This window comes from Billgrantia kenyensis (assembly GCF_013697085.1).
GTDB lineage: Bacteria > Pseudomonadota > Gammaproteobacteria > Pseudomonadales > Halomonadaceae > Halomonas > Halomonas kenyensis.
In genome coordinates this window covers 112,741-166,436 of the sequence record NZ_JACEFT010000010.1, presented here as the reverse complement: position 1 = coordinate 166,436, position 53,696 = coordinate 112,741, and the positions used below count along the sequence as shown (strand labels likewise).

The window sequence follows — 53,696 nt, the reverse complement described above, 5'->3', positions numbered from 1 at the left end:
AGCGCCCTGCGAGGAAGGCGTATTCTACTCAATCGGCCCGCGCTGTCAAGCGCTCTTCGATGCCCGCCGAAGCGTCTTTTGCATCGAAGGCCAGCCGAAGCCGGCGACCGCAAGCCCGTTACCGGACCTGCTGTCGAGTGGGGCGCATTCTACCGAATCCGCCGCTGGCGTCAAGCGTGAATTTAGCGAAACGAATCGAAAAATTCAAACAACGACAACCACTTACCACTCTCTCCACCGCTGATGACGTTGCCCGTCACCGGCAGCGGATGCGTACTTTAAGGTTTGCCGGCCAAGGAGGCAACCCTTTGCGTCAAAAAAATATAGCTCAGCTTCGGGGCTGTATCCATGATGCTCGTCAATTTCTCACACGCATCGCAGGGTCTCAAAGCGAAACCAGCTTGTTAGATGACAAACAGGTCCACGAACCGGTGAACCGGCATGGCTTCCAACTGAGCCTGGTCCTTGCACAAGGCGTGTATCCTTTCGCAGCGTCCAGCCGGAAAACGTGTCGCCAGGTTGCGGCGAAACTTCTCCTCGAGGATCGGTATGCCTTCGTCACGGCGGCGTCGATGACCAATGGGATATTCGACCTCAATGCACTCAGTGGCGCTTCCATCGCTGAAGAAGACCTGAATGGCGTTGGCAATGGAACGCTTGTCGGCGGCGAGGTAGTCCTGAGTGTAGCGGGGCTCCTCGACTACCTCCATCCTGGCACGAAGCTGGTCGATCAGAGGATGCTGATCGTGAAAATCGTCCTCATAGTGCTCCGCGACCAGGTCACCGAAAATCAGCGGTACGGCCACCATGTACTGCAAGCAGTGGTCACGGTCCGCTGGGTTGGCCAGTTTCCCCTGCTTGGAGATGATGCGAATCGCCGATTCATGGGTAGTGATCACGATACGCTCAATCTCTTTCAGACGGTCCTTGACCTGCGGGTGCAGGCGCACCGCCGCCTCGCAGGCGGTCTGAGCGTGGAACTCCGCGGGAAAGGCGATCTTGAACAGGATGTTCTCCATCACGTAGGTGCCGAACTCGCGCGGGAAGCGAAACTTCCTCTCCCCTTCCGGCTTGAGTTGCTGGTCCTTGCTGGTCTTGGAGAAAAGCACGTCGTAGAAGCCCCACTGGGGAGCGCTCAGCACGCCGGGCACGCCCATCTCGTCACGCAGGGCGATATCGGCCAGGCGCACGCCGCGGGAGGTGGCATCCCCCGCTGCCCAGCTCTTGCGCGAGCCGGCATTGGGCGCGTGGCGGTAGGTCCGCAGGCTCTGGCCGTCGGCCCAGGCATGCGACAGTGCCGACAGCAATTGCTCGCGATTCGCTCCCATCAGGTGGGCGGCTATTGCCGTGGATGCCACCTTGACCAGTACCACATGATCCAGGCCAACCCGGTTGAAGGCGTTTTCGAGCGCCAGCACGCCCTGGATCTCGTGGGCCTTGATCATGGCCTCGAGCACGTCGCGCATGGTCAGAGGAGCTTCCCCGCGAGCGATTCGCTGCTGGGAGAGGTGGTCGGCCACGGCGAGAATGGCCCCGAGGTTATCGGAGGGGTGCCCCCACTCGGCGGCAAGCCAGGTGTCATTGTAATCGAGCCAGCGGATCGTACAGCCGATGTCCCAGGCAGCCTTGACCGGATCGAGGCGAAAGGAGGTACCCGGCACCCGGGCGCCGTGGGGCACCACAGTGCCTTCGACTAGCGGTCCCAGGTGCTTGGTGCACTCCGGGAAGCGCAGCGCCAGCAGGCCGCACCCCAGGGTATCGATCAGGCAGTTGCGAGCGGTATCCAGCGCTTCGTCACCCTCGATGCGGTAATCGAGCACGTAATCGGCAATTTTCTGGAGCTCGTGATCGTAATCGGGGCGGACGTTGCTCTCGACGGTGGTGCTCATGCTCCCTCCTGACGTGGCTCGATGGCGTCTCCCTTCACTATAGAAAACGCCCCGGGCCGCTGCGTAAAGCTGCAGCCCGGGGCGCTTCTCGAGATAAATCAGCAGCTAGAAGGCATCACCGGGTATCCGGACCCACCCCTCCATCAGCACCCGGGCACTGCGGCTCATCACCGCCTTGGTCGCCGTCCACTGATCACCCGAGCTGGAAGCTTCCGCTCCCACCCGCAAGGTGCCGGACGGATGGCCGAAGTGCACCGAATTACGCTCGCCGCCACCCGCAGCGAGGTTGACCAGCGTACCGGGCACCGCTGCCGCCGTGGCGATGGCCACCGCCGCCGTGCCCATCATGGCGTGGTGCAGCTTGCCCATGGAGAGCGCGCGCACGACAAGGTCGATATCACCTGCCTGGATCGCCTTGCCACTGGAAGCGACATAGTCGGAAGGGGGTGCCACGAAGGCAACCTTCGGAGTGTGCTGACGTTCAGCCGCCTCGGCGACATCCTGAATCAGCCCCATGCGCACCGCAGCATGGGCGCGGATGGATTCGAACATCGCCAGCGCCTTGGTATCGCCATTGATCGCTTCCTGCAGCTCGGTGCCCGTATAGCCGAGCGCCTCGGCATTGATGAACACCGTCGGAATGCCGGCGCTGATCATGGTGGCTTCGAGGGTGCCCACGCCAGGCACTTCAAGTTCATCGACCAAGTTGCCGGTGGGGAACATGGCCCCGTCACCGTCGGCCGGATTCATGAACTCTACCGCAACCTCCGCGGCCGGGAAGGTGACACCGTCAAGCTCGAAGTCGCCGGTCTCCTGCACCTCACCGTTGGTAATCGGCACTCGTGAAACAATGGTCTTGCCGATATTGGCCTGCCAGATGCGCACCGTGGCCACGCCACTCTCGGGAATGCGTTCCGGGTCCACCAGGCCATTGCTGATGGCGAAGGGCCCCACCGCTGCAGACAGGTTGCCGCAGTTGCCACTCCAGTCGACGAAGGGCTTGTCGATGGAAACCTGGCCGAACAGGTAGTCGACGTCGTGATCGGGGCTTGCGCTTTTCGACAGGATCACCGTCTTGCTGGTACTGGAGGTGGCCCCGCCCATGCCGTCGATCTGCTTCTGGTACGGATCGGGGCTGCCGATGACGCGCAGCAGCAGCGCATCGCGGGCCGGCCCGGGCTGGCGTGCCGCCTCGGGAAGATCGTCCAGGCGGAAAAAGACACCCTTGCTGGTACCGCCACGCATGTAGGTAGCGGGAATCTTGATCTGGGGAACGTGTGCCATGAGGTTCGTTTCCTGAATGAAGGAGCGCCCCGGCTCGTAGCCGGGGCGCTGACGCGACGAGTCGGTCAGGCCGTCGTTTCGCTTGTGGACTCCAGGAAGTCCTGGGCAAAGCGCTGCAGCACGCCACCCGCCGAGTAGACCGTGACTTCCTCGGCGGTATCCAGCCGGCAGATCACCGGAACACGGTCGACTTCACCGGTCTTGCGATGGATCACCAGCTCAAGCGTCGCTCGTGGGGCCGGCTTGCCTTCCACGTCGTAGGTCTCGGTACCGTCGAGCTGCAGGGTGTGGCGGGTGGTGCCCTCCTCGAACTGCAGCGGCATCACGCCCATGCCGATCAGGTTGGTGCGGTGGATGCGCTCGAAGCCTTCGGCAACGATCGCCTCGACCCCGGCCAGCGCCACTCCCTTGGCCGCCCAGTCCCGCGATGAGCCCTGGCCATAGTCGGCACCGGCAATGACGATCAGCGGCTGCTTGCGGTTCATGTAAGTCTCGATGGCCTCCCACATGCGCATCACTTCGCCTTCCGGCTCGACCCGCGCCAGCGAGCCCTGCACCACTTCGCCGTTCTCGTCCCGCACCATCTCGTTGAACAGCTTGGGGTTGGCCAGCGTTGCGCGCTGGGCGGTGAGGTGGTCGCCGCGGTGGGTGGCATAGGAGTTGAAGTCCTCCTCGGGCAGGCCCATCTTGTGCAGATACTCGCCCGCCGCGCTGTCCATCATGATGGCATTGGACGGCGACAGGTGGTCGGTGGTGATGTTGTCCGGCAGGATCGCCAGCGGTCGCATGCCCTTGAGCGCACGCTCGGCGGCCATTGTGCCTTCCCAGTAGGGCGGTCGGCGTATGTAGGTGCTCTGCGGACGCCAGTCGTAGAGCGGGCTCTTGGCTCTCTCCACCGCATCCAGGTCGAACATTGGAATGTAGACCTGCTTGAACTGCTCTGGCTTGACGTACTTGCCGACGATGGCATCGATCTCTTCGTCGGTGGGCCACAGGTCCTTGAGTGTCACCGGGTTGCCGTCCTTGTCGACGCCGAGCACGTCCTTTTCGATATCGAAGCGCACGGTACCGGCAATCGCGTAGGCCACCACCAGCGCCGGCGAGGCCAGGAAGGCCTGCTTGGCATAGGGGTGAATGCGCCCGTCGAAGTTGCGGTTGCCGGAGAGCACCGCGGTGGCGTAGAGATCGCGGTCGATGATCTCCTGCTGGATCTTCGGATCCAGCGCACCGGACATGCCGTTACAGGTGGTGCAGGCGTAGGCGACGATACCGAAGCCGAGCTTCTCAAGCTCCGGCAGCAGGCCCGCCTCTTCCAGATAGAGACGCGCAACCTTGGAACCCGGAGCGAAGGAGGACTTCACCCACGACTTGCGCACCAGGCCCAGTTCGTTGGCCTTCTTGGCCAGCAGGCCAGCGCCCACGACGTTGCGCGGGTTGGAGGTGTTGGTGCAGCTGGTGATGGCGGCGATGATCACCGCGCCATCGGGCATCTTGCCCTGCTTCTCCTCCGCCAGGGCCTTTTCGTAGTTCACCGCGATGCCGCGCTCGGCAAGGGCGCTGGTGGGCAGGCGACGATGCGGGTTGGAGGGGCCGGCCAGGTTGCGCTCCACGCTTGCGAGGTCGAAGGTCAGCACCCGCTCGTACTCGGCCTTGGCCAGGCTGTCAGCCCACAGGCCGGTCTGCTTGGCATAAGTCTCGACCAGCTCGACCTGTTCCGGCTCGCGGCCGGTCAGCTTCAGGTAGTCGATGGTCTGCTCGTCGATGTAAAACATCGCCGCGGTGGCGCCATACTCCGGGGTCATGTTGGAGATAGTGGCGCGGTCGCCGATGGTGAGGCTCTTGGCGCCCTCACCGAAGAACTCGAGATAGGCCCCGACCACGCGCTCCTTACGCAGGAACTCGGTGATAGCCAGCACGATATCGGTGGCGGTGATGCCGGGCCTGGGCTTGCCGGTCAGCTCCACGCCGACGATGTCGGGCAGGCGCATCATCGAGGGGCGGCCCAGCATCACGGTCTCGGCCTCCAGCCCGCCGACGCCGATGGCGATGACGCCCAGGCAGTCGATGTGCGGGGTGTGGCTATCGGTACCCACGCAGGTGTCAGGATAGGCGACACCATCGCGAGCCTGGATCACCGGCGACATTTTCTCCAGGTTGATCTGGTGCATGATGCCGTTGCCGGCGGGTATCACGTCGACGTTCTCGAAGGCCGTCTTGGTCCACTCGATGAAGTGGAAGCGATCCTCGTTGCGCCGATCCTCGATGGCCCGGTTCTTGTCGAAGGCGTCCGGCTCGTAGCCGGCGTGCTCCACGGCCAGGGAGTGGTCGACGATCAGCTGGGTCGGCACCACCGGGTTGACCTTGGCCGGGTCGCCGCCCTTCTCTGCAATGGCATCGCGCAGGCCGGCCAGGTCGACCAGCGCAGTCTGACCGAGGATGTCGTGGCACACCACCCGTGCTGGATACCAGGGGAAGTCCAGGTCGCGGCGACGCTCGATAAGCTGCTTCAGCGCCTCGGTGAGCAGCTCCGGCTCGCAGCGACGCACCAGCTGCTCGGCCAGCACGCGAGAAGTGTAGGGAAGGGTCTCATAGGCACCGGGCTGGATCGCCTCGACGGCCGCACGCACGTCGAAGTAATCCAGCTCGGTGCCGGGAAGCGGTTTACGGTATTGAGTATTCATGGTCGACGGTCTTCGCGTGGTGGAATGGGAGCCTGGAGAGGGGGCGTGGAGGCGGCCCTTGGGCCGCCTCGCCATTGGTGTGACTCAGTCGCGCTCCTCGATGGGCACCCACTCACTCTTCTCGGGGCCAATGTAGTCGGCGCTGGGGCGAATGATGCGGTTGTTGGCGCGCTGCTCGAAGACATGGGCACACCAGCCGGTAACGCGCGAACAGACGAAGATCGGCGTGAACAGCTTGGTGGGGATATCCATGAAGTGATAGGCGCTGGCGTGGAAGAAGTCGGCGTTGCAGAACAGCTTCTTCTCGCGCCACATGACCGCCTCGACGCGCTCGGAGACCGGATAGAGCACGCTGTCGCCCACGTCCTCTGCCAGTTTCTGCGACCACTCCTTGATGATGGCGTTGCGCGGGTCGGACTCGCGATAGATCGCGTGGCCGAAGCCCATGATCTTCTCCTTGCGCTCGAGCATGCCCATGATCTCGCGCTCGGCTTCGTCGGCCGACTTCCAATTCTCGATCATGTCCATGGCCGCCTCGTTGGCACCACCGTGCAGCGGGCCACGCAGGGAGCCGATGGCACCGGTCACGCAGGAGTGCATGTCGGACAGCGTCGAGGCACACACCCGCGCAGTGAAGGTCGAGGCGTTGAACTCGTGCTCGGCATAGAGGATCAGCGAGACGTTCATCACTCGGGCGTGAAGCTCGGAGGGCGCTTCGCCGCGCAGCAGGTGCAGGAAGTGGGCGCCCACGGAGTCGTCGTCAGTCTCGGTCTCGATGCGCACGCCGTCATGACTGTAGCGATACCAATAGCAGATGATCGACGGCAGCACCGCCAGCAAACGGTCGGAGACGTCCTGCTGCTGCTCGAAGCTCTCCTCGGTCTCGAGGTTGCCGAGCATCGAGGCGCCGGTGCGCATCACGTCCATGGGATGAGCGCCCTTCGGGATCTGCTCCAGCACCGTCTTGAGTGCCGCGGGCAGAGCGCGCAGGCCCTTGAGCTTGGCGATGTAGGCGTCGAGCTCGGCCTGGTTGGGCAGCTTGCCCTTGAGCAGCAGGTAGGCCACTTCCTCGAAGCGCGCCTTCTCAGCCAGCTCCTTGATATCGAAACCGCGGTAGGTCAGGCCGGAGCCGGTCTTGCCGACGGTACACAGGGCCGTGCTGCCGGCGCTCTGGCCGCGCAGGCCGGCACCGCCGATGGGTTTGTCTGACATGTCGTGTCTCCTTGGTCTGTCGTTTTCTTGTCATCGCAGGGCCAGGCGCGGCGGCCTAGCCCTTCTCGGCGAGCTGGGTTTCCGCAAACAGCGCATCGAGCTTCTGCTCGAAGGCGTGGTAATTGAGGAAGTCGTAGAGTTCGTCGCGGGTCTGCATCAGCTCGACCACGTCGCGCTGATGCCCCTGCTCATGAATACTGCGGTAGACCTTGAGCGCCGCGGCATTCATGGCGCGGAAGGCCGACAGCGGATACAGCACCATACGGCAGCCCACCTCGGCGAGCTCCTGCTGGGAGAACAGCGGCGTGGCACCGAACTCGGTGATGTTGGCCAGGATCGGCGCATCGACGCGCTCGCAGAAGGCCTGGTAGTCGTCGAGTGTGTGGACTGCCTCGGCGAAGATGGCATCGGCGCCGGCCTCGATGCAGGCACTGGCACGGTCGATGGCTGCATCCAGCCCTTCCTTCTGGAAAGCGTCGGTGCGGGCGATCAGATAGAAGTCGGGGTCGATGCGTGCATCGGCAGCAGCCTTTACACGGTCGACCATCTCCTGCTGGGTGACGATCTCCTTGTTGGGACGATGCCCGCAGCGCTTCTGCGCCACCTGGTCCTCGAGATGCACCGCGGCCACGCCGGCACGCTGCATCTCCTTGACGGTACGCGCGATGTTGAAGGCGCCGCCCCAGCCGGTATCGATGTCCACCAGCAGCGGCAGGTCGGTGGCGCCACAGATGCGATGAGCATCCTCGACCACGTCGTTCATGGTGGTCATGCCGAGGTCCGGCAGGCCGAACGAGGCGTTGGCCACGCCACCACCGGAGAGGTAGATGGCCTGGTGGCCGACGCGCTCGGCCATCATCGCGGTATAGGCATTGATGGTGCCAACGATGGGCAGCGGCCGATTGGCCTCGAGGGCGGCACGAAAACGGGCGCCGGGAGTCGGTTGTGTCATGATAATGCTCCTCTGGGTAATCGGGCTGGGCTCAGGTGGTCGCCTCGGCCTGCTGCTTGAGCGTGGCGGCGTAGCGGTCAACCACGTTGGCCCGTGAGGCACTGACGTGGCGGCGCATCAATAGCTCGGCAAGTTCGGCGTCGCCGGCCTCGATGGCATCGACGATACGATGGTGCTCGACGAAGGCACGCTGGGGCCGGGAACCGCTGGCACTGAACTGGGTGCGGTAGAGCCGCACCAGGTAATAGAGGTCGTCGCACAGCATCGTCACCAGCATGCGGTTGTGGCTACCCTGGACGATGCGATAGTGAAAATCGAGATCGCCTTCACGCTGATAGTAGGCTTCGCCGCTCTTGAGATCGGCCTGGTGCTCGTGAAGCGCCAGCACCTCGCGCAACCCGTCGATCTCCTCCCGGGTCATGTGCTCGGCGGCCAGGCGCGCGGCCATGCTCTCCAGCGCCTCGCGCACATCGAACAGCTCCAGCAACTCCTTCATGGAGAGCTTGACCACCCGGGCCCCGACATGGGGCACGCGCTCGATCAGGCGGTGGGCCTCCAGACGACGCATCGCCTCGCGAAGCGGCCCGCGGGAAATGCCATAGGTCTTGGAAAGCCCCGGCTCGGTGATCTTGCTTCCCGGCGCCAGCTCACCGCGGACGATGGCATCCTGGAGCTGGTGAAAGACCCGCTCGGCCAGGGTCCGGACTTCAGGGGAGGCGTTTTCTTCAGCGACTGAGTTCATGGCAATTGTCGACAATCAATGGATGAAGTGACTTTAGTCACTGCACCTCCATCGGTCAACCACCCATTCAGCGCGATATACTACGCCTTTGGTTGTACATTGCGGCATAATTGACAATCAGTGTGTCGACAATCTTCCAAGCGTTGGTGGAAAGTCGTTAACAGAGAAACGTCTTTCACGACAAAAGCCACTCCACCCCCTAGAATGGGTTGCCTGTTCCGAAAGGCCCCTTCCATGACGGCAAGACTCGAGATTACTCAAGCCCCCTATCGTGAAGACCCGCTCGGCCATTTCGCTGCCCTGCGTCATCGGCCGGGAGCGGTCCTGCTCGACAGCGGCAGGCCCGCCGCACCAGGCGGACGCTACGACATCCTCAGCTGCGACCCAGTATCGGTTCTGACAGTCGACGAGCAGGGAGTCACTTGGGTAGATGGAAAGCGGTGGGAGTACGAGACTCCTTTTGCCGCCCAGCAGGCCCTGCTGGACGCCCTTGAGCTCGAATGCCCAGCCAGCGAACTGCCTTTTCTCGGCGGGCTGATCGGCTATTGGGGCTATGACCTGGGCCGCTCCCTCGAGCCGGTCGGGGAAAGCTCGACTCAGTTGGTGGCGCTTCCCGTCAGCCGCACGGGCCTGTATGACTGGGCATTGGTTCAGGATCACCAACTTCGCGAGAGCTGGGTGGTAGCTACCCGCGACAGGCGCGAGCAGGTGATGGCCTGGCTCCAGCAGCCACGGGCCAGGACCGCTGGCTTCGAACTTCTTTCCCCCTTCGCGGGAGAGCTGGATCGCGCCGGCTATGCCCGTCGCTTCACCGCCGTTCAGGACTACATTCGTGCCGGGGACTGCTACCAGATCAACCTGGCGCAACGCTTCAGCGCTCCCTATCGCGGCGACCTGTGGACGGCTTACCTGCGCCTGCGCCAAGCTACGCCCACACCCTTCGCCGGTTTCATGGGATGGAGCGCGGATAGCGGCGAACAGGGCATCCTCTCGCTCTCGCCGGAGCGCTTCCTTCAGTGCCGGACCGACGGACATATAGAGACCCGGCCAATCAAGGGGACCCGCCCGCGCGGCACGATCCCCGCCGAGGACCTGCGCTTGGCCAGCGAGCTCACGTCCAGCCTCAAGGATCGCGCCGAGAACGTGATGATCGTCGACCTGCTGCGCAATGACCTGGGCCGCGTGTGTCGACCGGGTAGCGTACGCGTACCGCAGCTGTGTGGCCTGGAAAGCTACGCCAATGTCCATCACCTGGTGAGCGTGGTAAGCGGCAAGCTGGCGCAAGGCAAGCGGCCGCTGGACCTGCTTGCCGCCGCCTTCCCTGGCGGTTCGATTACCGGCGCACCCAAGGTGCGCGCCATGCAGATCATCGATGAGCTGGAGCCCAGCCGTCGCAGCGTCTACTGCGGCAGTCTCGGCTTCGTTGACGTGCGCGGCAACATGGATACGTCGATCGCCATTCGCACCGCAGTGGCCGATGGCAAGCGTATCCACCTGTGGGGCGGCGGCGGACTGGTGGCCGATTCCGATGTCGAAGCCGAGTACGCCGAGACCCTGGACAAGATTCGCCATCTGCTGGCAGCGCTGACCTCGGAAAAGCACGAACAGGAATAAAAAGCCCACCAAGGCAAAGAATAAGCTATAAGAATCCAATGAAACGGTATTGGGGCCCATTCTGCTGCCTTTGCTAGGGTAGGCTCACTTTGGCTACAACCTGGAGCCCCCATGGCCTCACTCGATGCTATCAACCAGCAGCTTGGCAGCGACCCGGATGCGCTGATCCGCTGGGCACTGGAACAGGGCCAGCGCCCTATCGTCACGACCAACTTTCGTCCCTTCGAAGCGGTGATCCTGCACATGGTGACCCGACAACTGCCCTCGGTCCCCGTGGTGTGGATGGATCATGGATACAACACGGATACCACCTATCGCTTCGCCGATGCACTGGTAGAGAAGCTCGACCTCAACCTGATCAGCTACCTGCCAAAACGCACCCGGGCTCATCGCGAGGCGGTCGACGGCCCCATGCCGGGCATCGAGGATCCGCGCCACGAAGCGTTCACGCAAGAGGTCAAGCTGGAGCCATTCGAGCGCGCCTTGCGTGAGATGGCGCCGGACGTCTGGTTCACGGCGCTGCGCGCCGAGGACACCCCGGAGCGCGCGCGCATGCAGCCTGTCAGCAAGAACGCCGATGGACTGCTCAAGGTCTCGCCGCTGCTGCACTGGAGCGCCAAGGAGCTCTACCAGTACCTGCAGCAGCACGATCTGCCCAACGAGTTCGACTACTTTGATCCCACCAAAGTGGAAGCGAAGCGGGAGTGCGGGCTGCACCTGCAGCACTGACCCACGGCGGTCAGACAGGCCATCAGAGAGGGGGGGGACAAGACCGCCCCTTCTTTCTGAGCGGCTTCCTGCCTCTTCCGGCGTGTTGCCGATGCTAGCGCATCGGCAGTTCGATACCGGTAAACAGTTCGGCCTCGTGGCGAGGGCCGGCGGCCAGGGCCGCATCGACCAGGTCGCGCTCGAGATGAGCGGCAAAACCTTTGACGAAGTCGTACATGAAGCCGCGCATGAAAGTACCGCGGCGAATGCCGATCTTGGTCACCGAACTTTCGAACAGGTGCCCGGCTTCCAACGGCACCAGGTCGGCGTCGAGTTCAGGATCGTAGGCCATGTGGGCGACGATGCCGACACCGAGACCAAGGCGCACGTAGGTCTTGATCACATCGGCATCGGCTGCCGTGAGCACGACGTTGGGCGTAAGCCCCTTGGCGCGGAAGGCATCATCGAGCTGGGAGCGTCCGGTGAAGCCGAAAACATAGGTGACCAGCGGCTGCTCGGCGAGGCGCTCCAGGCTCAGCTCACCTTCATTGGCCAACGGGTGATCACGGGGCACCAGCACACAGCGGTTCCAGCGGTAGCAGGGCAGTAACACCAGGTCGGTGAAGAGCTCAAGCGATTCGGTGCAGATGGCAAAATCGGCCTGACCCTCGCTGACCATATGAGCGATCTGCTTGGGTGTGCCCTGCTGCATATGCAGGGCCACGTCAGGATACTTGCGGGTAAATTCGCCGATGACCGGAGGCAAGGCGTAGCGGGCCTGGGTATGCGTGGTGGCAATCGACAGGCTGCCACGCCGTTCGTCACTATGCTCCTGCGCCACCTGCTTGATGTTTTCGGTCAGTCTCATCACTTGGCCGGCCAGCTCGACGATCGCCTGCCCCGCCGGGGTAACGCGGGTCAGATGCTTGCCACTGCGAGCGAAGATCTCCACGCCAAGCTCATCTTCCAGCAGGCGGATCTGCTTCGAGATACCGGGTTGCGAGGTAAACAGGCTCTGGGCTGTTGCCGACACGTTCAGGTTGTGCCGGGTCACTTCCCAGACATAGCGCAGCTGCTGTAGTTTCATGATCGGCTCGGCTCCTTGGCGCCCGGGCAGGCAAGCGAACTTGGTGATTAGACAAGCTTATCTAATCACCAAATAGCATAACGCCTAATGACTGTTCCAGCCATGCATCCGCTTCAACCCAACTCATGAGCCTACCGCATGCCCTTTACGACGCCATATCAGGTCACGGGCCGCTGGTGGGCTTGCCATAATAGTCGCTGACCGGTTTGTCGACGGGCCTGTCGAGTCGCTCGGCAAACGCCTTGAGGCCATCTACAAGCGGCGCCACCGCACGCCACAGCTCATCGTCGTTGAGCATGCGGTAGGCGCCACTGACACCGGGGGCATCGCCTCCATGCTCGTCGGGACGATGCTGGCCGACCTTATCGAGTGCCTCCTTGAGGGCGAAAGCCACCCGATAGAAGCGCTCCGGCGGGATCTCCGACAGCATCATGCCGAGCACGGCCAGGTTCTGGATGGCGTTGAGAGTGGACTCCTTGCCCAGTCCATCCACCACCACGCTGGCGATGCGGGTGTTAGCGCCGACCACATCGTTGGCCAGACGCAGCACGCCATGTTCATGAAGTGTCTGCAGCAGCTGCTCGAGCTCTTCATGGGCATCGGGCCCGACCTTGGGCGGCGTCACGTCGTGCGAGATTCGTTCGGCCATTACACTTTCCTCGGGTTGGACTGATGGGCGGGCGGCGGCGTGTAGTCTCCCCGCATCCACTTCACCTCGACCTCGACGCCCTGCTTCGGCGTGGGCCGGCCATAGCGGTAGTTGTGAGCGGGCAAGGGCGGAGCGCCGCGCTTGTCGAGCACCTCGAGCTTGACGGCGGTCTCCTTGTAGGCCGGGGTCTGCACCTCGGGGTCGTTGTGCTCTCCGGTGAGCAGATTGACCCCCGTCTTGCCGAAATGAATGGGCATGAACAGCGTCTTCCCGCGCACCCGGTCGGTGATGACCGCAGGGAACTCGATGCTGTCGCGACGCGAGGTTATCCGCACCCAGGTGCCCTCCTCGATGCCGCGCTCGGCGGCAAGCTCGAGGCTGACCTCGACGAAACCGTGCGGCACCTGCTGCCGGATCCCTTCGCTGCGCCCCGTCTGGTTGGTGCCCTGGAATTGCTCGCGCAGCCGGCCGTTGTCCAGCAGCAGGTCGTACTCGTCGTCGGGCGCCTCTTCGGGCGGCTGCCACTCCAGCGGGTGCAGATTGGCCTTGCCGTCCTCGTTGGCGAAGCCGTCGGTGTAGAGCAGCGGCGAATCGGTGCCGTCCGCCGCTACCGGCCACAGCTGGGACTTCCAGCCCTCGAGTCGCGCATAGCTGACCCCGGCGAACATCGGCGCGATGCGGGCGCACTCCGCCATGATCTCGGCGGGGTGGGTATAGCCCCAGTCGTGCCCCATGCGAGCGGCGAGATCGGTCAGGATGCGCCAGTCGGGACGGCTGTCGCCCAGCGGTTCGAGTACCTGGTAGGAGCGCTGGATGCGTCGCTCGGTGTTGACGTAGGTACCCTCCTGCTCGACGCTGGGGCAGGCGGGCAGCACCACGTCGGCGTACTCAGCGGTGCGGCTGAGGAATACGTCCTGCACCACCATGAACTCGAGCTTCTCGAAGCCGGAGAGCACATTGTGGGTATTGGAGTCGGAAAAAGCCGTCTCCTCGCCGACGACGTACATGGCCTTGATCTCGCCCTCGTCGGCTGCCTGTACCATCAGGAAATTGCCATAGCCGGCTTCGTCCGAAAGCGCTTCCGGCGAGATGCCCCAGCCTTCGGCCCAGCGCTTTCTCGCCTCTTCGTCCTCCACGTGATCGTAGCCGGGGTAGCGGTCGCGCAGGCAGCCGAAGTCGCTGGCTCCCTGCACGTTATTGTGGCCGCGCATGGGATAGCCGCCGGTACCCGGCTTGCCGTAGTTGCCGGTGACCAGCAGCAGGTTGGAGAGCGCCGTGCTGGCATCCGATCCACGGCTGTGCTGGGTGATGCCCATGGCCCAAAGCAGACAGACGCTCTGCGCCCGGCCGATGGTCTCGGCGGCCTCGGCCAGATCCTGGCGCGCGATGCCGGTCTCGGCCTCGGCGAACTCCAGGGTGAAAGGCGCGAGGGACTTACGATACTCCTCCACGCCGTTGACCCAGCGCGCGAGGAACTCGCGGTCAGCCAGGTCGTGATCGAACATGTAGCGCGACAGCGCCGAGGCCCAGATCAGATCGGTGCCGGAGTTCGGCCGCAGGAACAGGTCCGCCCGTTCGGCCATCTCGTGCTTGCGCGGGTCGATCACGATCAGCTTCTGCCCGCGCAGCTTCTGTGCCGCCTTGATGCGTGCGGCGATCACCGGATGGTTCTCGGCGGTGTTGCTGCCCACGATCACCACCACCTCGGCCTGCTCGATGTCCTCGATGGTGCCGGCATCGCCACCGTAGCCGACGGTACGGAACAGCCCCTTGGTGGCCGGGTTCTGACAGTAGCGCGAGGAGTTGTCGACGTTGTTGGTGCCGATGATGCGGCGGGCGATCTTCTGCACCAGGTAGGCCTGCTCGTTGGTGCCCTTGCTCGAACCGATGAAACCCAGGCTGTTCGGCCCGTGGGCCTCGCGGACTTCGAGCAGACGGCGCGCCACCAGGTCCAGGGCCTCGTCCCAGCTCGCTTCGCGAAAGCGCCCGTTGTCGCGTATCAGCGGCATGGTCAGGCGCTGCTCGCTGTTGACGAAGTCCCAGGCGAACTTGCCCTTGATGCAGGTGGAAATGCCATTGGCCGGCGCCTCGGCTACCGGCTGCACCTTGAGGATGTGACGGTCGCGGGTCCACATCTCGAAGGAACAGCCCACGCCGCAGTAGGTGCACACCGTCTTGGTGCGCTTGATCTCGGGCTGGCGCAGGTGCATGTCGATTTCCGAGAGCCCGGAGACCGGCACCGCCCCCGTGGTCGTCTCGAGCTTCTTGATGATCTCGATCATCGGCCGCTTGAGCGACCAGGGCATGGCGGTAAACGGCCCCGCCTTGCCGTCCATGCTGTTCTCCATCAGCGCATTGCACGGGCAGACGGTGACGCAGTGGCCGCAGTGCACGCAGCTGGAGTCGTTGATCTCCTTGCCACCATCCCACAGTACCCGCGGGTTCTCGCTGGAAAAGTCGATGGAGAGCGTCTCGTTGACCTCGACGTTCTGGCACGCCTCCACGCAGCGGCCGCAGAGAATGCACTGGTCGGGATCGTAGGTATAGAAAGGGCTCGAGGTGTCCTTATGGTGGGGCTTGCGCTGAAACTCGTAGCGCTGGATGGGGATCTGCATGTCCACCATGGTGTTGTGCAGCGTGCAGTCGCCGTTGTTGTTCTCGCACACGGTGCAGTAGAGCTCGTGCTTGGCCAGCAGGCGATCCATGCCCTCTTCCCGGGCAGCCTGGGCACGTTCGCCTTGCGCATTGACCTCCAGGCCGTCGGTACTCTTCAGCGTGCAGCCGCGCTGGAGTTCCCCATCGACCTCGACCCAGCAGGCATCACAAGTTTCCAATGCGCCCAGCGACGGGTGATAACAGACATGAGGCAGTTCAGCGCCCCGCTGCTTGAGGAAGTCAATCAGGGGCTTGCCTGCCGGACCGCTCAGCCGCTGCCCATCGAACACGATCGTACACTGCGTCGTCATGACCTGGTTTCTCCCTATCGCGGCCCGGCGACGAGGGGTGTGCACTGGGCGAAACATGCAGAGTCATGGCTATCTTCATCTCGCCCTCATGACGCATGCGGGGATACAACCGGATGGCGCCCCTGGAGCCGAGCCATTTCCATATACCTGCCGCTCCATGACTGGCAAATTAGTCAACAACTCCGGCCTTGTCTAAGCTTGAGTGCAGGATAGGCCCTTATCCCTCAATGGCTTGCAAAACACTCGGGAACAAGAGGATACAACCGGGACAATCGCGTTAACGCATTTGTCGGTCACTAGGCAGGTTGCCCCCATGTGCAGGTCGCAAGGCAGAAAGGGGGCGCTTCGCCATGGCCGCCAGCGCGGCCCATTTGCCAGAGGCCCGGTCGACCGCTAACATCTGCCGACCGGATATGCCCTGCATATCCCTCTGATACGCTCGATGAAGCGCAACGTAACTGGAGATTCACATGGCCAACAACGTCGATGTCACCAATGCCAACTTCGAGCAGGAAGTCCTGAAATCCGAACAGCCCGTGCTGCTGAAGTTCTGGGCCCCCTGGTGCGGCCCCTGCAAGGTCATGGCCCCGGTGATCGACGAGGTTGCCGAGGAACGTTCCGACAACCTCAAGGTCGTCAGCATCAATGTCGACGATGCCCCGGAGATTGCGGCCGAGCAGGGCGTGCGTGGCGTTCCCACCGTGATGCTGTTCAAGTCGGGCTCCAAGGTTGCCTCGCTGGTGGGCGCCCAGTCCAAATCCCAACTGGTGCAGTTCATCGACCAGAACGCCTGACAGCTTTTTCCGTCACGGCTCGTCACGCCCCGGCTCATGCCGGGGCGTTTGCGTTTCGGCCCGCGGCTCTCCCAGCTCGCCCTCCTCGGAAGGCAAAATCTCTCTTTCCTCGGGGGAACGATGCGCACCCGGGGGCTGCTTGCCCGGCCCCAGCAGATAAGCGATCCAGCGCGTCTGGGGATGGCTTTCCAGGGCGATCTTCAGCGTGGTGGTGAGTACCACCGAGAGCAGCATGCCCACCACTCCCAGCATCCAGCCCCACACTACCAGCGAAAGGAACGCCACGAAGGTCGACAGCCCCAGGGCCCGGCCCATCAGGCGAGGCTCGACCAGGTTGCCGAGCACGAAGTTGATCAGCAGGTACGCCATGGCGAGCGTCAGTGCCTCGAGCAGCCCGCCATCCTGCGACACCAGCAGCAGCAGCACCGGCGGTATGGCGGCAATGGCTGAGCCGATATTGGGAATATAGTTGAGAGCGAAGGCCAGCACGCCCCACAGCACGGGAAAGTCCACACCCGCCAACATGCATGCCAGCCAGGCCAGGATACCGGTGAGCAGGCTGACGAAGGTCTTCACCGCCAAGTAGCGCTTGAGTGTCTGGCTGAACTCGTGGAACCGGCGCAGGCTCGCTTCGGGATCCTTCAGCGCATAGGCCACCTTGGTGCGAAAATTGAGCGTCTCGAAAAGCATGAAAATGACCAGCAACGCCACTACCACACTCTGCATGAGCAGGTTACCGAGCCCACCCAGCAAGGTAGAGAGCCAGCCGCGGTCTTCCTCGCCCTCGACCAGGCCGGCCAGGGTATCAGGGTTGATGGCAAGCCCCATGGCTGCCAGGCTGTCGAGAATGTTGAGGTAATGTTCGTAGAGGCGCTCCTCGATGCCCGGCAGCGCCTGAATGAAAGTGCCGAAGGCGTTTGCCGCAAGCAGGCCGACCAGGGAGAGAAAGCCGCCAATCACCAGCAGCGTGACGACGACCGCCAGGCGCAGGCTCAGGCCGAGGCGATGAAGCCAGTTCACCGGCGAGGTGCAGATTACCGCGATGAACAGCCCCAGCAGGATCGGTATGACCAGATCGGCACCGGCACGTATCCCGGCAACGATCACGACCAGTGCCGCCAACGCCATCGTCAACGTCAATGGTAGGCCGTAACGCACGTCGTCATCGCGGTAGAGCATGCCAGCTATCCCTATTTGGCGTGTCCTGATTATCATGACCGCTACGGGACGGGTTCACAAATCGCCCTCCCCGTCGCCCACCGGTGCGACGTTCCCTCATGATCGCAAGGAGGCCCTCCATGCCCTCGAACTCTTTTCGCTCTCTGCTGCTCGGCGCCCTGCTGGCCGCAGCCCCCATGCTGGTCGCCACTGCACAGGCCGACGAGTCTCGCGCCCGGCTGGACGTGCAGGCCGAAGCCCAGCTCGACGTGATCCCGGATCGCGCCACGCTCAGCGCCCGCCTGTGGGAGCGCACCCCGGCCGTGGCGCGTCACGACGACGACACCGACCCCGAAGCCCTGCGCCAGGCGCGGGACCGCCTGGAGGAACGAGCGGCTGACTTGATTCACGCCCTCGAGGAGGCGGGCGTCGAGCGTGATGACATCAGCGCCGGCTCACTCTCCATACAGCCGGAATACGTGGCGGCGCCTCGTCGTGGCGACAACGATCAGGACACATTGATACGCACCCGCCTGGAGCGCCCCTTCCAGGTGCGCGTCGAGGATCTCGAGCGCTTGCCGATTCTGCTCGACGCACTGACCGAAGCCGGCGTCAACGTCATGGACGGCATCACCTACGATCTCGCCGATCGCGACGCCGCGACCGACGAGGCGCTGGTGAAGGCGTTGGAAAAAGCGCGCCACAAGGCCGAGCTGATGGCTCGCACCATGGACGTCTCCCTTGGCGCCGTCACCTCGATCAGCGAGACCCGCTCACCGGTTTATGCGCCACGCATGATGGCGATGAGCGCTGACGCCAGGGAAAGCGCCGTGCAGGCTGAGTACCGCCCCGGGACGATCGTCATCGAGGCGGGCGTCAGTGTCAGCTGGGAGATCGAGAATTGAGAGTGGCGATGCCACCCAGGTAGGGACGCAGCGCCTCGGGTACGGTGATGGAGCCATCGGCGTTCTGGTGATTCTCCATCACCGCGATCAGGCAGCGCCCCACTGCCAAGCCCGAGCCGTTAAGCGTGTGCAGCAGCTGCGGCTTTTTCTGCTCGGGATGGCGGAAACGCGCCTGCATGCGCCGCGCCTGGAAGTCCTCGCAGTTGGAGACCGAGGAGATCTCGCGGTAGGTCTGCTGGCTCGGCAGCCACACTTCCAGATCGTAGGTCTTGGCCGCGCCGAAGCCCATGTCACCGGTACACAGGGTCACCACCCGGTAGGGCAGCTCGAGGGCCTGCAGGATCGCCTCGGCGTGGCCGCGCATCTCTTCGAGCGCCGCGTAGCTCGTCTCCGGCTCCACCATCTGCACCATCTCGACCTTGTCGAACTGATGCTGGCGAATCATGCCGCGGGTATCGCGGCCGTGAGAGCCCGCCTCACTGCGAAAGCACGGTGTATGCGCCGTTAGCTTGAGCGGCAGCACCTTGTGGTCGAGGATCTCGTCACGGACGAAGTTGGTCAGCGGCACCTCGGCGGTGGGGATCAGGTGATAGCTGCGCTCGTCGTCCAGTCGGAACAGATCCTCGCCGAACTTGGGCAGCTGCCCGGTGCCGTAGAGCGACGCCTCGTTGACCATGTAGGGGACGTAGCACTCCTCGTAGCCGTGCTCGAGGGTCTGCTTGTCGAGCATGAACTGGGTCAGCGCCCGGTGCAGGCGGGCGATACCGCCACGCATGACGGCGAAGCGTGAGCCGGTCAGCTTGGCCGCCAGCTCGAAGTCCAGCTCGCCCTTGAGCCCGCCCAGGTCGACGTGATCACGCACTTCGAAGTCGAACTCGCGCAGCGTGCCCCAGCGGTACAGCTCGACGTTGTCATCCTCGCTCTCCCCCGCCGGCACGCTGTCGTGGGGCAGGTTGGGAATGCCGCTGACCAGCGCGTCCCACGCTTCCTGCACCTCGGCGAGCTGACGCTTGGCGGCATCGAGCCTGTCGCCGAGGTCGCTCACCTCGTCGAGCAGCGGCTGGATGTCCTCGCCGGACGCCTTGGCCTTGCCGATCGCCTTGGAGCGGGTATTACGCTCGTTCTGCAGGGACTCGGTCTCGGTCTGCAATCCACGACGCCGGGACTCCAGCGCCTCGAGCCGCTCGGTATCGAGGGCGAAGCCCCGCTTGGCCAGTCGTTGGGCAACCATATCGAGGTCGCTGCGCAGCAGTTTGGGATCGAGCATGGAATCCGGTCCGTAGCAGTCGGTGAATCGGAAAATCGAGCCGACCATTGTAGGCAAAAGGCTGCCAGGGTGCCACGCGCTCACGTGGCCGGGATGCGCACGACTGCCCTCTCGCGGTAAAGTAGCGTCATTCCCTGCCGCCCCGCCCTCCGGCCGGCATCAAACGACCGAATACGACGACACATGATTGCAAGACTGGACACGACGGCCGCGAGTGCCGCACTGGGTGCCGACTACCTGCGTTTTCTCGAAGTGCTGAAAGCCGCCGGGTTCGAAGGCGAGATCGCCCCGGACTACGCCAGCCGCACGGTGCTGGCCACCGACAACTCGATCTACCAGCGCCTGCCCCAGGCCGCGCTGTTCCCGCGCCATGCCGGTGATCTCGAGCTTGTCGCCCGCCTGGCCGCCGAGCCCGAGCATCGCCAGGTGGTACTCACGCCCCGCGGTGGCGGTACCGGCACCAACGGCCAGTCGCTGACCGATGGCCTGGTGGTCGACGTCTCACGCCACATGAACCGGATTCTCGAGATCGACGTCGAGAACCGCCGGGTGCGGGTGCAGGCCGGCGTGGTAAAGGATCAGCTCAACGCGGCTCTGAAGCCGCATGGGCTGTTCTTCGCCCCGGACCTCTCCACCTCCAACCGCGCCACCATCGGCGGCATGATCTCCACCGATGCCAGCGGCCAGGGTAGCTGCGAGTACGGCAAGACCCGTGATCACGTGCTCGAGCTCGACAGCGTGCTGCTCGGCGGCGAGCGGCTGGTCAGTCGCCCGGTGGACGATGGCGAGCTGGAGTCGCTGTGCCACCACAGTGGTGCAATCGGCAACGCCTACCGCACCGCACGGGAGATCATCGACACCCAGCGCGAGCTGATCGCCGCCAAATTCCCACCGCTCAACCGCTGCCTGACCGGCTACGACCTGGCGCATCTCCGTGACGCACAGGGCCGTCTCGACATGAACAGCCTGCTGTGCGGTTCCGAGGGCTCGCTGGGTTTCCTCAACGAGGCGGTGCTCAACGTACTGCCGATCCCCAAGCACTCGACCCTGGTCAACGTGCGCTATTCCGGCTTCATGGATGCCCTGCGCGACGCCAAGGCCTTGATGGGCTCTTCACAGGACCAGCCGCAGGCGCTTGCGGCGAAACCCACTTCCATCGAGACGGTGGACGACAAGGTGCTGCTGCTGGCCATGGAGGATTTCGTCTGGGACAGCGTGGCGGAGTTCTTTCCCAGCGAGGAGCCCCAGAGATCTGCCGAGGGCGACACCGTCACGGCCGAACGCCAGGCGGTGGCCATTAGCGGCATCAACCTGATCGAGTTCAACGACGACGACCCCAGGCGGCTCACCGAACGGGTGGACGCCTTCTGTCGTCACCTGGAAGCGGATGAGAGCGTGCCGCGCCTCGGCTACACCCTGGCCCAGGGGCGCGCCCAGATCCAGCAGGTCTACGGCATGCGCAAGCGCGCCGTGGGGCTGCTGGGCAATGCCAAGGTCGACGAGAAGGGCGAGAAGCGGCCGATCCCCTTCGTCGAGGACACCGCGGTGCCGCCGGAGCATCTGGCCGACTTCATCGCCGAGTTTCGCGCCGCACTGGACGCCCGCGGGCTCAGCTATGGCATGTTCGGCCATGTCGATGCCGGCGTGCTGCATGTGCGCCCCGCCATCGACATGAAGGACCCCGAGCAGGAGCGGCTGATCCGCGAAGTCTCCGACGAGGTGGCCGAGCTGACCCACAAGTACGGCGGCCTGCTGTGGGGCGAGCACGGCAAGGGCGTGCGCTCCGAGTACGCGCCCAAGTTCTTCGGCGAACTCTACCCCAGCCTGCAGCGGGTCAAGGCGGCGTTCGACCCGCACAACCAGTTGAACCCGGGGAAGATCGCCACGCCTGCCGACGCCAATGCCGAAATACCCGTCAAACTGGTCGACCCGGGCCTGCTGACCATCGACGGCGTGTCCACGCGCGGCCAGCTCGACCGCCAGATCGACCAGCGCGTATGGCAGGCCCATGCCGCCACGGTGTACTGCAACGGCAACGGCGCCTGCTACAACTACGACCCCGACGACGCCATGTGCCCCTCGTGGAAGGCCACCCGCGACCGCATCCACTCGCCCAAGGGACGCGCCAGCCTCGTCCGCGAGTGGTTACGTCTGCAGGGCAACACCGGGATCGACCTGCTCGAAGAGGCAAGAGCGAAGCGCCGCGAGGGGGTGTGGGGCTTCATCACCTCCTTCCCGGCGCGGGCGCGCAACAGCTGGCGCCGCCGCGACGAGACCGACTTCTCCCATGAGGTCTACGACGCCATGGCGGGCTGCCTGGCCTGCAAGTCCTGCGCCGGCCAGTGCCCGATCAAGGTCAACGTGCCGGACTCGCGCTCGCAGTTCCTCGAGGTCTACCACGGCCGCTACCTGCGCCCGCTGCGGGACTACCTGATCGGTGGCATGGAGTTCTTCGTGCCCTATCTCGCCCACGCCGCGCCGCTCTACAACGCCGCGCTGGGCAATCGCCTGGTGGACAAGCTGCTGTCAGAGCGGATCGGGCTGGTCGACAGCCCGCGCCTCTCCCGCGCACGGCTGGCCAAGCAGCTGCGCACCTGGGGCGTTGCCGAGGCCACGCCGATCTCGCTGGGCCTGCTCAGCGAGGCGCAGAAGGCCAGAAGCGTGGTGATCGTGCAGGACGCCTTCACCAGCCACTTCGAAGCCGAACTGGTGCTGGACATCGTCGAGCTGCTCTCGCGGCTGGACATCAAGGTGTTCGTCGCCCCCTACACGGCCAACGGCAAACCGCTGCACGTGCAGGGTTTCCTCGGCGCCTTCGAGCGAACCGCGGAGAAACAGGCGCGGCGGCTGCGCGCCCTGGCCGAGTTCGGCGTGCCGCTGGTGGGCATCGACCCAGCCATGACCCTCACCTACCGCCAGGAGTACGTGAAGGCGCTGGGCCCCGATGCCGTGCCCGAGGTGCTGATGCTGCAGGAGTGGCTGGTGGCTCAGAGCCAGCGCCTGGCGCCGCCGGCCCTCGCCCGGGAGCTCGAGAAACTCGACGACCCGAGCTTCCGGCTGCTCTCCCACTGCACCGAGAAGACCAACGCTCCGGGCAGTCCCAAGGCGTGGCAGCAGGTCTTCGCCGCCTTCGGCTTCGAGCTCGAGCTCGTCGCCACCGGCTGCTGCGGTATGTCCGGCACCTACGGCCACGAGGCGCGCAATCTGGAAACCTCGAAGACCATCTATGCCCAGTCGTGGCAGCCGGTGGTCGAGGACGAGGCCAACCCGGGCCGTCTGCTGGCCACCGGCTACTCCTGCCGCAGCCAGGCCAGTCGCTTATCCGGCCAGGCCCTGCCGCACCCCCTGCAAGGGCTGCTGACCCACCTGCGCCAGCTGAGCTGGTAGGATGTCGAGGCTTGCTGATCAAGCACTAAACGGACTATCGACAGGAGACGGATCATGACACTCAAGCCCCTGATTACCGCAACGGCTTTCGCGCTCGGCTTCGGCGCTGCCGGCCTTGCCAACGCCACCGAGGTCACCCATCTGGGCGGCGACATCACCGAAGATCAGGTGCTGGCGGCGCAGCAAGCCTGGGGGGACGCCTTGGTCGCGATCTCCAACGCCTATGAGGCGGAAGGCATCGATGCCGCCCGCGAGCTGGCGCAGCACGTGATCGACAGCGCCTACGGCTATGACATGGGTGCGGTGCTCTTCAAGCCCACTCTGGCCGAGGCGCCGCAAACCTTCCGCACCACACCCGAGGGTGCACTGGCCTACTTCGTCGGCCACAGCGAGGAGTACAGCGAAGACAGCGGCTTTGCCCTGAAGGGCTGGCAGGAGGTCACCATCGACAACGCTGCCATCCTCATCAGCGGTGACGTCGCCCTGACCATGGGCAACGTGTCGATCCTCGATGCCGAGGGCAATACCACCACCGTGGACAAGACCTGGGGCTACCACCTGGATGACGAAGGCACCCTGCGCATCGTGCTCCACCACTCCTCGCTGCCCTTCAGCGCCGCCGAGTAAGCGCAGCACAAGGGCGCCAAACGGCCATATAGAGAAAGGCCGGCGGGGAAGCCGCCGGCCTTTCGGGCTCAGCCTGCAGGCATTACCATGGAGCGCAGGTAACCCGCAACGGGAGGCTGGATGTCCCGCACCCTGATCGCGATCGGCCTGTGCATCGTGGTGGTCGGCCTGCTCTGGCCCTGGCTCTCCAAGCTGCCGTTCGGCCAGCTGCCGGGCGATATCACCATTCGGCGCGAGAACTTCTCGTTCTACTTCCCCCTCACCACCATGATCCTGATCAGCGTGCTTCTCTCGGCACTGCTCTGGCTATTCAATCGGTGAGCGACCACTAGAGAGCTAGCGATGGAGGGATCAGGACTCGGGCTGGTGGCACACCGCTTCGATGTTGTGTCCATCCGGGCCGATGACGAAGGCGGCATAGTAATACGCATGATAGTTCTGACGCAGGCCAGGCGCACCGTTGTCCTGGCCACCTGCTTGCAGTGCCGCACGATGGAAGGCATCTACCTGCTGGCGAGAGTCGGCATGAAACGCGATATGCAGGGGAGCGGGCTTCTCCTTGGCTTGGTACAGGCACAGCGAGGCGTCTCCCTTACCGCAAAGCTCGATGCCGTATGACGGCTCACCTTCCGCACCTCCTACTACCCCGAGCGGCTCGAGCGCTTTCAGGAAGAAGGCCTTGCTCGCTTCATAATCGCTGACACCAAATTTGACGTGGTCAAACATGAGGGCCTCCTGATAAAGGCAGCGTGTTGGCTGCCCTATTCGTAGCGATGGAGCTTAGCCTAGAAGAAAAGCCTGCGCAGCGCCTCGCCGGCGTCGGCTTCGCGCATGAAGGCCTCACCAACCAGGAAGCCGTGAACGTCGTGCTCGCGCATGCGCAGCACGTCGGCCTGGGTGTGGATACCGGACTCCGTGACCACGGTGACCCCAGCTGGAATGCGCGACAGCAGTTCCAGGGTGGTTTCCAGGCGGGTTTCGAAGGTATGCAGGTTACGGTTGTTGATACCCACCAGGCCAATGCCGAGCTTGAGCGCACGCTCGAGCTCCAGGGCGTCGTGCACCTCGACCAGCACGTCCATGCCCTGTGCCGTGGCCTGCTGGTAGAGGTCGGCCATCCGGGCATCGTCCAGCGCAGCGACGATGAGCAGGATACAGTCGGCACCAATGGCCCGCGCTTCGCTGACCTGGTAGCCGTGGGTAATGAAGTCCTTGCGGATCACCGGCAGCTCGCATGCCTCGCGGGCGGCGATGAGGAAGTCCTCATGGCCCTGGAAGAAGTCGACATCCGTCAGCACCGAGAGGCAGGAGGCACCGCCAGCGGCATAGCTCGCGGCAATCTCGGCGGGATGGAAATCCTCACGGATCACCCCCTTGGAGGGAGACGCCTTCTTGATCTCGGCGATCACCGCCGGGTCGCCCTCGGCAATACGCCGGTCGAGGGCGGCGATGAAGCCACGCGGTGCACTCTGGTGCCGAGCCAACTCCAGCAATTCGGCTTCGGACACGGCGCGGCTGCGCTCGGCCACTTCCTCGTCCTTGCGGGCCAGGATGCGGGTCAAAATGGTCGGGGCGTCCTTGGTTGGGCTCATGGTGCTGTCTCGATACGGGCGGCGCTGGCCGCGGATGGTGCCGGGGAGCGGACCATATTACCTAGGCCCGGCTCGACATGGAAATGGGCGCTGGCAAGCCGTCGCAGCAGTCAGCGCATGGCACCGATCAGGCGACCATGACAGAATTCGCCCATGGACGCCTCTCCTGTCTTTCTCGGCCCCTATACCAGCACCTGGCCCTGGAAATTGCCCCTGCCTGGCGCCCGGCTGGTGACGGCAAGCTTCGATCCGGCCCGCCTGGACGACACCCCCGGCCAGCACGACATCGCCCTGCCGCCTCGGCTGAGCGACGCCGTGCTCAAGCGGCGCGCTGAATACGTTGCCGGACGGCTGTGCGCACGCCGGGGGCTGTGGCTGCTCGACGGCCGCAAGTCAGCACCGGGGATGAACGAGGATCGCTCCCCGCGCTGGCCCGTGGACTGCGTTGGCGCCATTACCCATAGCCATGGCTGGGCCGCGGCACTGGTCGCCCATCGCCAGGCCTATGCCGGCATTGGTCTTGACGCCGAACGGCTGCTGGCCGAGGAGCAGGCCGAGCGGCTTGCCAGAAGGGTGCTCACCCCCGAGGAAATCGCCCGCCTGGAAGCACTGAGCCCAGCGAATCTGGCGCTGATAGTCAGCGCGACCTTCTCCCTCAAGGAGAGCCTGTTCAAGGCCCTCTACCCCCTGGTAGGCAGGATGTTCCACTTCCAGGCGGCCGAGCTGACCGCCTGGGAAGGCCTTGGCCCGGTTCGCCTGCGCCTGCGCGAGGATCTGGGCAGCGGCTGGACGATCGGCCGTGAGGTTTTCGGCATGGTGTGCCTGCACGAGGGTCGGCTGCTCAGCCTGGTCGCGCTGCCTGCCAACCTCTTGCACGAGAAACCGTCGTGAGCGTCAGGAGACCAGCACCCGAGTGAAGTCGGCCAGCTCCTTCATCTTTTCCAGCGGCAGCTTGGAGGCTTGGGCGTCCTGCGCCATCAGCACACCCTCCTTCAGGCTGTCGGCGATACCCGAGCAGTAGAGCGCCGCCCCGGCATTGAGGGCGACGATGTCGGCAGCGGGTCCTTCACCCACCAGCGCCTCACGTACCAGCCTCAGGCTGTCCTCGGCGCTGACTACCTTGAGCGGTGCCAGCTCCTGACGCTCGATGCCAAACTCCTCGGGCGCAATCGTGTAGTGCCGAATCCCGCCTTCCTTGAGTTCAGCCACCCGGGTGGGCGCGGCCAAGGAGATCTCGTCCAGGCCATCCTCGGCGTGGACCACCATGACGTGGCGGCTGCCCAGGTATTGCAGCACCTCGGCCATCAGTGGCACCAGCTCGGCGGAGTAGACCCCCAGCACCTGGTTGGGCGCCCCGGCCGGGTTGGTCAGCGGACCGAGGATATTGAACAGCGTGCGTACACCCATCTCGCGGCGTGGACCGATGGCGAAGCGCATGGCGGGATGGTGATTGGGCGCAAACATGAAGCCGACGCCCACCTGCTCGATGCAGCGTGACACCTGCTCCGGCTTGAGATCGAGGTGGATGCCGGCCATATCGAAAAGATCGGCGCTGCCGGACGAGGAGGAGACACTGCGATTGCCGTGCTTGGCCACGTGAGCCCCGGCCGCAGCGGCCACGAAGCTGGAAGCGGTCGAGACGTTGAACAGGTTCGCGCCATCGCCCCCGGTGCCGACGATATCCACCACGTTCTCGGCTTGCACACGCACGCGTTTCATCAACTCGCGCATGACCTGGGCCGCCGCGCCGATCTCCTCGGCGGTTTCGCCCTTCATGGCCAGGCCCACCAGCAGGCCGCCGATCTGCGCATCGGTGGCCTCGCCGGTCATGATCTGCTGCATCACCGCGTGGGTGTCGTCGAAGCTGAGGTTTTCACGGCGCATAACCGCGGCTATGGCATCACGCATCTGCATGGGCAGGGACTCCTCTTTCAGGCGGGTCAGCGGCGCTTCAGGAAATTGGCCAGCAGTTCATGCCCCTGGCGGGTCAGGATCGACTCGGGATGGAACTGCACGCCCTCGATGTCTAGCTCGCGATGACGCAGCCCCATGATGAGCCCCGGGGTCACGTCATCGTCGTCGGTCCAGGCCGTGACCTCGAGACAGTCAGGCAGGGACTCGTTCTCCACTACCAGGGAATGATAGCGGGTGACTTCGAGCGGATCTTCAAGACCGGCGAAAACGCCCTGGCCACGGTGACGAATGCGAGAAGTCTTGCCGTGCATCACCTGGGGGGCACGCACTACCCTGCCGCCATAGACCTGCCCGATCGCCTGGTGCCCCAGGCAGATCCCGAGGATCGGCAGGCGTCCGGCGAAGTGGTGTATTGCCGCCATGGAGATGCCCGCCTCGTTGGGCGTGCAAGGCCCCGGCGAAATGACCAGCTGGCTTGGCGCAAGCGCTTCGATCTGCTCCAGGGTAATGGCGTCGTTGCGGTAGGTGACCACCTCGGCCCCCAGCTCCCCCAGGTACTGCACCACGTTGTAGGTGAAGCTGTCGTAGTTGTCGATCATCAGCACGGACATGGCGAAAGAATCCTGTTAACAATTCATCTGCGGTGTTTCGTGTAACTCGGCCAGCCGTGCGGGGCCTGCTTCGGACACAAAAAAGCCGCCCTGACGGCGGCATGTCGTACGGTCGTCAGCGTGCCGCCCCTCGCTCAGGAGCGCCACCACTGAATCGATCTTGGCATATAGGCGTTTGCATTCATGACACAATAGTGCCGTTGCGGCAGGCAGCCTGTCAACGCGCGGCGAGGGCAATGGCAACGCAGGTGACATCGGTCGCGGCTGGCCAGCTTTCCCCGCAGTCTCTATCATCGGGCATGCGCTACGCAAAAAGGAGATTGACGATGCGCTCGACCCGCCGTGCCTGTTTATGGCTGGCCCTCCCGCTCGCCGCCATGGTTGGCAGCATTTCAGCCGCAACAGCCAACCCCAAGGTGGTCGCCAGCTTTTCGATCCTGGGTGATCTGGTGCATCAGGTCGGGGGGGACGACATCGAGCTGGTGGTGCTGACACCTGCCGGCGCCGACGTGCACGAGTGGGAGCTGACCCCGGACAACTTCATTGCGCTGGAGGATGCCGAGCTCATCTTCTACAACGGCTATCAGCTCGAGCAGTGGATGCGTCAGGTCTATGCCACCGTAGGCAACCGGGCACCGCTGGTGCCGGTCGCCAGGCTCTCCGAGTATCCCACCCAGCCTATCGTCACCGGCGAGTTCACCGGCGAGCCTGATCCACACCTGTGGATGGACCCCCGAGCCGTGCAAGCCTACCTCCCTGTCATTGCCGAGCACCTGGCCGAGCTTCATCCCCAGGCCGCCGAGCGATTTCACGAGCGCGCCGATGCCGCCAGCGAGACCCTCGAGGCACTGCATGAAGCACTGGCCGACCTGCTCGCCGAGATCCCCGAAGAACGCCGTATACTGATCTCGACCGAAGCCGCCCTTGTCTACTTCGCCGAGGCCTACGGCTTTCGCCATGATGGCGTATGGGGCATCAATGCCGAGTCCGAGGGCCTGCCCCGTCAGGTCATGCGTATCGTCGAGGTGATCGAGGACACCCGTCCCGCCGCCCTCTTCTGGCAGAGCACCGTCTCTGACCGCTACATTCGCAGCATCGCCACCGACACGGGCGTTCCGGTCGTCGGCCCGCTCTTCGTCGACTCGCTCGGCGAGAGTGGAGAGGGGGCGTCCAACTACGTGGCAATGATGCGCCACAATGCCGAACTGATCCGCGACGCCCTGAGCGTCGATGACGCTTCAGGCAATGACGCCGATGGAGAAAAGACGCAAGCGAAGCCGAAGGAAGAGAAGCAATCAGCGCAGGAAAAGCAAGCCAGTAAAGAGCGGCAAGCCGGCAGCGACGAAGAATGAGCCCCGGCCCTGTTAACTGAACCTGGCCCCCTGTCATCCAGGGGCCGGGGCTCGCCTACAGGTTGTCCAACCCCTTTTCGGCCATGGCCACGGCACGGAAGATGGCGCGCCCCTTGTTGAGGGTTTCCTGCCACTCGAGCTCGGGGACGGAGTCGGCCACTACACCGGCGCCGGCCTGCACGTGCAGCTCGCCATCCTTGATCACCGCCGTGCGGATGGCGATGGCGGTATCCATGTTGCCATGCCAGGAGAGATAGCCCACCGCTCCGGAATAGATACCGCGCTTGACCGGCTCCAGCTCATCGATGATCTCCAGTGCCCGGACCTTGGGCGCACCCGACAGGGTGCCTGCCGGAAAGGTGGCACGAAGCACATCCATGGCGGAGAGGCCAGGCTTCAGACGGCCGGTGACGTTGGAGACGATGTGCATGACGTGGGAGTAGCGCTCCACGGCCATCTGGTCGGTGACCTGTACCGTGCCCGTCTCACTGATACGGCCTACGTCGTTGCGTCCCAGGTCGATCAGCATCAGGTGCTCGGCCACCTCCTTGGGGTCGCCCAGCAGGTCGGCCTCCAGCGCCCGATCCTCCTCCTCGCTCCTGCCACGCACGCGGGTACCCGCGATCGGCCGCACGGTGACCTCGCCATCCTCCAGGCGAGTGAGGATCTCGGGAGAAGAGCCCACCACGTGATGGTCGCCCAGGTTGAAGAAGAACATGTAGGGCGAGGGATTGAGGCTGCGCAGTGCGCGGTAGAGATCCAGCGGCGGCGCTTGGTAGGGAATCGACATGCGCTGCGAAGGAACGCACTGCATCACGTCGCCGGCCAGCACGTACTCCTTGATCTTCTCCACCGCTGCCTTGAAGCCGGCTTCGGTGAACCCCGAAGTGAAATGCCCTTCCTCCACCTCGCTACGCCCGGTGCCGGGGCTCGAGGCGTTGACCACGGCGGTGCGCAGGCGCTGCTCCAGTGCCTCCAGGCGACCTACCGCCCTTGCGTAGGCATCGCCGGAAGCCGGGTCGACATGGGTCCACAGGGTCAGACGCCCCGAGAGATTGTCGAACACCACCAGGTCGTCGCACACCATCAGCAGGATATCCGGCACGCCCAGGGGGTCGGGCTTCTCCACGCCCCGCAGGCGCGGCTCGATATAGCGAATGGTGTCGTAGCCAAAGTAGCCCACCAGGCCACCATCGAAGCGCGGCTGATCATCCAGGCGCGGGACCCGGAAGCGCTGCTGGAACTGCTCGACCCACGTCAGCGGGTCCTCTACCTCGACCTGCTCGAGACACTCGTCGTGCCGGTAATGACGGATGCTGAAGCCCCGCACTTCGATGCGCTCGTGGCACGGCAGCCCAATGATCGAGTAGCGCCCCCACTTCTCGCCACCCTGAACCGACTCGAGCAGGAAGGTCCACGGCTCGTCGGCAAGCTTCAGATAGGTCGACAGCGGCGTGTCCAGGTCGGCCAGTACCTCGCGGGTGACCGGAATGCGGTTGTAGCCGGCCTTGGCCAGCTCATCGAAACGCTCGGGTGTCATCATGCCCGGCTCCTCGCAGAAAAGGGATTGGCAGCGGGCGCGACGAGCTCCGCCAGTGAATCGACCAGCGCATCCGGCCGACTGTCGCTGACCGGCTCGCCGTGATTGTAGCCATAGGGCACCGCCAGGGTACGAAAGCCTGCGGCGCGACCGGCGGCAACGTCGTGGCGAGAATCCCCTACCATCAGACAGGCCGAAGGCGACAAGCCGAAGTGGTCGGCCACGTGCAGCAGGGGTGCAGGGTCGGGCTTCTTCTGCGGCAAGGCATCGCCGCCCAGGCAAAGAGCGAAGTATCCCTCGAGCCCGAGGCTGGCCAGCAACGGCTGGATAAAGGCCTGGGGCTTGTTGGTCACCAGGGTCAAATGCAGACCCTGTGCGCTCAGTCCTTCGAGCGCCTCGACGACGCCGGGAAAGAGACGCGTGCGCGACCCCACGTCCTGGCCGTAGTGATACAGGAAGCGCGAGTGGCCCTGCTCCAGGTGCTGCTGCGACGGCGAGGAGCCCAAGGCATCGGTCAGGGCCCGCTCGACGAGCTTCAGCGAGCCATTGCCGACCCAGCGGCTGACCTTGTCTTCTCCGGCCGGCGGCAGGGGGATCTCCTCCAGCACCTTGTCCACTGCAGCCGCCAGGTCGGGGACGGAATCGACCAGGGTACCATCGAGGTCGAAGCTGATCAGGCGTATGTCGTTCAGGATGGGGTGCATGACAGCTCCTTGTTTCCTCGGCGGACTTCGAGCCAGGCCCGCTTGCGAGCCGCAGGGAGGCGCTTGACCTCAGCCTCCAGGCGCAGCGCTTCTCCCCGCTCGCCGACCAACTCATGATGCACCAGCGTGAGCGGGCCGCGCCCTCTCAGGGCCTTGGCACCGCGCCCGGCCTCATGCTGCGACAAGCGCCGGGAGACATCGGTGGTAATACCGGTATAGAGCGCCCTCTCGGAAGTCTCGATCACATAGAGGTACCAGGGTGAGGGCGGCGAGCTCACTGGTCGTCGCCCCCCACCGAGGCCAGCTGCTCGCGGAAATCGCGCATGACACTGTCATAACGATGAGGGTCGCTGTCACTGCCCGCCTTGAACACCGCCGATCCGGCGACGAAGGTATCGGCCCCGGCGCGAGCGATTTCGGCGATATTTTCCACTTTCACACCGCCATCGATCTCGAGGCGAATGTCGCGGCCCGAGGCATCGATGCGTCGGCGCGCCTCGCGCAGTTTGTCGAGCGTGCCCGGAATGAAGGCCTGGCCGCCGAAGCCGGGATTGACGCTCATCAGCAGAATCATGTCGACCTTGTCCATCACGTAGTCGAGATAGGCCAGGGGCGTAGCCGGATTGAACACCAGACCGGCCTTGCAGCCGCCGTCACGGATCAGCTGGAGCGAGCGGTCGATATGCTCGGAGGCTTCCGGATGAAAAGTGATGTAGCTGGCACCGGCGTCGATGAAATCGCCGATCAGGCGGTCAACCGGCTTGACCATCAGGTGCACATCGACAGGGGCGGTAACGCCGTGCTTGCGTAGCGCCTCGCAGACCATCGGCCCGATGGTCAGGTTGGGCACATAGTGGTTGTCCATCACGTCGAAATGAACGATGTCCGCCCCGGCGGCCAGCACGTTGTCCACCTCCTCGCCCAGCCGGGCAAAGTCGGCGGAAAGGATCGAAGGGGCTATCAGGAAGTCGCGGTTCGCGTCGCTCATCAGAGGTTTCAGCCATCGAACTGTATGAAAGCCACCATGTTACCAGACTGCACGCGGCATCGGGCAGCCAGGGCCTCGGTGTCGGCGGATGATGGAGTGTAGCGGCTTCAATGATCGATATAGCCAAATAGAATCAAAAGACGGATTGTAATTCCCTTTAGGCAGCTCTACTCTTGCAACCAATGTTCCCCTCTGGCTGGAGACACCCCCATGCTGCTTCCCACCCTTCGCCGTTCCCTGATCGCCGCCGCCCTGGGCCTTGGCCTGTCAGCCCCGGCGATGGCCGCCGAGCGCGAAATCCTCAACTCCTCCTATGACATTGCCCGCGAACTGTTTTCCGCCATCAATCCGGAGTTCAGCGCCCATTGGCAGGCGGAGGAAGCTGAAGAGATCGCCATCCAACAGTCCCACGGCGGCTCTTCGGCCCAGGCCCGCGCCATTTTGCAGGGGCTGCGCGCCGACGTGGTGACCTACAACCAGGTCACCGACGTACAGGTGCTGGCCGATGCCGGCCTGGTCGCCGAAGACTGGCAGGAACAGTTGCCCAACAACGCCTCGCCATACTACTCCACCACCGCCTTCCTGGTGCGCAAGGACAACCCCAAGGGCATCGAAAGCTGGGACGACCTGGTTCGCGAGGACGTGAGCATGGTCTTCCCCAACCCCAACACCTCCGGCAACGGCCGTTATACCTACCTGGCCGCCCTGGGCTTCGCCCAGCAGCAGTTCGACGGTGACGAGGAACAGGTCCACGACTTCATGCGCACCTTCCTGCGCAACGTGGCGGTGTTCGATACCGGCGGACGCGGCGCCACCACCAGTTTCATCGAGCGCAACCGCGGCGACGTGCTGATCAGCTTCGAGTCCGAGGTCAACAACATCCGCCAGGAGTACGGCCGCGAGGATTACGAAGTGATCGTGCCGCCGGTCAGCATCCTGGCCGAGTTCCCGGTGGCCGTGGTCGAGCCCAACGCCGAACGCAACGGCAACCTGGACCTGGCCCGAGCCTACCTGGAGTACCTCTACAGCGAGGAGGCCCAGCGCCAGCTGGCCGGCTTCAACTACCGCGTACACCACGAGACCGTGGTCGAGGAGTTCGCCGACCAGTTCCCCGAGACCGAACTGCTGACCGTCGAGGAGATTGTCGGCAGTTGGGAAGAAGCGATGGACATTCACTTCGGCAGCGGCGGGCTGCTCGAGCAGCTGCAGCGCCGCCGCTGATGGCGGACGCTGACCGCCAGGCAAGAGACGAGGCAACATGAGCACTCGGTCCTTCGCCATCGGCCTCGGCAGCACCCCCAAGCGGGTGCTGCCGGGCTTTGGCCTTTCGCTCGGCATCAGCCTGACCTTCGTCTCGCTGATGCTGCTGCTGCCCATGACCGGGCTGTTTGGCCAGCTGGCCGGGCTGAGCCTGGCCGAGTACTGGGCGATCATCACCCACGAGCGGGTGGTAGCGAGCTACGTGGTCACCATCGGTGCCGCCGCGGTGGCAGCCATCGTCAATGGCGCCTTCGGCCTGCTGCTGGCCTGGGTACTCGTGCGCTACGAATTTCCGGGCAAGCGCCTGCTCGACGCGCTGATGGACCTGCCCTTCGCCCTGCCTACGGCCGTAGCCGGCATCACCCTGGCCACGCTCTACTCCAGCAACGGCTGGATGGGTCAGCTACTCGAGCCGCTGGGCCTGCAGGTAGCCTACACCTGGGTCGGGATTGCCCTGGCCATGGCCTTCACCAGCATTCCCTTCGTGGTGCGTACGGTGCAGCCGGTACTGGAGGACATGCCCCACGAGATGGACGAAGCCGCGCTGACCCTCGGTGCCTCGGATTTCACCGGCTTTCGCCGAGTGATCCTGCCGCACCTGTGGCCGGCCCTGGTGACCGGTACCGGGCTCGCCTTCGTGCGCTCGCTGGGCGAGTTCGGCGCGATCATCTTCATTGCCGGCAACATGCCATACGAGACCGAGATCACCGCGCTGATGATCTTCGTGCGCCTGCAGGAGTACGACTACGCCGGCGCCTCGGCCATCGCCTCGGTGGTGCTTTTCGTCTCGCTCGCCCTGCTGCTGGCGATCAATATCTGGCAGGGGCGCTTCGTCAAGCGCCTGCATGGAGGACACGGCTGATGCAACGAATCGGTGATGGCCCCGCCGTCCGGCGCCTGCTGATCGCTGCCGCCGTGGTGCTGGCGGCGCTGTTCCTGCTGCTGCCGCTGGTGGCGATCTTCGCCCAGGCCTTCGCCCGGGGCTTCGACGTGTTCTGGGTCAACGTCACCAACCAGTACACCGTGGCGGCGATCCAGCTGACGCTGCTGATCGCCGTGCTGACGATCCCAGTGTGCCTGGTATTCGGCGTGGCGCTGGCCTGGCTGGTGACCCGCTTCCGCTTTCCGGGGCGGCGGATCCTGCAGACCCTGATCGACATTCCCTTCGCCGTCTCCCCGGTGGTGGCGGGGCTGGTCTACCTGTTGCTCTACGGCCGCACCGGCTGGCTTGGCGCCTGGCTGGATGGCCACGATATCCAGCTGATGTTCGCCTGGCCCGGCATCCTGCTGGTGACCATTTTCGTTACCTGCCCCTTCGTTGCCCGCGAACTGATCCCGCTGATGCAGGCCCAGGGTTCCCGCGAGGAAGAGGCCGCCGTGACCCTGGGCGCACCCGGCTGGACGATCTTTCGCCGTATCACGCTGCCCAACATCCGCTGGGCGCTGCTCTACGGCGTGATCCTGACCAACGCGCGGGCGGTGGGCGAATTCGGCGCCGTGTCGGTGGTCTCCGGCGCCATTCGCGGCCAGACCAATACCCTGCCGCTGCACCTCGAGCAGCTCTACCAGGACTACAATACTGTGGGTGCCTTCGCCAGCGCGTCGCTGCTGGCACTGATCGCCCTGCTCACGCTGGTCGCCAAGGCCAGCCTGGAATGGCGCGCCGCGCGCCGGGAGGTTCACTCATGAGCATCCGCCTTCACGACATCGGCAAGCACTTCGGCAGGACCCAGGCACTCGAGCCAATCAGCCTGGATATCGCCGAAGGCGAGCTGGTCGGCCTGCTGGGCCCCTCCGGCTCCGGCAAGACCACCCTGCTGCGCATCATCGCCGGGCTGGAAAGCGCAGACCCTGCCGCCGGTGCTCGCATCCTGTTCGGCGAGCGTGACGTGACCCAGCTGCACGTGCGCGACCGCCGTATCGGCTTCGTCTTCCAGCACTACGCGCTGTTTCGCCACATGACGGTATTCGACAACGTGGCCTTCGGGCTGACCGTGATGCCGCGCAAGAGCCGCCCCTCGAGCGGTGAGATCCGCAGCCGGGTGCACCGCCTGCTGGAGATGGTCAAGCTCGAGCACATGGCGCAGCGCTATCCATCCCAGCTCTCCGGCGGCCAGCAGCAGCGGGTCTCGCTGGCACGCGCCCTGGCCCTGCGCCCCGATGTGCTGCTGCTCGACGAGCCTTTTGGCGCGCTAGATGCCAAGGTGCGCCAGGAACTGCGCCGCTGGCTTCGTCACCTCCACGACGAGCTGAATTTCACCAGCCTGTTCGTCACTCACGATCAGGAGGAAGCGCTGGAGCTCTCTGACCGGGTGGTGGTGATGAGCAACGGCCGCATCGAGCAGATCGATACCCCCGACGAGCTCTACCGGCGGCCGGTCAACCGCTTCGTGTTCGAGTTCCTGGGCGACGTCAACCATCTCGAGGGGTCCGTGCGCAACGGCGTACTGACCTGCGGCGATGCGCGTCTGGCGGTTGATCTGGCCGACGGCTCGGAAGAACTGCTGCTGCGCCCTCACGAGGTGGAACTGGCCGAGGCTCCAACCAACGAGGCACACCTGCCGGTCACCGTCACGGCCATCTCGCCGGTCGGCGCGGAGGTACGCGTGGAACTCGAAGCCGACTGGCTGGGAGAGCCCTGGCTGGCCGCGATCAGCCACGCCAGCTACGAGCGACTCGGCCTCTCCCGTGGCGCTCGCCTGTATGCCTTGCCGCACCGCTGGCACCGATTTCCCACCGAGTGCAGCGAACGGAAGGCCCGGGCTTCGGAAGCGGTAAGCTGACCGGCTACGCGTCCGTCAAGGCTCTTGCGGCTGGCGCGACCAGAGCATGAGCGTCTCCTGCTCGCCGCTGAGTGGGTCCATGCGCTCCTCGACGAACTGGAAGCCCAGCCGCCGATAGAAAGAGACGGCACGGACGTTACGAGAATAGACGCAGAGCGTGATGCGCTCGCGGCAGGACATGGCGTGCGCCATCAGATGAGTGCCATGGCCGAAGCTCTGCACGTCAGGGTCGATGAACAGCGCTTCGAGATGCTCGCCATTGAGCGCGGCAAAACCCACGGCCCGCCCCGCCGCTTCGAGCACGTAGGTTTCCGCGGCGGGCAGATAGCGACGCGCCATGTCGTCGGCCCGCTCCAGCCAGAATGCCTCAGGAATGAAAGCGTGAGCCAAGCGCGAGGCACGTAGCCAGATATCGACGAGCTGAGGTATGTCTTCGGGTTCGGCGAGACGAATCATGAAGCGACTCCAACACACAATTCGGCGTAGTGTAACCGTTTCCCCTGGCAGTAGCTCAACGCTGTCGCCCCTCAACGCTTGGCGATATACTACGTAACTACCTGAAACCTGTACCCTGCATGGCATCGCCGTCGCCAACATCAGGTCAGGCCCTGCCCTGTTCGACGACTACCGGAGGGAAAATGAACCGACGTAATGCCCTGCGTTTCGCAGCTGCCTTGCTGGCGACCGCGCTGCTGGCCGGCTGCGCCAGCCCCCACTATCTGCAATTGAACCCGCAACGCAGCGTCTCGGTTCCTCAGGTCGGCAGTGACCAGGCCGTGACGGTGGCGGCAGTGGACGAGCGTGGCAGCGAAGTGATCGGCACTCGCACCGGCAGCGCGATGTCCACCGCCGTGATCAGCGTCAGCGCCCACGAACTGGTGCCGAACTTGCAGCGCGAGGCAGAGCGTGCCGTCCGCGACATGGGGTTCTCTCCCACCACCGAGCCCGCCAGCGGGCGTCCCGGCCTGACGGTCACGATGCTCCACCTCGGCTATGAGCGCGGCGAAAGCCGTCCGGTGGTCGACGAAGCCCGTCTGGAAGCCGTATTGGAGGTCAAGGTCACCAACCAGGGCTCGACTTACACCGGCACCTATACCTCCCGCCGCACCCAGACCTATGCCATGCGCCCGGGGCGTGACGCCAACCGCCGTATGCTCAACGACCTGATCGCCGACGCCCTTGACCGCGCTTTCAGCGATCCGGAGCTGGCCCAGATGCTGGCTCGCTGAGGATCGCCAAGCCGCGCCGGGGCCGCCTTCAAGCTGCCCCGGCGCGGATCTGATGACGTTCGCAAGACCTGCTAGATCGAAGGCCCACGCCTGGCCAGGGCCCAGACGCTTTCACGAAAGCCACTGCCCTCTTCCGACTCGCCATCCTCCAGGTGCGTTACCTGGAAGTTGGGCTCGAACAGCTCACGCACCTCATCGGCCGTCACCTGAAAAGGCGGCCCTGCCGTCTCATCGCCGAGGGTCCGGGCCAGGGTGATCAACAGGCCCTTGGCACCGGGAGGAATCAGCTGAGCCAGATGAAAAGCGTAGCGCTGGCGGGTGGCGGGCGGCAGGGCAATCAGCGCTGCGCGATCATAGAAGGCGCCGATCTCGGCGGCCTGGTCGATATGAAAGTGAAAGAAGTCGCCGCACCAAAGCTCCACGCTGCCCTGACGGCAGATGGCAAAGGGCTCCTGCTGATAGCGAGAAACATCAGCCGTCCCTTCGGCCACGAACTGTTCGATGGCCTCCTCGGCAAGCTCGATACCCAGCACCGGATGATCGCGGTGCGCCAGCCAGCGCATGTCGAGGCTCTTTCCACATAGTGGAACCAGCACCTTGGTGCCGGGCCGCACGCCTAGCCGGGGCCAGTGTCGCGCCAGGGCCGGGTGTACATCGTGGCGATGAAAGCCGATGCGCCCCTCGCGCCAGCGGTCCAGCCATTCATGCGTCATACCCTACCCTCTTGCCTAGAACCAGCGGTCGCGCTTGCGCCGCTTGCGCGGCAGATGGGGAATGATCAGCCCTACCAGCAGGCCGGCACCGGCCACGCCGCCGCCATACATGAAGTAGCGCATCAAGAGATCTTCTTCCTGGGTATCCAGGCGCGCCTGCAGTTGGCGTATGGTCTGGCGCGAGCGGTCAGATTCGCCGTCGAGCTCACTGTTCCGGGCTTCCAGCTCGGCAATGCGCAGTTCCCGTGCCTCGAGCGTCTCGGTCATCGCAGACACCCGCTCTTCCCAGGTCTCGTTGATGCCGTCGAGCTCCTCCTCGAGCTGCGCCACCTGCTCTTCCAGCTGTGGCAGCTGGGAGCTTGCACTCGGCGAGGACTGGAGCTCGTTGCTCAGTATCCATACTCGATCGCCGTCACCATTTTCGACCCGGCTGTAGTTGCCGCTGGTCTCGAGCAGGGTGACCGGCTCGCCAGCCGTCAGGGTGCCGACGATGCGATAGCCGTCGGTCGGCCCGCTGCGAACATAGGTAGTCAAGGCGTCGGAAACCCAAAGGTTGGCGCCCTCTGGCTGCTGGGCCTGTAGCGGAAGGGCCACCATGCCCAGCGCAACGCCGGTGAGAAAGAACTTGAAACGATGCTTCATGCCGTTGTCCTGGATATCTGCCACGCCGCCAAGGTCCGGGCGCCCGTGGCTCATGTCAATCAGTGGCCTGTCCACAGAATCTTTGGATAAGCCCCGGGAAAACCGCTGGAAAGCCAGCCGTCTGGCACTCCGCCACTGGCTTGCGGCAGGATGGTCATTTCCTGAGCAGGCCGTGGGAATGCCGTCCCCTGCGTTCGTTGCGATCAGCGCTCGCTCTTCGGCGGCAGCATCGGACCACGCGGAAACTCGGCCACGCGTCCCTCGCTCTTGACTGCTCTGGGGGGGCCCTCACGCTCCACCTCATCGATCCGCACGATGGCATTGAGCGGCAGATAGCTGCGCTTGACCCCATCGAAGGTGTGTCGCAGGCGGTCGGCAGAAGGATCGACCACGAGCTTCGAACCATCCTCGAAGACGAATTCCTCGACCTCGATGAAGCCCCAAAGTTCGCTCTGGAAGATTTCCCTGGCGTAGAGCTCCCAGATTTCGCCCTGTTGATGAAATACCACTCGATAGATCGGTTTGGCCGCCATAAGGCCGTTTATCCCTAACATTCGGTTACGCTGAAGCCCGCACCAGCGGGGCCTGCCACAACCGCCAAGGGTATCACAGTCGTCCGGCCGTGCAGTGCTCCTCTGGCCCCTTTGGGCACGCTTCCGTATAATGCCGTCACCTATCGAGATAGGCTTCACGAAGCCCTTTCCCGCGACACTCCACTCACCGGTGACGCACGCGTCGGAAAACCGACCCCGATCCTTATGGCGAAGAAACTCTTCATCAAGACCCACGGCTGCCAGATGAACGAGTACGACTCCGCTCGCATGGCGGATCTACTTGGCGAATCGCATCAGCTCGAGCTGACCCATGACGAAGGCGAGGCCGACGTCATCCTGCTCAATACCTGCTCGATTCGCGAGAAGGCCCAGGAAAAGGTCTTCCACCAACTCGGCCGCTGGAAAAAGCTCAAGGAAGCCAACCCCGACCTGGTCATTGGCGTCGGCGGCTGCGTGGCCAGCCAGGAAGGCGAGGCGCTGCGCAAGCGGGCTCCGCATGTCGACATGGTGTTCGGCCCCCAGACCCTGCACCGCGTGCCGGCGATGCTCGACTCTCGCCGCCAGGACCAGATCTCGGTGGTCGACGTCACCTTCCCCGAAATCGAGAAGTTCGACCATCTGCCCAAGCCGAGTTCCGATGGCGCCACCGCCTTCGTTTCGGTGATGGAAGGGTGCTCCAAGTACTGCACCTTCTGCGTGGTGCCCTACACGCGCGGCGAGGAGGTCTCGCGCCCCTTCGAGGCGGTGATGGATGAGGTGATCCACCTGGCGGACCAGGGCGTTCGCGAGATCAACCTGCTGGGCCAGAACGTCAACGCCTATCGCGGCGAGAACCGGCTTGGCGACGAGATCGACCTGGCCGAACTGATCGCCTGCGTGGCGGCGGTGGAAGGGATCGATCGCATTCGCTTCACCACCTCTCATCCGGTGGAGTTCTCCGCCAGCCTGATCGAGGCCTTCGGCGAGATCCCCGAGCTGGTCAGCCACCTGCACCTGCCGGTACAGTCCGGCTCCGACCGCATCCTGGCCGCCATGAAGCGCGGCCACACCGCGGCTGAGTACATCGAGAAGATGGAACGTATCCGCGCACTGCGCCCGGACATCAGCTTCTCGTCGGACTTCATCATCGGCTTCCCCGGTGAGAGCGACGAGGACTTCGAGGCGACCATGGACTTGATCCATCGCATCGGCTTCGATCACTCCTTCAGCTTCGTCTACTCGGCCCGCCCCGGCACCCCGGCGGCGGCGCTCGACGACGACACCCCGGAAAGCGTCAAGAAGCAGCGCCTGGCGATCCTGCAGGAGCGTATCAACCAGCAGGCGATGCAGATTTCTCGGCGCATGGTGGGGACCACCCAACGTATCCTGGTCAGCGGCTTCTCGCCCAAGGACCCCGGCCAGCTCTCCGGGCGTACCGAGAACAACCGGGTGGTCAACTTCCGCGCTGCCAACCCCACCGAGCTGATCGGCTACTTCGTCGACGTGACCATTACCGAAGCACTGCCCAACTCGCTGCGCGGCGAACTGGCCTCTCCGGCGCTACACTGACGTCAGCAAGCACCGGAACGCCCACGACACAGCGGTCCTGATAGTCTCGTTACCGCAGTGATTGCCCTGCCAAGAGGTGGGGCAGTAAGCTGGGTGCCAAACCACGCAACGCAGGAATTTCGCCACCTTGAGTCAACACGCCGCACAGGCCAATCGCATCATCACCTTGAGCCTCGAGCCCAATGACCCACAGCGACTCGCCAATCTTTGCGGGCAGCGGGACGAGCACCTGAAGCTGGTCGAGGAGCGCCTGGGCGTCACGCTGCGCAATCGCGGCAACGTCTTTCAGCTCGCCGGGCCCGGTCATCGGGTCAAGGCTGCGGCCAACATTCTCGAGCATCTCTATCGTGAAGCCGAGGCCAGCGATCTGTCGCCGGATACCGTGCACCTCTTCCTGCAGGAATCGGGGCGCGAGGCCCTCGACGAGGAGGAGGGCCTGGCCGACGATGAGATCCTGTTGCGCACCCCCAAGCTGCTCGTCAAGCCCCGCGGCCTAAACCAGCAGAGCTACGTCTCGAGCATCCGCCAGCACGACATAAACTTCGGTATCGGCCCGGCCGGTACCGGCAAGACCTACCTGGCCGTGGCCGCGGCGGTGGAGGCGCTCAACCAGCAGGAGGTACGCCGCATCCTGCTGGTACGCCCTGCCGTCGAGGCCGGCGAGAAGCTCGGTTTTCTGCCCGGTGACCTGGCACAGAAGATCGATCCCTACCTGCGCCCGCTCTACGATGCTCTCTATGAGATGCTCGGCTTCGAGCAGGTAGGCAAGCTGATCGAGCGTCAGGTGATCGAGATCGCCCCGCTGGCCTACATGCGTGGACGCACTCTCAACAACGCCTTCATCATCCTCGACGAGAGCCAGAACACCACGCGCGAACAGATGAAGATGTTCCTCACGCGCATCGGCTTCGGCTCCACCGCGGTGATCACCGGTGACGTGACCCAGGTCGATCTGCCCCGTGGCCAGAGCTCGGGCCTGATTCAGGTCCTCGAGGTGCTCAAGGGGACCCCCGGCATCGGCGTCACCCACTTCGCCGCCAAGGACGTGGTTCGCCACCCACTGGTACAGCGCATCATCGAGGCCTACGAAAGCTTCGAGGCCGAGCAGGAGGTGCAGGAGCGCGCCCGCCGCGAAGCCCGCGAGCGCGAGCGCGAAGCGCTGCGCCAGGAGCGCGGACGCAGCAGGGAAGACGCCGAATAATGCGCCAGGCGCCCATCGTCGACCGCCAGCTTGCTACCTCGGGCAAAGGGATGCCCGAACAGGCCAGCCTGGAGGCATGGATCGGCGCCGTGCTGGCTCGGTTTCCCCGGGAGGCACGCCACGAAGTCACCATTCGCTTCGTCGATGCCGAGGAGAGCCAGGCGCTCAATCGCGACTACCGTGGACGCGACAAGCCCACCAACGTGCTCTCCTTCCCCTTCGACAACCCACCCGGCATCACCCTGCCCCTCCTTGGCGACCTGGTGCTGTGCCACCCGGTGGTGGAAAACGAAGCGCATGAACAGGGAAAGCAGCTCGGTGACCACTATGCCCATCTGGTAGTGCACGGTATGCTGCACCTTCTCGGGCACGATCATCTCGAGGAGACGGAGGCGGAGGCGATGGAGCAGCTGGAGCGGGAGATCCTGGCGGACTTCGCCATCGCCGATCCCTATTCGCCACTCCCGGAAAACGACGGACAACAAGTCGAAAGCAAGGACAAGAGACGCGACGATGAGTGACGACCGAACGACCGGTCAGGGCAGCAGGTCCTGGCTCGACAAACTGCTCGGCGCCCTCTCGGGAGACAGTGAAGGTCCCAGCTCTCGTGAGGAATTGATGGAGTTCCTGCGCGAGGCGGCAACACGGCTCAAGCTCGACCAGGACGCCATGATGATCATGGAGGGCGCGCTGCAGATCAGCGACCAGCAGGTCCGGGAGGTGTTGATCCCTCGTTCCCAGGTCACCGCCATCGCCGTGGACCAGCCCGCCGAGGAATACCTCGCGCTGATCAACGAAACCGGCCACTCCCGCTATCCCGTGATCGGCGAGAACCTTGACGAGGTGAAGGGCCTGCTGCTGGTCAAGGACCTGCTGAAACTGCTCAACCGCCCCGCTTCGGAGCGCGAGCGCTTTTGCCTCGAGGACGTGCTGCGCCCCGCCATGTTCGTTCCGGAATCAAAGCGCCTCAACAGCCTGCTCAAGGAATTCCGCGACACCCACAACCATATGGCCGTGGTGGTCGATGAATATGGCGGCACCGCGGGCATCGTCACCATCGAAGATATCCTCGAACAGATCGTCGGCGACATCGAGGACGAGCACGACACCGAGGAGGAAGACGACATTCGCGCCCTCGGAGAAGGCCGCTACGCCATTCGTGCGCTGACGCCGATCGAGGACTTCAACGAGCGCTTCGGCACGCGTTTCTCCGACGACGAATTCGACACCGTGGGGGGCCTGGTGATGCAGCGCTTCGGCCACCTCCCCGGTCGCGGCGAACACACCGAGCTGGGCGGCTGGCGTTTCACCGTTCTCAACGCCGACAATCGCCGCATTAGACTCCTCGAGGCCGTCCAGCAGGACGAGCCTGCACTGTCACAGGATTGATTCCAGGGCTGCCCTGGTACGGACACAGCATGCCTGACTCTCGACCGCCTCCGGCATTGGGCTATTTCGCCGCTCTTGTCGCCGGCGTATTGACCACCCTGACCGCTTCTCCCTATGAGCTCTGGTGGTTGGGGCCACTGGCCGTCGGCCTCGTCTACTGGGCAATCCGGCCACTGCGCCCGCTGCAGGCTGGCCTGCTGGGCTGGTGCTACGGCGTCGGCCTGTTCGGCTCCGGCGCCTCCTGGGTCTACGTCTCGATTCACGACTACGGTTACACCGGGGTGCCGCTGGCGGTGTTTCTCACCACCCTTTTCGTCTGCGCCATGGCGCTGTTCATCGCCGCAACCCTGTGGCTCTACCGCCTGCTGTGCGGCCAGCGCCTGGCCTTTCTGACCTTCGCCGGTGCCTGGGTTCTGGGCGAATGGCTGCGTACCTGGCTGTTCACCGGCTTCCCGTGGCTGCTGCTGGGCAGCTCCCATGTCGATTCTCCGCTGGCACCCTGGGCACCCATTGGCGGGGTCTACCTGCTGTCGCTGATCACGGCGCTAACCGGCACCCTGGGAGCAGAGTTCCTGCGCCGCCGCTGGTGGACGGCCGCCCCCATCGCCGCCATGTGGCTGGTGCCGCTGGCGCTACCCAGCCAGTGGACCGAGCCTGCCGGCGATCCCCTGCGGGTCGCACTGCTGCAGGGCAACCTGGATCAACTGATCAAATGGACACCGGAAGGCCGACGCATCGCCGCCAATACCTATCTGGAGATGACGCGAGAGTACGCCGATGATGCCGACCTGATCGTCTGGCCGGAGGCGGCATTGCCAATGTTCGAGGACGAGGCCGAGCCGATCCTGGCCCGCGCTCAGGCCCATCTGGAGCCCGGCAGCGCAATACTGACCGGCATTCTGCAACGCGACGAACGCGGGCTCTACTTCAACAGTGTGATCGGGCTGGGCAACGCCGAGGGCGAGTATCGCAAGGCGCACCTGGTCCCGTTCGGCGAGTACCTGCCACTCGAGCGCTGGCTGCGCGGCACCATTGCCTTCTTCGATCTACCGATGCCGGCAATGACCCCCGGGCCCTCGGGCCAGGCCCCGGTGCGGGCCGCCGGCACCATGATCGGCAACGCCATCTGTTACGAGATCATCTATGCCGACCCCGTGGCGGAGCAGGCCCGCAACGCGGAAATGCTGCTGACGGTGTCCAACGACACCTGGTTCGGTGAATCCATCGGTCCGCTTCAACACCTGCAAATGGCACGCCTGCGGGCGCTGGAGAACGGCCGCTACGTGGTACGCGCCACCAGCAACGGCGTTACCGCCGTGATCGATCCGCATGGCCGCCTGGTCGCCAGTGCCCCGCAGTTCGAGACGGTCGCCCTGCTCGCCGAGGCCGTTCCCATGCAGGGTCTGACGCCCTTTACCCGCACCGGAAGCTGGCCAGTGTGGTTGTTGAGTGCCTTGCTCGTACTCCCCGGCCTGCGACGCCCGCAGTACCGACGGCAAGGCACGATGGCCTCCCGGCAAAGCTGAATGGCTTTGCAGCACGGCTACAGGAATTCCCAGCACAATGAGGCCCGCATCAGCGGGCCTCACTGTGCTCTATGGGTATGGGTTCAGTCGGACTTGGCCGGCACTTCGCCCAGCACCTCGGGGATGGTCATGCGCACGTAGCGCCCCGGCGCCTCTTCCAGCAGCTTCAGCTCACCCTCACCCGGCTGCCGCGCAGGCACCATCTTGCTGGCATCGGCGTAACCACCTTCCGTCATCCAGCGCTGCCAGTGGGGCCACCAGGAGCCTTCGTGGGCCTCGGCCCCGTCAAGCCAGGCTTCATGATCCTCCGGTAGCTCATCGTTGGTCCAGTAGCCGTACTTGTTCTTGTGCGGCGGGTTGACGATGCCTGCGATGTGGCCAGAGCCACCCAGCACGAAGGTCGCCGGCCCTTTGGGCAGCAGCGCGCCGTAGTAGGTGCTGTTCCACTTGGCGATATGATCGTCGCGGGTGGAAACGAAGTAGCTCGGCGTGGATATCTTGCGCAGATCGATCTTGACCCCATCGAGCTCGATGCCGCCGGGCTCCACCAGGCGGTTCTCGAGGTACATGTGGCGCAGGTACCAGCCGTGGGTACCGGCCGGCAGGTTGGTGCCGTCGGTATTCCAGTAGAGCAGGTCGAAGGGAGCGGGGTTCTCGCCCTTCAAATAATTGCTGATATAGAAAGACCAGAAGAGGTCGTTCTCTCGCAGCAGGTTGAAGGTGTAGGCCATGGAGCGGCCGTCCAGGTAGCCGTCCTGCTGCATGCGTGCCTCTATCCCCTGGAGGATCGGCTCGCTGAGCAACACACCAAGCTCGCCCGGGTCACGGAAGTCCTGCAGTGTGGCCATGTAGGTGACCGACTTGACCTTGCGCCCACGCCGGGTGCTGGTGAGAAACGCCACGGTGGAGGCCGCCAGCGTGCCGCCAATACAGTAGCTGAGCAGATTGACCGACTTCTCGCCGCAGGCCTGCTCGATGGCCTCCATCGCAGCGATCGGCCCCATCTGCATGTAGTCGGCCCAGGTCAGGTCACGCTGCTCGGGCCCGGGGTTTCGCCAGGAGATCAGGAACACCGTATGCCCCTGGTCGACCAGCCACTTGACCAGCGAGTTGTCCTGCCGCAGGTCGAGTATGTAGTACTTGTTGATCCAGGGCGGCACGATCAGCAGCGGCGTCTTGAACACCGTTTCGGTGGTCGGCGTGTACTGGATCAACTGGATCAGCTCGTTCTCGTAGACCACATAGCCGGGAGTAACGGCAATATTGTGGCCGATCTCGAAAGCGGTACGATCGGTCATCGCCACGTTGAGGCCATCGGCGGAGTTGGCCAGGTCGCGGCGCAACTGTGCGAGCCCTTCGACCAGGTTCTGCCCCTTGGTCTCCAGCGTGCGGCGCATCACCTCGGGATTGGTGGTGGCGAAGTTGGTCGGCGCCATGGCGTTGACCAGCTGGCGAGCGTAGAACGCCAGGTTGCGCTTCTGCTGCTCAGGCAGGCCATCGAGCTGCTCGACCAGCTCCTCGACGGCGCCGGAGAACAGCAGATACTGCTGCATGATGGCGCGATAGAAGGGCTCCTGGTGCCAGGCCTCGTCCTTGAAGCGCCGGTCGTTTCTGGGCGGGGATACCAGCGGCTCGCCCAGGTTGCCGGCCAGGGCCTGCAGGCCCTGCTGCCAGAGTTGAAACTGGTCCTGTACCAGGCGAGCCTGTGTCTGCCATAGCAGCTGCGGGTTGCGCATCAGCGACTCGGCACCGGCGCGGAAAGCTTCGTGCATGTCTGCCTGGATGGAGTCCGCTGCCGCATCGGGCGCCATGCGCTCGAGCAACTCGTGCAACAGGGCCTGGTAATGCTGGCCCAACTCCTGAAGCTGTCCGTTCCACTCATCCAGTTCGGCCTGGGAAATAACCGTGTCCCCTGACTGCATTGCCCACTCCTGTTTTTCGACCCTTGTTTATCGACTCTGCACTACAGTCCGCCCCCGCACCACAGTTGCCCATCGCACGAAAGGCACCGCCGACAACCCACCAACATCAGAAGCGGGGCCGCCTCCACGGGCCTTGCCAGGCCTCTGGAGACGGCTGCATCCGATGTTTCCGGCGCCGGACGGCTGTCAGCTCTTGCGTGATGCCTGACTGCTTGCCTTGGCGGGAGCCTCGGACTTGCTGGATGCCGTTGCCTTGGAGGCGGCTTCGGGCTGCTTGGCCTGGTCGGACAGTTCCTGGCTGACTTCACCGAACAGCTGCTCCAGTTCGGCGCGGAACTGCTGGCTCATTTCGCCAAGGGCCTGGGCGTCTTCCATCATCTGGCGCGAGAGCTGGTTCATCATCTCGGCCTGCTGGGCACCGAAGGCCTGCAGGTCCTCGGCATCTCGAATCTCCGAGGCGCTGCGCATGCGCTCGGTACCCATCTGGCTGTAGCGTTTCATCGCTTCCAGCTGGTACTCGGTCATTTTCTCCATGTTGCCGAGCATCAGCGAGTTGAGCTTGCGCATGGGTTCGAAGAAACGCCGCGTCTGCTGGTTGAATTCGTCGAACATCTTGTCCTGCATGGGGTTGACCTCCTGTAGACCTGAATCATGCGGGAAACAGCGCCAGCACCATTGTTGGCAACCTTCCCGGCGCCTTTCAGTGAACACTGCGCGAGCAACTGCTGCCGCTTGCCATGACGCCAATGCTGCACCGCACAAAGCGTATCCTGCCATGGCGCCCGCTGCAATACCCTTACACTTCAGTCAAGGCCGGCCTGTCCTCCTGTCAGCTACTGCTCCGTGCGTCGAGAGCGCGACCGCGCACTGGCCGTCTTGGCCTTGCCACTTGGCTTGGCGGGGGCTTCGGCTTCGCTGGCCTCCTCGGGCGGTTTCGACTTGCCCATCGAGCTTCCCGCCTGGCGCAGCATGTCGAGCATCATCTGCTGGTAGGTACCGAAACTGGCCAGCCCCTGGGAGAGCCCCTGGCTCATGTCCTGGGAAAAGCCCTGCTGCAGGAATGGCTTCATCAGGCTCATGGGATCGTAGCCTTCGACCCCTGACTCCATCTGCCTCTGAATCCGGTTCAGCAACTCCTGCTGGAACGCTTCGACGTCCGGCAGTCCCAGTGAACGACGGAACTCCTCGGGCGTCAGGTCGAACTCGACGTTGATCTTCATGGCAATACCCTGCTCAAGTGTTCTCTTAGTGTAGCAACCCAGCGCGAAGCTCAACCTTGCTGCACCAGACTCAGCGCAGCACAGGCGTCTGCACCGCTACGTCAGTATTCTGTGCCCGATGTCGCAACAGATGGTCCATCAGCGTCAGCGCCATCATCGCTTCGGCGATGGGCGTGGCGCGGATGCCCACGCAGGGGTCGTGACGCCCCTTGGTCACCACCTCGACCGGGTTACCGTGCACGTCGATGCTGCGTCCGGGGAGGGTGATGCTGGAAGTGGGCTTGAGCGCCAGGTGAGCGATCAGCGGCTGACCCGAGGAAATCCCTCCGAGCACGCCGCCGGCATGGTTGGAGAGAAAGCCCTGCGGCGTCATCTCGTCGCGGTGTTCACTGCCACGTTGAGCCACCGCGGCGAAGCCGTCACCGATCTCCACCCCTTTCACTGCATTGATGCTCATCAGCCCATGCGCCAGCTCGGCATCGAGGCGGTCGAAGACCGGCTCGCCCAGTCCGGGGGGCAGCCCTTCGGCGACCACGGTGATCTTCGCCCCGACCGAATCCTGGTCGCGGCGCAGCTGGTCCATGAAGGCCTCGAGCTCGGGTACGCGCTCGGGATCGGGGCAGAAGAAGGGATTGGCGTTCACCGACTCCCACTGCTTGAAGGCAATCTCCAGCGGGCCGAGCTGGCTCATGTAGCCGCGCACCGTGATGCCCTGGCTTGCCAGGTACTGCTTGGCGATGGCGCCGGCAGCCACGCGCATGGCGGTTTCCCGGGCGCTGGAGCGACCGCCGCCGCGATAGTCGCGGATGCCGTACTTGTGATGATAGGTGTAGTCGGCGTGGGCGGGACGAAACTGATCCTTGATGTTGCCGTAGTCCTTGGAGCGCTGGTCGGTGTTCTCGATCAGCAGGCCGATGGCGGTGCCGGTGGTCACGCCCTCGAACACCCCGGAGAGAATGCGCACCTGGTCGGGTTCGCGGCGCTGGGTGGTATGCCGCGAGGTACCGGGGCGACGGCGGTCCAGATCGCGCTGCAGGTCTTCTTCGCTGAGTGGCAGCCCCGGCGGACAGCCGTCGACGATCGCGCCTAGCGCCGGGCCGTGGCTCTCGCCGAAGGTAGTGACGGTGAACAGCTTGCCAAAGGTATTGCCGGACATGGACGTGCCTCCCGATATCGTGAGTGGTGGATCAGGCGAAGGACGCCGCATGGGCGTCGAGTTCCGCAGCGGTGAGAGCGAACACGCCCTGCCCGCCGCGCTCGAAGTCGAGCCACAGGAACGGCACCTCGGGGAAGGCCGCCTCCAGATGACTATCGGAATTGCCGACCTCGACGATCAGCACACCGTGGTCGGCCAGGTGCTGACGCGCCTCGCGCAGGATGCGCCTCACGATGTCGAGCCCATCGGCACCGGCACCCAGGGCCAGCTCCGGCTCGTGGCGGTATTCGGCCGGCATGGTGGCGAGATCGCGGGCGTCGACATAGGGCGGATTGGAGACGATCAGGTCGTAGCGCGGCCCGGCCAGCCCATCGAACAGGTCGGAGTGTACCGCCCTGACCCGGGCACCCAGGTCGTGACGCTGGATATTCTGTCTGGCCACGGCCAGAGCATCGACGCTGACATCGGACAGATCCACCTCACAGGTGGGCAGGTGCAGCGCAGCGGCAATGCCGATGCAGCCCGAGCCGGTGCAGAGATCGAGCACCCGCGCCGGCGGCTCCTCGGGAAACCAGGCGTCGAAGCCGGCCTCGATCAGCTCGGCGATGGGCGAACGCGGTATCAGCACCCGCTCGTCGACGTCGAAGGCAAAGCCGGCGAAGAAGGCCTCGCCCAGCAGATAGGGCAGCGGTCGGCGCGAGGTGATGCGCTCACGCACCAGCGCGACGATACGCGCCCGCTCCACGGGCAGCAGGCGTGCATCGAGCACCGCGGGGTCGACGTTCCAGGGCAGGTGCAGCGCACCCAGCGTCAGCGCTACGGCCTCGTCCCAGGGGGAGTCGGTGCCGTGGCCGTGGTGCAGGCCGGCCAGGTGAAATTCGCTGGCGGCCCAGCGCAGGTAGTCGCGCAGCGTGAGGAGGTCGCGACACAGCGCCTCGTCGTCCAGGGTCAGGGTCGAGCGGGAATCGGTGGAGTTGGCCACGAAAGGTCCTGCACAGTCGGTTGGGTTCGATGTCCCGATTGTACCCGCGGCGACAGGCGGTTCACAGCCGCGCTCAGGCCGTTATACTGGCCGCTCGACGACACCACCCGAGCCCCGCATGAGCCAACGCCGCCCACCCGACGACGATGACGACGACAGCAACGCCTTTCGCCAGGCGCTGCGCGAGGCCGGCGTACGTCGCATTGCCGTCAATCGTGCCGACCCGGGGCGGCCCAAGCGTCGCGACCCGGCGGCAGCGGAGCGTCGCGCCGCGGCGGTGGCGGCCGACACGACGGAAAGCGCCAGCCGCACCAGCGATGGTCGCGTGGAGCCGGTGCGCCCTTCGGAATTCCTCGACTTCGCCCTGCCCGACCTGCCCTACCGCACCCGCAGCCAGCTCAAGCGCGGCCAGATCGCCTGGGAGGCAGGGCTGGACCTGCACGGCTACAGCCTCGACGAGGCGCGCCTGGAGCTGGAAAGCTTTCTCAAGGAGGCGGTGGGCAGCCGCATGCGCTGCGTGCTGGTGGTGCACGGCAAGGCGTGGGGCAGCACGGCGGATTACCCGGTGATCAAGAGCCACATCAACGCCTGGCTGCGCGAGTGGCCGACGGTGCTGGCCTTCTGCTCGGCGCGGGAGCTCGATGGCGGTACCGGTGCCGTGTACGTGCTGCTGCGCCGCCGAGGTCAAGCCTTCTAGGCAGCGCCTAACCACCCCCCGATTCACGATCGACCGGCATCTGCGGCGGCTCCACGACCATGCCGCCGCTACCGCCATCGCCGCTGTGCTTGCGGCCCTCGTAGCGGTCCAGCGCCTCCATGGCCAGGTGGCGCCCCAGGCGGATCAGCGCCCTGGCGCGATGGAACTCGAAGGCGCCGCAGACCGTCTTGGGCACCTCGATCAGCACATCTGGCGGATAACCGGCAATCTTGTACTTGGCAAGCGACGCCTGGGTGATGTCAAAGGAAGCCAGGATCATGTCCAGCCGGCCCCAGGCCCGCCGGCCGTTGGCAGGCCGTTCACCCTTGCCGTTTTCCTCGCCCTCCCCATCCTCGGCGGCCCCCAAGCCCTCGAACAGCCAGCGTGTCGCCCCGCGTACGTCCATCCAGCCCCGCGCAACGTCCTGAGCCTCCGCCTCGAGCTGCTCCTCGGTTGGCAGCAGGTCTTCCAGTGACACCGGACGCGCGCTGTGAGCGGTCACGTTGACCGCCAGCATCATGTCGGCATGCGACGAGACGGTGGGCGTGATCGGCAGGGGATTGAGCAGCCCCCCATCGACCAGAGTACGATCATCGATGTGCACTGGCGTGATGACGCCGGGGATGGCGATCGAGGCCCGGATAGCGCGCAAAAGCGACCCCGACTGGAACCACACCTCGCGCTGCCTCGCCAGGTCGGTGGCGACGGTGGTCAACGGAATCGGCAGGTCCTGGATCTGGATGTCGCCGATCAGCTCCTCGAGCTTGCTCATCACCTTGCTGGCCCGCATGGCGCCCATCGGGCTCCAGGTGACATCCACGAGCTTCAACACATCGAAGTAATCGAGCTGACAGACCCAGTCACGATAGGCTTCGAGCTGACCGGCTGCGTAGACGCCGGCGATCACGGAGCCCATGGAGCAACCGGAAATGGCGGTGATCTCGTAACCACGCGCTTCCAGTACCTCGATCACACCGATATGCGCATAGCCCCGCGCCCCACCGCTGCCCAGGGTCAGTGCCACTCGCTTACCCAGCTCTGCCGCCTGCCTGTTGCTCATGACTTGCCTCGCTTCGCCCTCACGGCCGGTTCGTCTCGCCCAGCCACTCTTCAATGGCCTTCGCCACTGACACTGTCTTATCGGGCTCGAGGTGCAGATGGTGGCCACCCGGTAGCACCCGCCGGGTCAGCCGGGCAACGGCCGCTCGGGCCGCCAGCGCCATCTCTCGTTCGCCCAGGATTCCCCCTTCCCCTTCGATCAGCAGGGCCGGCGCCTCTATCGCTCCGAGCAGCGCCAGGGCCTGCTGCGGGGTCAACCGCACCGGCGACGGCCACAGCAGGCGTGCATCGGTGCGCAGCCACACATGCCCGTCGGCCTCCCGGGCCAGGTTACGCTCGACCAGGGGAGCGGCCGTTTCGGCATCGATACTGGTGACTCCACCGGACACGCGCGCTGCCACCGCCGTCCTGCTATCAGGATAGCGCGGCGCGGTCGAGCGTGGACGTCGGGCCGCCTTCAGCCCCTTGCGCAGCTGAGCGGCACTCGCTTCGGCCGGCGTGGTGACGGCACCCAGTCCATCGATCAGCACCAGCCGCTCGACGCGCTCCGGCAGTGCCGCTGCAGTCAGGCAGGCCACCCCCGCACCCATCGAATGAGCAAGCAACGACATTCGCTCGAGTCCCAGCTCATCGGCTGCGTCCAACAGGTCGTGGCAATAGTCCCACAGGGCGTAGTCGCCTTCACGGTGGCGGGAGTGCCCGTGGCCGGCGAAATCGAGGGCCACGATGCGAATACCGAGCCGCTCGCTCAATAGTGGCCCCAGGCGGATAAAACTGGCGGCATTGTCCAGCCAGCCGTGCAGCGCCAGCCAGGTGGGGGCGTCCTCCTCACCCCAGGCGAGGGCCGCCAGGCGGCCCTCTGCCAGCATCAATGGTCGAGCTTGGCTCATTCCTTTTCCTCCAGCAGCTCGTCAAGCATCGACAGCAGGGCCTGTCGGGTCTCCGCGGGATGCTCCATGGGAAACATATGGCTGCCGGGCACCAGCGCCAGCGGAATGCCGTGCGCGGCCAGGCGCCGCCGACGCTTGGGCGTGATCAGGTCGGACTCCCCGCCGGCCAGCACGCCGAAGGGAACCTGCAGGCGTCGTGGTAGGCGCGTCAGGTGGTCAGGCAGGTTGCGAAAGATCTCGGTTTCGATAGCCGGATCGTAGATCAGCTCGGCAGCCCCATCGCTGCCCAGCCGAGTTCCTCC

General features: G+C 64.5%; 52 protein-coding genes (1 of these 52 running past the window's edge). 21 read left to right on the top strand and 31 right to left on the bottom strand.

Translation table 11 applies throughout. The features are described from left to right. A partial coding sequence (locus tag H1D44_RS20830; protein WP_220128044.1) for a hypothetical protein occupies positions 1 to 244 on the top strand: 244 nt, incomplete at its 5' end. A 160-nt stretch (positions 245 to 404) separates the two neighbouring features. On the opposite strand, the gene prpD is transcribed toward H1D44_RS20830, so the two are convergent. The 6 genes from prpD to H1D44_RS10335 form a co-directional block, all read right to left on the bottom strand. Next, positions 405 to 1,889: a 2-methylcitrate dehydratase gene (gene prpD / locus H1D44_RS10360; RefSeq protein ID WP_181514777.1), complete on the bottom strand. Its 1,485-nt coding sequence runs from the start codon at positions 1,887 to 1,889 to the stop codon at positions 405 to 407. 105 nt (positions 1,890 to 1,994) lie between these two features. Next, positions 1,995 to 3,173, bottom strand: a complete 1,179-nt coding sequence (prpF, locus tag H1D44_RS10355; RefSeq protein ID WP_181514776.1) for a 2-methylaconitate cis-trans isomerase PrpF — start codon at positions 3,171 to 3,173, stop codon at positions 1,995 to 1,997. A 65-nt stretch (positions 3,174 to 3,238) separates the two neighbouring features. Continuing rightward, positions 3,239 to 5,854: a Fe/S-dependent 2-methylisocitrate dehydratase AcnD gene (acnD, locus tag H1D44_RS10350; RefSeq protein ID WP_181514775.1), complete on the bottom strand. Its 2,616-nt coding sequence runs from the start codon at positions 5,852 to 5,854 to the stop codon at positions 3,239 to 3,241. An 84-nt stretch (positions 5,855 to 5,938) separates the two neighbouring features. Continuing rightward, positions 5,939 to 7,066 carry a bifunctional 2-methylcitrate synthase/citrate synthase gene (gene prpC, locus H1D44_RS10345; RefSeq protein WP_181514774.1) on the bottom strand — a complete coding sequence of 376 codons (1,128 nt, stop codon included), beginning with the start codon at positions 7,064 to 7,066 and terminating at the stop codon, positions 5,939 to 5,941. A 55-nt stretch (positions 7,067 to 7,121) separates the two neighbouring features. After that, complete coding sequence (gene prpB, locus H1D44_RS10340; RefSeq protein ID WP_181514773.1) at positions 7,122 to 8,018, bottom strand: methylisocitrate lyase; 897 nt, start codon at positions 8,016 to 8,018, stop codon at positions 7,122 to 7,124. A 31-nt stretch (positions 8,019 to 8,049) separates the two neighbouring features. After that, positions 8,050 to 8,760: a GntR family transcriptional regulator gene (locus tag H1D44_RS10335; RefSeq protein ID WP_181514772.1), complete on the bottom strand. Its 711-nt coding sequence runs from the start codon at positions 8,758 to 8,760 to the stop codon at positions 8,050 to 8,052. Between the two features lie 234 nt (positions 8,761 to 8,994). Here H1D44_RS10335 and pabB point away from each other — a divergent pair, with 234 nt between their 5' ends. Both pabB and H1D44_RS10325 read left to right on the top strand, forming a co-directional pair. Then, the gene (pabB, locus tag H1D44_RS10330) at positions 8,995 to 10,374 is read left to right on the top strand and encodes an aminodeoxychorismate synthase component I (RefSeq protein WP_181514771.1); all 1,380 of its coding nucleotides are present in this window, start codon (positions 8,995 to 8,997) and stop codon (positions 10,372 to 10,374) included. A 111-nt stretch (positions 10,375 to 10,485) separates the two neighbouring features. Next, on the top strand, positions 10,486 to 11,103 hold the full coding sequence (locus tag H1D44_RS10325) for a phosphoadenosine phosphosulfate reductase domain-containing protein (protein WP_181514770.1): 618 nt from the start codon (positions 10,486 to 10,488) through the stop codon (positions 11,101 to 11,103). Between the two features lie 94 nt (positions 11,104 to 11,197). Here H1D44_RS10325 and cysB read toward each other — a convergent pair whose 3' ends face one another. From cysB to fdhF, 3 genes are all read right to left on the bottom strand, one after another. Continuing rightward, a complete protein-coding gene (gene cysB / locus H1D44_RS10320; protein WP_181514769.1) occupies positions 11,198 to 12,169 on the bottom strand; it encodes an HTH-type transcriptional regulator CysB in 972 nt (323 codons plus the stop codon). Positions 12,170 to 12,332: 163 nt separating this feature from the next. Next, complete coding sequence (locus H1D44_RS10315) at positions 12,333 to 12,818, bottom strand: helical membrane plugin domain-containing protein (RefSeq protein WP_181514768.1); 486 nt, start codon at positions 12,816 to 12,818, stop codon at positions 12,333 to 12,335. Further along, positions 12,818 to 15,784, bottom strand: coding sequence for a formate dehydrogenase subunit alpha (fdhF, locus tag H1D44_RS10310; protein WP_181514767.1), 2,967 nt, complete (start codon positions 15,782 to 15,784; stop codon positions 12,818 to 12,820). The genes H1D44_RS10315 and fdhF overlap by 1 nt, the downstream gene beginning before the upstream one ends. A gap of 470 nt (positions 15,785 to 16,254) precedes the next feature. On the opposite strand from fdhF, the gene trxA reads away from it, so the two are divergent. Then, positions 16,255 to 16,578, top strand: a complete 324-nt coding sequence (gene trxA, locus H1D44_RS10305; protein ID WP_181514766.1) for a thioredoxin — start codon at positions 16,255 to 16,257, stop codon at positions 16,576 to 16,578. Between the two features lie 12 nt (positions 16,579 to 16,590). Here trxA and H1D44_RS10300 read toward each other — a convergent pair whose 3' ends face one another. Further along, complete coding sequence (locus H1D44_RS10300) at positions 16,591 to 17,757, bottom strand: AI-2E family transporter (protein WP_181514765.1); 1,167 nt, start codon at positions 17,755 to 17,757, stop codon at positions 16,591 to 16,593. 119 nt (positions 17,758 to 17,876) lie between these two features. Between H1D44_RS10300 and H1D44_RS10295 the strand changes: the two genes are divergently transcribed. Beyond that, the gene (locus H1D44_RS10295) at positions 17,877 to 18,641 is read left to right on the top strand and encodes an SIMPL domain-containing protein (protein WP_181514764.1); all 765 of its coding nucleotides are present in this window, start codon (positions 17,877 to 17,879) and stop codon (positions 18,639 to 18,641) included. On the opposite strand, the gene serS is transcribed toward H1D44_RS10295, so the two are convergent. Further along, positions 18,619 to 19,908, bottom strand: a complete 1,290-nt coding sequence (gene serS / locus H1D44_RS10290; protein ID WP_181514763.1) for a serine--tRNA ligase — start codon at positions 19,906 to 19,908, stop codon at positions 18,619 to 18,621. The two genes, H1D44_RS10295 and serS, sit on opposite strands and share 23 nt — an antisense overlap. A gap of 183 nt (positions 19,909 to 20,091) precedes the next feature. Here serS and ydiJ point away from each other — a divergent pair, with 183 nt between their 5' ends. From ydiJ to H1D44_RS10275, 3 genes are all read left to right on the top strand, one after another. Further along, the gene (gene ydiJ / locus H1D44_RS10285; RefSeq protein WP_181514762.1) at positions 20,092 to 23,295 is read left to right on the top strand and encodes a D-2-hydroxyglutarate dehydrogenase YdiJ; all 3,204 of its coding nucleotides are present in this window, start codon (positions 20,092 to 20,094) and stop codon (positions 23,293 to 23,295) included. A 54-nt stretch (positions 23,296 to 23,349) separates the two neighbouring features. Continuing rightward, complete coding sequence (locus H1D44_RS10280; RefSeq protein ID WP_181514761.1) at positions 23,350 to 23,922, top strand: phosphoribosyl-AMP cyclohydrolase; 573 nt, start codon at positions 23,350 to 23,352, stop codon at positions 23,920 to 23,922. Between the two features lie 120 nt (positions 23,923 to 24,042). Continuing rightward, positions 24,043 to 24,243 (top strand): DUF2905 domain-containing protein, encoded by a 201-nt coding sequence (locus H1D44_RS10275; protein WP_181514760.1) that lies wholly within the window; start codon positions 24,043 to 24,045, stop codon positions 24,241 to 24,243. A gap of 30 nt (positions 24,244 to 24,273) precedes the next feature. Here H1D44_RS10275 and H1D44_RS10270 read toward each other — a convergent pair whose 3' ends face one another. Both H1D44_RS10270 and trpC read right to left on the bottom strand, forming a co-directional pair. Then, the gene (locus H1D44_RS10270; protein ID WP_181514759.1) at positions 24,274 to 24,648 is read right to left on the bottom strand and encodes a VOC family protein; all 375 of its coding nucleotides are present in this window, start codon (positions 24,646 to 24,648) and stop codon (positions 24,274 to 24,276) included. A gap of 59 nt (positions 24,649 to 24,707) precedes the next feature. Beyond that, positions 24,708 to 25,514: an indole-3-glycerol phosphate synthase TrpC gene (gene trpC, locus H1D44_RS10265; RefSeq protein WP_181514758.1), complete on the bottom strand. Its 807-nt coding sequence runs from the start codon at positions 25,512 to 25,514 to the stop codon at positions 24,708 to 24,710. 153 nt (positions 25,515 to 25,667) lie between these two features. Between trpC and H1D44_RS10260 the strand changes: the two genes are divergently transcribed. Continuing rightward, positions 25,668 to 26,405 (top strand): 4'-phosphopantetheinyl transferase family protein, encoded by a 738-nt coding sequence (locus H1D44_RS10260; protein WP_181514757.1) that lies wholly within the window; start codon positions 25,668 to 25,670, stop codon positions 26,403 to 26,405. Positions 26,406 to 26,408: 3 nt separating this feature from the next. On the opposite strand, the gene trpD is transcribed toward H1D44_RS10260, so the two are convergent. Then, complete coding sequence (trpD, locus tag H1D44_RS10255) at positions 26,409 to 27,428, bottom strand: anthranilate phosphoribosyltransferase (protein WP_181514756.1); 1,020 nt, start codon at positions 27,426 to 27,428, stop codon at positions 26,409 to 26,411. A gap of 26 nt (positions 27,429 to 27,454) precedes the next feature. Beyond that, a complete protein-coding gene (locus H1D44_RS10250) occupies positions 27,455 to 28,039 on the bottom strand; it encodes an anthranilate synthase component II (protein WP_181514755.1) in 585 nt (194 codons plus the stop codon). Positions 28,040 to 28,365: 326 nt separating this feature from the next. Here H1D44_RS10250 and H1D44_RS10245 point away from each other — a divergent pair, with 326 nt between their 5' ends. After that, entirely contained in the window at positions 28,366 to 29,391 is a 1,026-nt protein-coding gene (locus H1D44_RS10245) for a metal ABC transporter solute-binding protein, Zn/Mn family (protein WP_181514754.1), read from the top strand. 55 nt (positions 29,392 to 29,446) lie between these two features. On the opposite strand, the gene trpE is transcribed toward H1D44_RS10245, so the two are convergent. Genes trpE through rpe form a run of 4 tightly spaced genes read right to left on the bottom strand, consistent with a single transcriptional unit; the run spans position 29,447 to position 32,623 of the window. Then, positions 29,447 to 30,931 carry an anthranilate synthase component I gene (gene trpE, locus H1D44_RS10240; protein WP_181514786.1) on the bottom strand — a complete coding sequence of 495 codons (1,485 nt, stop codon included), beginning with the start codon at positions 30,929 to 30,931 and terminating at the stop codon, positions 29,447 to 29,449. Further along, positions 30,931 to 31,635: a phosphoglycolate phosphatase gene (locus H1D44_RS10235; RefSeq protein WP_181514753.1), complete on the bottom strand. Its 705-nt coding sequence runs from the start codon at positions 31,633 to 31,635 to the stop codon at positions 30,931 to 30,933. The genes trpE and H1D44_RS10235 overlap by 1 nt, the downstream gene beginning before the upstream one ends. Then, positions 31,620 to 31,913: a GIY-YIG nuclease family protein gene (locus H1D44_RS10230; protein ID WP_238984377.1), complete on the bottom strand. Its 294-nt coding sequence runs from the start codon at positions 31,911 to 31,913 to the stop codon at positions 31,620 to 31,622. Before H1D44_RS10230 ends, H1D44_RS10235 begins: the two co-directional genes overlap by 16 nt. Further along, positions 31,910 to 32,623 (bottom strand): ribulose-phosphate 3-epimerase, encoded by a 714-nt coding sequence (gene rpe, locus H1D44_RS10225; protein ID WP_181514752.1) that lies wholly within the window; start codon positions 32,621 to 32,623, stop codon positions 31,910 to 31,912. Before rpe ends, H1D44_RS10230 begins: the two co-directional genes overlap by 4 nt. Positions 32,624 to 32,833: 210 nt before the next feature. On the opposite strand from rpe, the gene cysP reads away from it, so the two are divergent. From cysP to H1D44_RS10205, 4 genes are read left to right on the top strand one after another with little or no spacing between them, the layout of a single operon-like run. Continuing rightward, on the top strand, positions 32,834 to 33,844 hold the full coding sequence (gene cysP / locus H1D44_RS10220) for a thiosulfate ABC transporter substrate-binding protein CysP (protein WP_181514751.1): 1,011 nt from the start codon (positions 32,834 to 32,836) through the stop codon (positions 33,842 to 33,844). 37 nt (positions 33,845 to 33,881) lie between these two features. Next, positions 33,882 to 34,745, top strand: a complete 864-nt coding sequence (gene cysT, locus H1D44_RS10215) for a sulfate ABC transporter permease subunit CysT (RefSeq protein WP_181514750.1) — start codon at positions 33,882 to 33,884, stop codon at positions 34,743 to 34,745. Beyond that, on the top strand, positions 34,745 to 35,572 hold the full coding sequence (gene cysW / locus H1D44_RS10210) for a sulfate ABC transporter permease subunit CysW (protein WP_181514749.1): 828 nt from the start codon (positions 34,745 to 34,747) through the stop codon (positions 35,570 to 35,572). Before cysT ends, cysW begins: the two co-directional genes overlap by 1 nt. Further along, positions 35,569 to 36,666: a sulfate/molybdate ABC transporter ATP-binding protein gene (locus tag H1D44_RS10205; RefSeq protein ID WP_181514748.1), complete on the top strand. Its 1,098-nt coding sequence runs from the start codon at positions 35,569 to 35,571 to the stop codon at positions 36,664 to 36,666. The genes cysW and H1D44_RS10205 overlap by 4 nt, the downstream gene beginning before the upstream one ends. A gap of 15 nt (positions 36,667 to 36,681) precedes the next feature. On the opposite strand, the gene H1D44_RS10200 is transcribed toward H1D44_RS10205, so the two are convergent. Next, a complete protein-coding gene (locus H1D44_RS10200) occupies positions 36,682 to 37,122 on the bottom strand; it encodes a GNAT family N-acetyltransferase (protein WP_181514747.1) in 441 nt (146 codons plus the stop codon). A 182-nt stretch (positions 37,123 to 37,304) separates the two neighbouring features. On the opposite strand from H1D44_RS10200, the gene H1D44_RS10195 reads away from it, so the two are divergent. After that, positions 37,305 to 37,895 (top strand): YajG family lipoprotein, encoded by a 591-nt coding sequence (locus H1D44_RS10195; RefSeq protein WP_181514746.1) that lies wholly within the window; start codon positions 37,305 to 37,307, stop codon positions 37,893 to 37,895. 71 nt (positions 37,896 to 37,966) lie between these two features. Here H1D44_RS10195 and tmpT read toward each other — a convergent pair whose 3' ends face one another. The 3 genes from tmpT to H1D44_RS10180 form a co-directional block, all read right to left on the bottom strand. Beyond that, entirely contained in the window at positions 37,967 to 38,608 is a 642-nt protein-coding gene (gene tmpT / locus H1D44_RS10190) for a thiopurine S-methyltransferase (protein WP_181514745.1), read from the bottom strand. Between the two features lie 15 nt (positions 38,609 to 38,623). After that, positions 38,624 to 39,205 (bottom strand): TIGR04211 family SH3 domain-containing protein, encoded by a 582-nt coding sequence (locus tag H1D44_RS10185; protein ID WP_238984380.1) that lies wholly within the window; start codon positions 39,203 to 39,205, stop codon positions 38,624 to 38,626. A gap of 248 nt (positions 39,206 to 39,453) precedes the next feature. Next, positions 39,454 to 39,783 (bottom strand): DUF1820 family protein, encoded by a 330-nt coding sequence (locus H1D44_RS10180; protein WP_181514744.1) that lies wholly within the window; start codon positions 39,781 to 39,783, stop codon positions 39,454 to 39,456. Positions 39,784 to 40,008: 225 nt separating this feature from the next. Between H1D44_RS10180 and miaB the strand changes: the two genes are divergently transcribed. From miaB to lnt, 5 genes are all read left to right on the top strand, one after another. Next, positions 40,009 to 41,352, top strand: a complete 1,344-nt coding sequence (miaB, locus tag H1D44_RS10175) for a tRNA (N6-isopentenyl adenosine(37)-C2)-methylthiotransferase MiaB (RefSeq protein ID WP_181514743.1) — start codon at positions 40,009 to 40,011, stop codon at positions 41,350 to 41,352. 127 nt (positions 41,353 to 41,479) lie between these two features. Continuing rightward, the gene (locus tag H1D44_RS10170) at positions 41,480 to 42,553 is read left to right on the top strand and encodes a PhoH family protein (RefSeq protein WP_181514742.1); all 1,074 of its coding nucleotides are present in this window, start codon (positions 41,480 to 41,482) and stop codon (positions 42,551 to 42,553) included. Next, a complete protein-coding gene (gene ybeY, locus H1D44_RS10165; protein WP_181514741.1) occupies positions 42,553 to 43,074 on the top strand; it encodes an rRNA maturation RNase YbeY in 522 nt (173 codons plus the stop codon). Before H1D44_RS10170 ends, ybeY begins: the two co-directional genes overlap by 1 nt. Beyond that, positions 43,067 to 43,942 carry an HlyC/CorC family transporter gene (locus tag H1D44_RS10160; protein WP_181514740.1) on the top strand — a complete coding sequence of 292 codons (876 nt, stop codon included), beginning with the start codon at positions 43,067 to 43,069 and terminating at the stop codon, positions 43,940 to 43,942. Before ybeY ends, H1D44_RS10160 begins: the two co-directional genes overlap by 8 nt. Before the next feature lie 29 nt (positions 43,943 to 43,971). Continuing rightward, on the top strand, positions 43,972 to 45,468 hold the full coding sequence (gene lnt, locus H1D44_RS10155) for an apolipoprotein N-acyltransferase (protein WP_181514739.1): 1,497 nt from the start codon (positions 43,972 to 43,974) through the stop codon (positions 45,466 to 45,468). An 83-nt stretch (positions 45,469 to 45,551) separates the two neighbouring features. Here lnt and phaC read toward each other — a convergent pair whose 3' ends face one another. The 5 genes from phaC to prmB all read right to left on the bottom strand — a co-directional run bounded on the left by phaC (position 45,552) and on the right by prmB (position 50,748). After that, a complete protein-coding gene (phaC, locus tag H1D44_RS10150; RefSeq protein ID WP_181514738.1) occupies positions 45,552 to 47,390 on the bottom strand; it encodes a class I poly(R)-hydroxyalkanoic acid synthase in 1,839 nt (612 codons plus the stop codon). A gap of 186 nt (positions 47,391 to 47,576) precedes the next feature. Continuing rightward, entirely contained in the window at positions 47,577 to 48,014 is a 438-nt protein-coding gene (locus H1D44_RS10145) for a phasin family protein (RefSeq protein ID WP_181514737.1), read from the bottom strand. Between the two features lie 209 nt (positions 48,015 to 48,223). After that, positions 48,224 to 48,610 carry a DUF6489 family protein gene (locus tag H1D44_RS10140; RefSeq protein WP_181514736.1) on the bottom strand — a complete coding sequence of 129 codons (387 nt, stop codon included), beginning with the start codon at positions 48,608 to 48,610 and terminating at the stop codon, positions 48,224 to 48,226. 70 nt (positions 48,611 to 48,680) lie between these two features. Continuing rightward, the gene (aroC, locus tag H1D44_RS10135) at positions 48,681 to 49,766 is read right to left on the bottom strand and encodes a chorismate synthase (protein WP_181514735.1); all 1,086 of its coding nucleotides are present in this window, start codon (positions 49,764 to 49,766) and stop codon (positions 48,681 to 48,683) included. 31 nt (positions 49,767 to 49,797) lie between these two features. Beyond that, complete coding sequence (gene prmB / locus H1D44_RS10130) at positions 49,798 to 50,748, bottom strand: 50S ribosomal protein L3 N(5)-glutamine methyltransferase (protein WP_181514734.1); 951 nt, start codon at positions 50,746 to 50,748, stop codon at positions 49,798 to 49,800. Between the two features lie 118 nt (positions 50,749 to 50,866). Between prmB and H1D44_RS10125 the strand changes: the two genes are divergently transcribed. Then, positions 50,867 to 51,445, top strand: a complete 579-nt coding sequence (locus tag H1D44_RS10125) for a Smr/MutS family protein (RefSeq protein ID WP_181514733.1) — start codon at positions 50,867 to 50,869, stop codon at positions 51,443 to 51,445. Positions 51,446 to 51,452: 7 nt separating this feature from the next. On the opposite strand, the gene H1D44_RS10120 is transcribed toward H1D44_RS10125, so the two are convergent. The 3 genes in view from H1D44_RS10120 to H1D44_RS10110 are tightly spaced (at most 19 nt apart) and all read right to left on the bottom strand, a layout consistent with a single transcriptional unit that may run on beyond the window. Then, the gene (locus H1D44_RS10120; RefSeq protein WP_181514732.1) at positions 51,453 to 52,505 is read right to left on the bottom strand and encodes a patatin-like phospholipase family protein; all 1,053 of its coding nucleotides are present in this window, start codon (positions 52,503 to 52,505) and stop codon (positions 51,453 to 51,455) included. 19 nt (positions 52,506 to 52,524) lie between these two features. Next, complete coding sequence (locus H1D44_RS10115; RefSeq protein WP_181514731.1) at positions 52,525 to 53,394, bottom strand: alpha/beta fold hydrolase; 870 nt, start codon at positions 53,392 to 53,394, stop codon at positions 52,525 to 52,527. After that, positions 53,391 to 53,696, bottom strand: the 3' portion of a protein-coding gene (locus tag H1D44_RS10110; protein WP_181514730.1) for an alpha/beta fold hydrolase. 504 nt of this gene lie beyond the right edge of the window; only the last 306 of its 810 coding nucleotides appear in the window; its start codon lies beyond the right edge, outside the window; its stop codon occupies positions 53,391 to 53,393. The genes H1D44_RS10115 and H1D44_RS10110 overlap by 4 nt, the downstream gene beginning before the upstream one ends.

Excerpts from the sequence above, each read along its gene's own strand:
- prpD (WP_181514777.1), bottom strand. The coding sequence starts at position 1,889 with ATGAGCACCACCGTCGAGAGCAACGTCCGCCCCGATTACGATCACGAG.
- prpF (WP_181514776.1), bottom strand. The coding sequence starts at position 3,173 with ATGGCACACGTTCCCCAGATCAAGATTCCCGCTACCTACATGCGTGGC.
- acnD (WP_181514775.1), bottom strand. The coding sequence starts at position 5,854 with ATGAATACTCAATACCGTAAACCGCTTCCCGGCACCGAGCTGGATTAC.
- prpC (WP_181514774.1), bottom strand. The coding sequence starts at position 7,066 with ATGTCAGACAAACCCATCGGCGGTGCCGGCCTGCGCGGCCAGAGCGCC.
- prpB (WP_181514773.1), bottom strand. The coding sequence starts at position 8,018 with ATGACACAACCGACTCCCGGCGCCCGTTTTCGTGCCGCCCTCGAGGCC.
- H1D44_RS10335 (WP_181514772.1), bottom strand. The coding sequence starts at position 8,760 with ATGAACTCAGTCGCTGAAGAAAACGCCTCCCCTGAAGTCCGGACCCTG.
- pabB (WP_181514771.1), top strand. The coding sequence starts at position 8,995 with ATGACGGCAAGACTCGAGATTACTCAAGCCCCCTATCGTGAAGACCCG.
- H1D44_RS10325 (WP_181514770.1), top strand. The coding sequence starts at position 10,486 with ATGGCCTCACTCGATGCTATCAACCAGCAGCTTGGCAGCGACCCGGAT.
- cysB (WP_181514769.1), bottom strand. The coding sequence starts at position 12,169 with ATGAAACTACAGCAGCTGCGCTATGTCTGGGAAGTGACCCGGCACAAC.
- H1D44_RS10315 (WP_181514768.1), bottom strand. The coding sequence starts at position 12,818 with ATGGCCGAACGAATCTCGCACGACGTGACGCCGCCCAAGGTCGGGCCC.
- fdhF (WP_181514767.1), bottom strand. The coding sequence starts at position 15,784 with ATGACGACGCAGTGTACGATCGTGTTCGATGGGCAGCGGCTGAGCGGT.
- trxA (WP_181514766.1), top strand. The coding sequence starts at position 16,255 with ATGGCCAACAACGTCGATGTCACCAATGCCAACTTCGAGCAGGAAGTC.
- H1D44_RS10300 (WP_181514765.1), bottom strand. The coding sequence starts at position 17,757 with ATGCTCTACCGCGATGACGACGTGCGTTACGGCCTACCATTGACGTTG.
- H1D44_RS10295 (WP_181514764.1), top strand. The coding sequence starts at position 17,877 with ATGCCCTCGAACTCTTTTCGCTCTCTGCTGCTCGGCGCCCTGCTGGCC.
- serS (WP_181514763.1), bottom strand. The coding sequence starts at position 19,908 with ATGCTCGATCCCAAACTGCTGCGCAGCGACCTCGATATGGTTGCCCAA.
- ydiJ (WP_181514762.1), top strand. The coding sequence starts at position 20,092 with ATGATTGCAAGACTGGACACGACGGCCGCGAGTGCCGCACTGGGTGCC.
- H1D44_RS10280 (WP_181514761.1), top strand. The coding sequence starts at position 23,350 with ATGACACTCAAGCCCCTGATTACCGCAACGGCTTTCGCGCTCGGCTTC.
- H1D44_RS10275 (WP_181514760.1), top strand. The coding sequence starts at position 24,043 with ATGTCCCGCACCCTGATCGCGATCGGCCTGTGCATCGTGGTGGTCGGC.
- H1D44_RS10270 (WP_181514759.1), bottom strand. The coding sequence starts at position 24,648 with ATGTTTGACCACGTCAAATTTGGTGTCAGCGATTATGAAGCGAGCAAG.
- trpC (WP_181514758.1), bottom strand. The coding sequence starts at position 25,514 with ATGAGCCCAACCAAGGACGCCCCGACCATTTTGACCCGCATCCTGGCC.
- H1D44_RS10260 (WP_181514757.1), top strand. The coding sequence starts at position 25,668 with ATGGACGCCTCTCCTGTCTTTCTCGGCCCCTATACCAGCACCTGGCCC.
- trpD (WP_181514756.1), bottom strand. The coding sequence starts at position 27,428 with ATGCAGATGCGTGATGCCATAGCCGCGGTTATGCGCCGTGAAAACCTC.
- H1D44_RS10250 (WP_181514755.1), bottom strand. The coding sequence starts at position 28,039 with ATGTCCGTGCTGATGATCGACAACTACGACAGCTTCACCTACAACGTG.
- H1D44_RS10245 (WP_181514754.1), top strand. The coding sequence starts at position 28,366 with ATGCGCTCGACCCGCCGTGCCTGTTTATGGCTGGCCCTCCCGCTCGCC.
- trpE (WP_181514786.1), bottom strand. The coding sequence starts at position 30,931 with ATGACACCCGAGCGTTTCGATGAGCTGGCCAAGGCCGGCTACAACCGC.
- H1D44_RS10235 (WP_181514753.1), bottom strand. The coding sequence starts at position 31,635 with ATGCACCCCATCCTGAACGACATACGCCTGATCAGCTTCGACCTCGAT.
- rpe (WP_181514752.1), bottom strand. The coding sequence starts at position 32,623 with ATGAGCGACGCGAACCGCGACTTCCTGATAGCCCCTTCGATCCTTTCC.
- cysP (WP_181514751.1), top strand. The coding sequence starts at position 32,834 with ATGCTGCTTCCCACCCTTCGCCGTTCCCTGATCGCCGCCGCCCTGGGC.
- cysT (WP_181514750.1), top strand. The coding sequence starts at position 33,882 with ATGAGCACTCGGTCCTTCGCCATCGGCCTCGGCAGCACCCCCAAGCGG.
- cysW (WP_181514749.1), top strand. The coding sequence starts at position 34,745 with ATGCAACGAATCGGTGATGGCCCCGCCGTCCGGCGCCTGCTGATCGCT.
- H1D44_RS10205 (WP_181514748.1), top strand. The coding sequence starts at position 35,569 with ATGAGCATCCGCCTTCACGACATCGGCAAGCACTTCGGCAGGACCCAG.
- H1D44_RS10200 (WP_181514747.1), bottom strand. The coding sequence starts at position 37,122 with ATGATTCGTCTCGCCGAACCCGAAGACATACCTCAGCTCGTCGATATC.
- H1D44_RS10195 (WP_181514746.1), top strand. The coding sequence starts at position 37,305 with ATGAACCGACGTAATGCCCTGCGTTTCGCAGCTGCCTTGCTGGCGACC.
- tmpT (WP_181514745.1), bottom strand. The coding sequence starts at position 38,608 with ATGACGCATGAATGGCTGGACCGCTGGCGCGAGGGGCGCATCGGCTTT.
- H1D44_RS10185 (WP_238984380.1), bottom strand. The coding sequence starts at position 39,205 with ATGGTGGCCCTTCCGCTACAGGCCCAGCAGCCAGAGGGCGCCAACCTT.
- H1D44_RS10180 (WP_181514744.1), bottom strand. The coding sequence starts at position 39,783 with ATGGCGGCCAAACCGATCTATCGAGTGGTATTTCATCAACAGGGCGAA.
- miaB (WP_181514743.1), top strand. The coding sequence starts at position 40,009 with ATGGCGAAGAAACTCTTCATCAAGACCCACGGCTGCCAGATGAACGAG.
- ybeY (WP_181514741.1), top strand. The coding sequence starts at position 42,553 with ATGCGCCAGGCGCCCATCGTCGACCGCCAGCTTGCTACCTCGGGCAAA.
- H1D44_RS10160 (WP_181514740.1), top strand. The coding sequence starts at position 43,067 with ATGAGTGACGACCGAACGACCGGTCAGGGCAGCAGGTCCTGGCTCGAC.
- lnt (WP_181514739.1), top strand. The coding sequence starts at position 43,972 with ATGCCTGACTCTCGACCGCCTCCGGCATTGGGCTATTTCGCCGCTCTT.
- phaC (WP_181514738.1), bottom strand. The coding sequence starts at position 47,390 with ATGCAGTCAGGGGACACGGTTATTTCCCAGGCCGAACTGGATGAGTGG.
- H1D44_RS10145 (WP_181514737.1), bottom strand. The coding sequence starts at position 48,014 with ATGCAGGACAAGATGTTCGACGAATTCAACCAGCAGACGCGGCGTTTC.
- H1D44_RS10140 (WP_181514736.1), bottom strand. The coding sequence starts at position 48,610 with ATGAAGATCAACGTCGAGTTCGACCTGACGCCCGAGGAGTTCCGTCGT.
- aroC (WP_181514735.1), bottom strand. The coding sequence starts at position 49,766 with ATGTCCGGCAATACCTTTGGCAAGCTGTTCACCGTCACTACCTTCGGC.
- H1D44_RS10125 (WP_181514733.1), top strand. The coding sequence starts at position 50,867 with ATGAGCCAACGCCGCCCACCCGACGACGATGACGACGACAGCAACGCC.
- H1D44_RS10120 (WP_181514732.1), bottom strand. The coding sequence starts at position 52,505 with ATGAGCAACAGGCAGGCGGCAGAGCTGGGTAAGCGAGTGGCACTGACC.
- H1D44_RS10115 (WP_181514731.1), bottom strand. The coding sequence starts at position 53,394 with ATGAGCCAAGCTCGACCATTGATGCTGGCAGAGGGCCGCCTGGCGGCC.